The 57,017-nt window shown below is 64.1% G+C and carries 52 protein-coding genes, 1 pseudogene and 1 riboswitch (1 of these 54 running past the window's edge); of the genes and pseudogenes, 28 read left to right on the forward strand and 25 right to left on the reverse strand.

What is annotated here, in order from left to right; translation table 11 throughout:
* The 5 genes from C6A77_RS14290 to C6A77_RS14305 all read right to left on the reverse strand — a co-directional run.
* Positions 1–1,008 (reverse strand): PAAR domain-containing protein (locus C6A77_RS14290; RefSeq protein WP_133295890.1); only part of this gene is annotated, 1,008 nt, incomplete at its 3' end.
* Positions 1,009–1,207: 199 nt separating this feature from the next.
* Complete coding sequence (locus C6A77_RS25355) at positions 1,208–1,645, reverse strand: hypothetical protein (protein ID WP_133295891.1); 438 nt, start codon at positions 1,643–1,645, stop codon at positions 1,208–1,210.
* 73 nt (positions 1,646–1,718) lie between these two features.
* Positions 1,719–2,102 (reverse strand): hypothetical protein, encoded by a 384-nt coding sequence (locus tag C6A77_RS14295; protein ID WP_114170047.1) that lies wholly within the window; start codon positions 2,100–2,102, stop codon positions 1,719–1,721.
* On the reverse strand, positions 2,095–3,495 hold the full coding sequence (locus C6A77_RS14300; RefSeq protein ID WP_114170048.1) for a PAAR domain-containing protein: 1,401 nt from the start codon (positions 3,493–3,495) through the stop codon (positions 2,095–2,097). The genes C6A77_RS14295 and C6A77_RS14300 overlap by 8 nt, the downstream gene beginning before the upstream one ends.
* Positions 3,496–3,667: 172 nt before the next feature.
* Positions 3,668–4,036, reverse strand: a complete 369-nt coding sequence (locus C6A77_RS14305; protein ID WP_114170049.1) for a histone-like nucleoid-structuring protein, MvaT/MvaU family — start codon at positions 4,034–4,036, stop codon at positions 3,668–3,670.
* Positions 4,037–4,206: 170 nt separating this feature from the next.
* Here C6A77_RS14305 and C6A77_RS14310 point away from each other — a divergent pair, with 170 nt between their 5' ends.
* Positions 4,207–5,001, forward strand: coding sequence for an OBAP family protein (locus C6A77_RS14310; RefSeq protein WP_114170050.1), 795 nt, complete (start codon positions 4,207–4,209; stop codon positions 4,999–5,001).
* 536 nt (positions 5,002–5,537) lie between these two features.
* Here C6A77_RS14310 and C6A77_RS14325 read toward each other — a convergent pair.
* Positions 5,538–6,767: an acyl-CoA dehydrogenase gene (locus C6A77_RS14325; RefSeq protein WP_114170051.1), complete on the reverse strand. Its 1,230-nt coding sequence runs from the start codon at positions 6,765–6,767 to the stop codon at positions 5,538–5,540.
* Positions 6,768–6,907: 140 nt separating this feature from the next.
* On the opposite strand from C6A77_RS14325, the gene C6A77_RS14330 reads away from it, so the two are divergent.
* Both C6A77_RS14330 and C6A77_RS14335 read left to right on the forward strand, forming a co-directional pair.
* Positions 6,908–7,834, forward strand: coding sequence for a LysR family transcriptional regulator (locus tag C6A77_RS14330; RefSeq protein ID WP_114170052.1), 927 nt, complete (start codon positions 6,908–6,910; stop codon positions 7,832–7,834).
* Between the two features lie 221 nt (positions 7,835–8,055).
* Positions 8,056–9,210 carry an aminotransferase class V-fold PLP-dependent enzyme gene (locus C6A77_RS14335; RefSeq protein ID WP_114170102.1) on the forward strand — a complete coding sequence of 385 codons (1,155 nt, stop codon included), beginning with the start codon at positions 8,056–8,058 and terminating at the stop codon, positions 9,208–9,210.
* 7 nt (positions 9,211–9,217) lie between these two features.
* Here C6A77_RS14335 and C6A77_RS14340 read toward each other — a convergent pair whose 3' ends face one another.
* The 3 genes from C6A77_RS14340 to nfsB form a co-directional block, all read right to left on the reverse strand.
* On the reverse strand, positions 9,218–9,655 hold the full coding sequence (locus tag C6A77_RS14340) for an RES family NAD+ phosphorylase (protein WP_114170053.1): 438 nt from the start codon (positions 9,653–9,655) through the stop codon (positions 9,218–9,220).
* Positions 9,652–10,101: an antitoxin Xre/MbcA/ParS toxin-binding domain-containing protein gene (locus C6A77_RS14345; protein WP_114170054.1), complete on the reverse strand. Its 450-nt coding sequence runs from the start codon at positions 10,099–10,101 to the stop codon at positions 9,652–9,654. Before C6A77_RS14345 ends, C6A77_RS14340 begins: the two co-directional genes overlap by 4 nt.
* A 90-nt stretch (positions 10,102–10,191) precedes the next feature.
* On the reverse strand, positions 10,192–10,845 hold the full coding sequence (gene nfsB, locus C6A77_RS14350) for an oxygen-insensitive NAD(P)H nitroreductase (protein WP_114170055.1): 654 nt from the start codon (positions 10,843–10,845) through the stop codon (positions 10,192–10,194).
* Between the two features lie 104 nt (positions 10,846–10,949).
* Between nfsB and C6A77_RS14355 the strand changes: the two genes are divergently transcribed.
* Positions 10,950–11,864 carry a LysR family transcriptional regulator gene (locus tag C6A77_RS14355; RefSeq protein ID WP_114170056.1) on the forward strand — a complete coding sequence of 305 codons (915 nt, stop codon included), beginning with the start codon at positions 10,950–10,952 and terminating at the stop codon, positions 11,862–11,864.
* A 112-nt stretch (positions 11,865–11,976) separates the two neighbouring features.
* On the opposite strand, the gene C6A77_RS14360 is transcribed toward C6A77_RS14355, so the two are convergent.
* Together C6A77_RS14360 and calA are read right to left on the reverse strand one after the other, a co-directional pair.
* Complete coding sequence (locus C6A77_RS14360; RefSeq protein WP_114170057.1) at positions 11,977–13,191, reverse strand: sugar transporter; 1,215 nt, start codon at positions 13,189–13,191, stop codon at positions 11,977–11,979.
* A 169-nt stretch (positions 13,192–13,360) separates the two neighbouring features.
* A complete protein-coding gene (gene calA, locus C6A77_RS14365) occupies positions 13,361–14,413 on the reverse strand; it encodes a vanillin reductase (RefSeq protein ID WP_114170058.1) in 1,053 nt (350 codons plus the stop codon).
* A 183-nt stretch (positions 14,414–14,596) separates the two neighbouring features.
* Between calA and C6A77_RS14370 the strand changes: the two genes are divergently transcribed.
* Positions 14,597–15,502: an AraC family transcriptional regulator gene (locus C6A77_RS14370; RefSeq protein ID WP_114170059.1), complete on the forward strand. Its 906-nt coding sequence runs from the start codon at positions 14,597–14,599 to the stop codon at positions 15,500–15,502.
* Between the two features lie 225 nt (positions 15,503–15,727).
* Here the strand turns inward: C6A77_RS14370 and C6A77_RS14375 are convergent, their stop codons facing one another.
* On the reverse strand, positions 15,728–16,330 hold the full coding sequence (locus C6A77_RS14375) for a TetR/AcrR family transcriptional regulator (protein ID WP_114170060.1): 603 nt from the start codon (positions 16,328–16,330) through the stop codon (positions 15,728–15,730).
* A gap of 105 nt (positions 16,331–16,435) precedes the next feature.
* Between C6A77_RS14375 and C6A77_RS14380 the strand changes: the two genes are divergently transcribed.
* The gene (locus C6A77_RS14380) at positions 16,436–17,032 is read left to right on the forward strand and encodes an NAD(P)H-dependent oxidoreductase (RefSeq protein ID WP_114170061.1); all 597 of its coding nucleotides are present in this window, start codon (positions 16,436–16,438) and stop codon (positions 17,030–17,032) included.
* A 1-nt stretch (position 17,033) separates the two neighbouring features.
* On the opposite strand, the gene thpR is transcribed toward C6A77_RS14380, so the two are convergent.
* Positions 17,034–17,579, reverse strand: a complete 546-nt coding sequence (thpR, locus tag C6A77_RS14385; protein ID WP_114170062.1) for an RNA 2',3'-cyclic phosphodiesterase — start codon at positions 17,577–17,579, stop codon at positions 17,034–17,036.
* Between the two features lie 122 nt (positions 17,580–17,701).
* Between thpR and C6A77_RS14390 the strand changes: the two genes are divergently transcribed.
* The 14 genes from C6A77_RS14390 (at position 17,702) to C6A77_RS14460 (ending at position 32,208) form a co-directional block, all read left to right on the forward strand.
* A complete protein-coding gene (locus C6A77_RS14390; RefSeq protein WP_114170063.1) occupies positions 17,702–18,493 on the forward strand; it encodes a hypothetical protein in 792 nt (263 codons plus the stop codon).
* Positions 18,494–18,640: 147 nt separating this feature from the next.
* Positions 18,641–19,540 (forward strand): lipid A hydroxylase LpxO, encoded by a 900-nt coding sequence (lpxO, locus tag C6A77_RS14395; RefSeq protein WP_114170064.1) that lies wholly within the window; start codon positions 18,641–18,643, stop codon positions 19,538–19,540.
* Positions 19,541–19,671: 131 nt separating this feature from the next.
* On the forward strand, positions 19,672–20,016 hold the full coding sequence (locus tag C6A77_RS14400; protein WP_114170065.1) for a carboxymuconolactone decarboxylase family protein: 345 nt from the start codon (positions 19,672–19,674) through the stop codon (positions 20,014–20,016).
* Between the two features lie 78 nt (positions 20,017–20,094).
* Entirely contained in the window at positions 20,095–20,664 is a 570-nt protein-coding gene (locus C6A77_RS14405; RefSeq protein WP_114170066.1) for an N-acetyltransferase, read from the forward strand.
* A 198-nt stretch (positions 20,665–20,862) separates the two neighbouring features.
* Complete coding sequence (locus C6A77_RS14410) at positions 20,863–22,029, forward strand: DUF1624 domain-containing protein (protein ID WP_114170067.1); 1,167 nt, start codon at positions 20,863–20,865, stop codon at positions 22,027–22,029.
* Between the two features lie 27 nt (positions 22,030–22,056).
* Positions 22,057–22,255, forward strand: a riboswitch (cobalamin riboswitch).
* A 109-nt stretch (positions 22,256–22,364) separates the two neighbouring features.
* On the forward strand, positions 22,365–23,375 hold the full coding sequence (locus tag C6A77_RS14415) for an ABC transporter substrate-binding protein (protein WP_114170068.1): 1,011 nt from the start codon (positions 22,365–22,367) through the stop codon (positions 23,373–23,375).
* Positions 23,375–24,391: an iron ABC transporter permease gene (locus C6A77_RS14420; protein ID WP_114170103.1), complete on the forward strand. Its 1,017-nt coding sequence runs from the start codon at positions 23,375–23,377 to the stop codon at positions 24,389–24,391. Before C6A77_RS14415 ends, C6A77_RS14420 begins: the two co-directional genes overlap by 1 nt.
* Positions 24,388–25,176 (forward strand): ABC transporter ATP-binding protein, encoded by a 789-nt coding sequence (locus tag C6A77_RS14425; protein WP_114170069.1) that lies wholly within the window; start codon positions 24,388–24,390, stop codon positions 25,174–25,176. Before C6A77_RS14420 ends, C6A77_RS14425 begins: the two co-directional genes overlap by 4 nt.
* Before the next feature lie 16 nt (positions 25,177–25,192).
* Positions 25,193–26,533 carry an OprD family porin gene (locus C6A77_RS14430; protein ID WP_114170070.1) on the forward strand — a complete coding sequence of 447 codons (1,341 nt, stop codon included), beginning with the start codon at positions 25,193–25,195 and terminating at the stop codon, positions 26,531–26,533.
* A gap of 106 nt (positions 26,534–26,639) precedes the next feature.
* Positions 26,640–27,116, forward strand: a complete 477-nt coding sequence (locus C6A77_RS14435; protein ID WP_114170071.1) for a hypothetical protein — start codon at positions 26,640–26,642, stop codon at positions 27,114–27,116.
* Between the two features lie 77 nt (positions 27,117–27,193).
* Positions 27,194–28,765 (forward strand): sensor domain-containing diguanylate cyclase, encoded by a 1,572-nt coding sequence (locus C6A77_RS14440; RefSeq protein ID WP_114170072.1) that lies wholly within the window; start codon positions 27,194–27,196, stop codon positions 28,763–28,765.
* Positions 28,766–28,850: 85 nt separating this feature from the next.
* Positions 28,851–29,627, forward strand: coding sequence for a ParA family protein (locus tag C6A77_RS14445; protein WP_114170073.1), 777 nt, complete (start codon positions 28,851–28,853; stop codon positions 29,625–29,627).
* A 138-nt stretch (positions 29,628–29,765) separates the two neighbouring features.
* Complete coding sequence (locus C6A77_RS14450; RefSeq protein ID WP_114170074.1) at positions 29,766–30,524, forward strand: hypothetical protein; 759 nt, start codon at positions 29,766–29,768, stop codon at positions 30,522–30,524.
* A 346-nt stretch (positions 30,525–30,870) separates the two neighbouring features.
* Positions 30,871–32,208, forward strand: a complete 1,338-nt coding sequence (locus C6A77_RS14460; protein ID WP_114170076.1) for an MFS transporter — start codon at positions 30,871–30,873, stop codon at positions 32,206–32,208.
* Positions 32,209–32,788: 580 nt separating this feature from the next.
* On the opposite strand, the gene C6A77_RS14465 is transcribed toward C6A77_RS14460, so the two are convergent.
* From C6A77_RS14465 to C6A77_RS14475, 3 genes and pseudogenes are all read right to left on the reverse strand, one after another.
* Positions 32,789–35,935, reverse strand: a complete 3,147-nt coding sequence (locus C6A77_RS14465; RefSeq protein ID WP_114170077.1) for a CusA/CzcA family heavy metal efflux RND transporter — start codon at positions 35,933–35,935, stop codon at positions 32,789–32,791.
* 16 nt (positions 35,936–35,951) lie between these two features.
* Positions 35,952–37,164: pseudogene (locus C6A77_RS14470) on the reverse strand (efflux RND transporter periplasmic adaptor subunit).
* The gene (locus C6A77_RS14475) at positions 37,157–38,416 is read right to left on the reverse strand and encodes a TolC family protein (protein WP_114170078.1); all 1,260 of its coding nucleotides are present in this window, start codon (positions 38,414–38,416) and stop codon (positions 37,157–37,159) included. The pseudogene C6A77_RS14470 and the gene C6A77_RS14475 overlap by 8 nt, the downstream one beginning before the upstream one ends.
* A gap of 252 nt (positions 38,417–38,668) precedes the next feature.
* Here C6A77_RS14475 and aroQ point away from each other — a divergent pair, with 252 nt between their 5' ends.
* Both aroQ and C6A77_RS14485 read left to right on the forward strand, forming a co-directional pair.
* The gene (gene aroQ, locus C6A77_RS14480; RefSeq protein WP_114170079.1) at positions 38,669–39,118 is read left to right on the forward strand and encodes a type II 3-dehydroquinate dehydratase; all 450 of its coding nucleotides are present in this window, start codon (positions 38,669–38,671) and stop codon (positions 39,116–39,118) included.
* Positions 39,115–39,963: a shikimate dehydrogenase gene (locus tag C6A77_RS14485; protein WP_114170080.1), complete on the forward strand. Its 849-nt coding sequence runs from the start codon at positions 39,115–39,117 to the stop codon at positions 39,961–39,963. The genes aroQ and C6A77_RS14485 overlap by 4 nt, the downstream gene beginning before the upstream one ends.
* Before the next feature lie 55 nt (positions 39,964–40,018).
* On the opposite strand, the gene C6A77_RS14490 is transcribed toward C6A77_RS14485, so the two are convergent.
* Together C6A77_RS14490 and C6A77_RS14495 are read right to left on the reverse strand one after the other, a co-directional pair.
* Entirely contained in the window at positions 40,019–40,555 is a 537-nt protein-coding gene (locus C6A77_RS14490) for a thioredoxin family protein (RefSeq protein ID WP_241507425.1), read from the reverse strand.
* The gene (locus C6A77_RS14495) at positions 40,545–40,820 is read right to left on the reverse strand and encodes a DUF2790 domain-containing protein (protein ID WP_114170081.1); all 276 of its coding nucleotides are present in this window, start codon (positions 40,818–40,820) and stop codon (positions 40,545–40,547) included. Before C6A77_RS14495 ends, C6A77_RS14490 begins: the two co-directional genes overlap by 11 nt.
* Positions 40,821–41,037: 217 nt before the next feature.
* On the opposite strand from C6A77_RS14495, the gene C6A77_RS14500 reads away from it, so the two are divergent.
* The 4 genes from C6A77_RS14500 to C6A77_RS14520 all read left to right on the forward strand — a co-directional run bounded on the left by C6A77_RS14500 (position 41,038) and on the right by C6A77_RS14520 (position 44,426).
* Positions 41,038–41,778 (forward strand): response regulator, encoded by a 741-nt coding sequence (locus C6A77_RS14500; RefSeq protein ID WP_114170082.1) that lies wholly within the window; start codon positions 41,038–41,040, stop codon positions 41,776–41,778.
* Positions 41,775–43,061, forward strand: a complete 1,287-nt coding sequence (locus C6A77_RS14505) for a HAMP domain-containing sensor histidine kinase (RefSeq protein WP_114170083.1) — start codon at positions 41,775–41,777, stop codon at positions 43,059–43,061. The genes C6A77_RS14500 and C6A77_RS14505 overlap by 4 nt, the downstream gene beginning before the upstream one ends.
* A gap of 243 nt (positions 43,062–43,304) precedes the next feature.
* Positions 43,305–43,922, forward strand: a complete 618-nt coding sequence (locus C6A77_RS14515) for a ferric reductase-like transmembrane domain-containing protein (protein WP_114170084.1) — start codon at positions 43,305–43,307, stop codon at positions 43,920–43,922.
* Positions 43,923–43,937: 15 nt separating this feature from the next.
* The gene (locus tag C6A77_RS14520; protein ID WP_114170085.1) at positions 43,938–44,426 is read left to right on the forward strand and encodes a DoxX family protein; all 489 of its coding nucleotides are present in this window, start codon (positions 43,938–43,940) and stop codon (positions 44,424–44,426) included.
* Between the two features lie 36 nt (positions 44,427–44,462).
* On the opposite strand, the gene C6A77_RS14525 is transcribed toward C6A77_RS14520, so the two are convergent.
* From C6A77_RS14525 to C6A77_RS14555, 7 genes are all read right to left on the reverse strand, one after another.
* Complete coding sequence (locus C6A77_RS14525) at positions 44,463–45,161, reverse strand: putative DNA-binding domain-containing protein (protein ID WP_114170086.1); 699 nt, start codon at positions 45,159–45,161, stop codon at positions 44,463–44,465.
* Positions 45,154–45,987 (reverse strand): DUF692 domain-containing protein, encoded by an 834-nt coding sequence (locus C6A77_RS14530; protein ID WP_114170087.1) that lies wholly within the window; start codon positions 45,985–45,987, stop codon positions 45,154–45,156. Before C6A77_RS14530 ends, C6A77_RS14525 begins: the two co-directional genes overlap by 8 nt.
* A gap of 73 nt (positions 45,988–46,060) precedes the next feature.
* Entirely contained in the window at positions 46,061–46,567 is a 507-nt protein-coding gene (locus tag C6A77_RS14535) for an EF-hand domain-containing protein (RefSeq protein WP_114170088.1), read from the reverse strand.
* Positions 46,568–46,729: 162 nt separating this feature from the next.
* On the reverse strand, positions 46,730–47,287 hold the full coding sequence (locus C6A77_RS14540; RefSeq protein WP_114170089.1) for a DUF4174 domain-containing protein: 558 nt from the start codon (positions 47,285–47,287) through the stop codon (positions 46,730–46,732).
* A gap of 238 nt (positions 47,288–47,525) precedes the next feature.
* Complete coding sequence (locus C6A77_RS14545; RefSeq protein ID WP_114170090.1) at positions 47,526–52,034, reverse strand: NEL-type E3 ubiquitin ligase domain-containing protein; 4,509 nt, start codon at positions 52,032–52,034, stop codon at positions 47,526–47,528.
* Between the two features lie 76 nt (positions 52,035–52,110).
* Positions 52,111–54,471: a DNA polymerase II gene (locus C6A77_RS14550; protein WP_114170091.1), complete on the reverse strand. Its 2,361-nt coding sequence runs from the start codon at positions 54,469–54,471 to the stop codon at positions 52,111–52,113.
* 266 nt (positions 54,472–54,737) lie between these two features.
* Positions 54,738–55,658 carry a LysR substrate-binding domain-containing protein gene (locus C6A77_RS14555; protein WP_114170092.1) on the reverse strand — a complete coding sequence of 307 codons (921 nt, stop codon included), beginning with the start codon at positions 55,656–55,658 and terminating at the stop codon, positions 54,738–54,740.
* 160 nt (positions 55,659–55,818) lie between these two features.
* On the opposite strand from C6A77_RS14555, the gene C6A77_RS14560 reads away from it, so the two are divergent.
* Together C6A77_RS14560 and C6A77_RS14565 are read left to right on the forward strand one after the other, a co-directional pair.
* Positions 55,819–56,607, forward strand: a complete 789-nt coding sequence (locus C6A77_RS14560; RefSeq protein ID WP_114170093.1) for a YqcI/YcgG family protein — start codon at positions 55,819–55,821, stop codon at positions 56,605–56,607.
* A gap of 2 nt (positions 56,608–56,609) precedes the next feature.
* Positions 56,610–57,017, forward strand: partial view of a LysE family translocator gene (locus tag C6A77_RS14565; protein WP_114170094.1) — the 5' portion only. 219 nt of this gene lie beyond the right edge of the window; the window shows 408 of its 627 coding nt (coding positions 1–408); the start codon lies at positions 56,610–56,612; the stop codon falls past the right edge of the window.

The following is a 57,017-nucleotide window of genomic DNA, read 5'->3' on the forward strand; positions in this document are numbered from 1 at the left end:
CTGCCCCGGCCCGCCCGCTTTAGACCAATGGTGCACAAGGCTCTTGGTCGAGATGTTCAAGCTCTTCTTCAACCGCTCATAGTTCCCAAGGTTCAGCTGTTTGTTAAGGAATGCCGCTTTCAGCTGCCCATCCAGTTGTTGCAGCAACTGGCGGCGTTCGGCGAAGAAGCTCGGGCTGTTCAGATGGCCATGGCGCATGAATTCTCGCTGGTGCAGGTGCTCGATACTGGTCAGGGTATTACCGACCTGTTTCAAACCTTGATCGAGCATGTCCTTGCCCACGCCCATGGACTGACTGGCATCGCTGAGCAGGCCGGCGATTTCGGCCTGGTGCTGCATCATGAAATCCGCTTCGGCGAAATCCAGTACCTCCAGCGCGCGACGGGTGTGCTGCGCTGCAGCCATCAGCTGGCCTTCCTCGCGGGTGCAGGCATCAACGTTGTCAGGATTACCGAGAACGAAGATTTCCCCGGCCTTGAAGCCTTGTTCGAATGTGGGGTTGAGCCGCTGCAACCGTGAGATGGGCAGCGTCGCGTCATGCTCGGCCAATTCCAGCAGCACTTGCGCGAACGACATGCGCCGCGGCACTACGTAGAACCCAGGCTCCAAGGTACCGGGCAGCGCACCTATCAGGGGCTGGGAGAAAGGCTTGGGGTAGACGGCGGCAGATGGCTCGGCAGCGCCGACAGTGGCAAGCCCTGCGGTGGAGTGCCTTGATGGCGGTGCGTCGCCAAGCGGTGCGACAACCCGATTGCTGCCCGGCGAACAGCCACAGGCAACCAGCGCGCCATCCATGGCGACCCGCCGACCATCGGAAATGCACCACTCCAGCCCTTCGGCAACGACGCCTTCCTGCCCACAAAGTGGGCATGCCGTGGTGGGGTCTCCCTCGCGAAGTACCATCCGACCTTCGTCAAGGTACCCAGCCCCTGTCGCAATACAAACTGCACCCGTGGTGGTGAGATCACCATCTACTGCCTGCCCTTTTCCGGCGAGATTGGCACGCATCTACAAGCTCCCTGTACACGGTTCAGATAGGGAAACCTAACATCTATAGGGAGGCTTCGCGCGCAAACAACCAAAAAGCAGAAGTTTCCTACAGGCTAGTCCTACTTATCAAAACGGGAAGCAATCCTGAATTAGCAGAGAGCAAACAAGAAACCCTGCACTTCAAGTATTTCCTTACGTACTTACGATTATCTGGGCGCTACTCCCGTTCTGATAGTAAAATCAGAGTATAAGCAACCACCATCCAAACACAGCCAAGCAGAGTCAACCACGTAGCCAGCGCCAATTTTAATTTCAACCCCGGTGGAAAACGTTTCAGCTCATCAAAATCTAACGCTCCTCTACTTAATGCCAGCCGAGGAAATGTTATCAGCCCAGCAATCATACAAATCAACATCCAACGCCGCCTAAAACTTCCTCTACCCCACAACTGCTTCATGGATTGAAGGTAGGGGTTGCTCTGTATAGCGGAGCATGCGATATCGTAATCTTTCTTCAGCACAACACAGGCAAAAATCGCCGGACCAGGCAATCCAATGATGAATGGACCGAGCACCAATATTAACTTCGCTGAAATCGCCCACTCGTTGATGTCTATCATTGGTAGCCTCATAGATAAATTTTTCAGTTCATTCACCTATCTTCTCGCCTAGGATTCCACCTGCAAGCGGCCCTCCGCCTACGAGCACAACACCACGACCTGGAAAGTTTTAAATAATCAGATATATTACAAGCGCCCAAAGCATCGAAATGAAATTCAGCCATAGCGCCACAACCATCTTCCGCCTTAAGTACAGCGGGAAGTTTTTAATCTCAACCTCATCAACCCAACCCATATATAGATACCACTTGGGGAACGTTACCAAAGCGCTCACCGTGGCCAGCAGCAGATAACGAGATCTTAGGCTTCCATCGCCCCAAACGGATTTCATTTTTTCCAGATAGGGGTTGCTTTTGATCGCTGACAAAGCGACTGTAAAATCTCGAGAGGTTGCAATTTGCACATTAATTGCAAGACTTAAGAAACCAGGAAAAAATGGAAAAAGCAGGAGCGCTAGCTTGACTAGAACTGGCCAACTGTCGAAGTCAATCATCGGTCGCCTCATAAAGCATCTCTCCGGCTTTCTCTCCGAAGACACCGAGGCCAATAGATCCTGCCGCTGAACTAGCGCCAACGATGACAATTCCGCATACCGCCCCCCCGAATCCACCACTACCGATCCCGATAGCGCCGCATAGTGCGCCTGCAACAGTCCCTCCACTCCAGACGCCAAACATACCGCCCCCCAAGCTTCCAGCGAAGCTGCCCGTCTCGGTGAAACGAACCTTCTTACAAGCGCCAGTTTCACCGGCACGACATACCTCCTCTACCTTCAAGTATGACGAAGCCCCACCCAACCCAATTGCAGCATACCCACCATAATTAAGGTACTTACCAAGCCGAGCCACCTTGTCCAGATGCGTCGCATACCCCGGTATCTGCCCCGGCCCGCCCGCTTTAGACCAATGGTGCACAAGGCTCTTGGTCGAGATGTTCAAGCTCTTCTTCAACCGCTCATAGTTCCCAAGGTTCAGCTGTTTGTTAAGGAATGCCGCTTTCAGCTGCCCATCCAGTTGTTGCAGCAACTGGCGGCGTTCGGCGAAGAAGCTCGGGCTGTTCAGATGGCCATGGCGCATGAATTCTCGCTGGTGCAGGTGCTCGATACTGGTCAGGGTATTACCGACCTGTTTCAAACCTTGATCGAGCATGTCCTTGCCCACGCCCATGGACTGACTGGCATCGCTGAGCAGGCCGGCGATTTCGGCCTGGTGCTGCATCATGAAATCCGCTTCGGCGAAATCCAGTACCTCCAGCGCGCGACGGGTGTGCTGCGCTGCAGCCATCAGCTGGCCTTCCTCGCGGGTGCAGGCATCAACGTTGTCAGGATTACCGAGAACGAAGATTTCCCCGGCCTTGAAGCCTTGTTCGAATGTGGGGTTGAGCCGCTGCAACCGTGAGATGGGCAGCGTCGCGTCATGCTCGGCCAATTCCAGCAGCACTTGCGCGAACGACATGCGCCGCGGCACTACGTAGAACCCAGGCTCCAAGGTACCGGGCAGCGCACCTATCAGGGGCTGGGAGAAAGGCTTGGGGTAGACGGCGGCGGATGGCTCGGCAACGCCGGCAGTGGCAAGCCCTGCGGTGGAGTGCCTTGATGGCGGTGCGTCGCCAAGCGGTGCGACAACCCGATTGCTGCCCGGCGAACAGCCACAGGCAACCAGCGCGCCATCCATGGCGACCCGCCGACCATCGGAAATGCACCACTCCAGCCCTTCGGCCACGACGCCTTCCTGCCCACAAAGTGGGCATGCCGTGGTGGGGTCTCCCTCGCGAAGTACCATCCGGCCTTCGTCAAGGTACCCAGCCCCTGTCGCGATACAAACTGCACCCGTGGTGGTGAGATCACCATCTACTGCCTGGCCTTTTCCGGCGAGATTGGCACGCATCCACAAACTCCCTGTACATGGTTTCGGTATGGAAACCTAACATCCACAGGGCGTCTTCAAGTGCAGCAGCGCGAAATTCGGAAGTTTCCTACGAGCTAGCCGCGCTAGCAGTTTCGTCGGATTTGCAGGAAGGAAAGAGCCGCCGGTTAACGTCGGCTCGTACAGTCCAGCACTATCTGGCCAGCCAGTTATCGACTTCATCGGCGCCGTATTCGGCCTTCCATGCCTTCAGCTTCGTATGGTTGCCGCCTTTGGTTTCAACCACTTCGCCAGTGTGCGGGTTCTTGTACTGTTTGACCTGGCGCGCGCGGCGCTGGGCTTTGGGCGCAACAGCAGGCTGAGCCGGGCGGCGGGTGGCTTGCGGGTCGAGCAGGTCGATGATGTCGCGCAGGCTGAACTGGTACTTGGCCAACAGGTTGCGCAGTTTGGTTTCGAATTCGATTTCTTTCTGCAGTTCGGGGCTGCCTTTCATGGCTTCCAGCTCAGCAAGTTGAGCAGCCAGTTTCTGTTCGAGCTGACGGAATTCTGCGAGACGGGACATGCGGGATACCTTCGTTAGGACTGCCTGGGTTGTCGAACGTGTCAACGGCTTAGTGCTGCTGGTTCGGGGTTTAGTTCCAGTTCATTTCCCGACAATACCGCCCGTCCCTTGCAGTAAGAGTTGTGCCGCGGCTGACGGTCTTCTGCCCACATGCCACGGAGACCGAATACATGAAGTTCACAAGTTGCTGCCTCTGCCTTGCATTCGCCAGTGTCGCTCTGTCGGGCTGCTCGACAGCGCGAACGGCGTCGCCTGTCGAAGCCCCCGGCGGCGCCGAAACAGGCACCACGCAACTGCTCGAGGCAGGCGCGGCGGTGTTGCAGGACAAACCGCCAATCGACGCGCTCAACGCCTACCTGGACGGTTTTCATTTCTACAACGGCCACCCCGACATACAAATGGAAGCCCACCATTACTGCGCCATCCTGAACCAGGACGTCATTCAGTGCGTGATCTATGACGGCAGTACGCGCGGCGCCAAGATAATGGGCATCGAGTACATCATTGACGAGAAACTGTTCGCCAACTTGCCGACCAAGGAAAAAGCCATGTGGCACAGCCATGGCTATGAAGTATCGTCTGGCCAATTGGTTGCGCCCGGTATCCCGGCACCGGCAGAACATGCCTTGATGAAGCGGCTGGTACGCACCTACGGTAAAACCTGGCATACCTGGCACACCGATCAGGACAAGACACTGCCGGTGGGTGTACCGCAATTGATGATGGGCTTTACCGCCGATGGCCAGGCCAACCCCGCCATGGTCGAGCAACGTAACCGACGCTTGGGCATCGATGCGGCGAAAAGCAAGGCGCAACGGGGCGACATTGCAATACCTGCGCCAGACCCGCAGGCCAACGGCTGGCAGCGTGGCGAGGTGATCCAGCTGGTTGACCCGACGGGCACCCACCTGCATCGCCCGGCCACGGCGACACCGAAGGAGAGCAACAGCCGTTCCAGCCGGTGAGCGGTCCAGCGGGGCAAGGCCACTACCATCCAACGCAGAGGATGGCACCGGCGGTGCCGGTGTTCGCGGCCACGGCCGCTCCCACAGTTGCCGTGTGAACTCGCAGCCCGCGCAGTACCTGTGGGAGCGGGCAAGCCCGCGAAGAATCCAACGCAGTGGATGGCACCGGCTGCGCCGGTGTTCGCGGCTAAAGCCGCTCCCACAGTTGCCGTGTGAACTCGCAGCCGGTGCAGTACCTGTGGGAGCGGGCAAGCCCGCGAAGAATCCAACGCAGTGGATGGCACCGGCTGTGCCGGTGTTCGCGGCCACGGCCGCTCCCATAGGTACCGCGTGAACTCGCAGCCGGCGCCGTATCTGTGGGAGCGGGCAAGCCCGCGAAGCATCCAACGCGGTGGATGGCACCGGCTGTGCCGGTGTTCGCGGCCACGGCCGCTCCCACAGGTACCGCGTGAACTCGCAGCCGGCGCCGTATCTGTGGGAGCGGGCAAGCCCGCGAAGAGCCCAACACGGTGGATGGCACCGCCCCCCGCTGATTCTCAGCGCTCGCTGCGCAGCATGTCCGCCGGCACGTGCTTGCCGATCTCGTACTTGCCAATCGCCGCCCGGTGCACTTCATCCGGCCCGTCGGCCAGGCGCAGGGTGCGCTGCATGGCGTACATGTAGGCCAGCGGGAAATCACCGCTCACCCCTGCCCCACCGTGAATCTGGATCGCCCGGTCGATCACCTGCAGCGCCACGTTCGGTGCCACCACCTTGATTTGCGCAATTTCGCTGCGCGCCACCTTGTTACCGACGGTGTCCATCATGTAGGCCGCTTTCAGCGTCAGCAGCCGGGCCATGTCGATCTCCATCCGCGAGTCGGCGATCTTGTCGACGTTGCCGCCCAGACGTGCCAAGGGCCGGCCGAACGCCGTCCGCTCCACCGCGCGCTTGCACATCAGTTCCAGCGCGCGCTCGGCCATGCCGATCGAACGCATGCAATGGTGGATGCGGCCGGGGCCGAGGCGCCCCTGGGCGATCTCGAAACCACGGCCCTCGCCGAGAATCACGTTCTCGTAAGGCACCCGTACATTCTCGAACAACACTTCGGCGTGGCCATGCGGCGCATCGTCATAACCGAACACCGGCAGCGGGCGGACGATCTTCACCCCGGGCGCATCAGTAGGCACCAGCACCATCGAGTGCTGCTGGTGGCGCGGCCCTTCGGGGTCGGACAGGCCCATGAAGATCATCACCTTGCAGCGTGGGTCGCAGGCGCCGGAAGTCCACCACTTGCGGCCGTTGATCAGCCAGTGGTCACCGTCACGCACAGCCGTGGCCGCCATGTTGGTGGCATCCGAAGAGGCCACCTCCGGTTCGGTCATGGCGAACGCCGAACGGATCTCGCCACGCAGCAGCGGCTCCAGCCACTGGCGCTTCTGCGCTTCGCTGCCGTAACGCACCAGCACTTCCATGTTGCCGGTGTCCGGCGCCGAGCAGTTGAACGGCTCTGGCCCGAGCAGCGAGCGGCCCATGATCTCCGCCAGCGGGGCGTATTCCAGGTTGCTCAGGCCGGCGCCGTATTCCGACTCGGGCAGGAACAGGTTCCACAGCCCTTCGGCACGGGCCTTGGCCTTGAGCTCTTCCATGATCGCGGTGGGCTGCCAGCGGTCACCCTCGGCAACCTGGCGTTCGAACACTGCCTCGGCGGGATAGACATAGGCGTCCATGAACGCGCTGACACGCTCGCGCAGTGCCTGGACCTTGGGTGAATAGGCGAAATCCATCGGGGCTACCTTCACGGTTCGGAGTACATGGTGCAGAGCCTAGAGCAGCCTGCCTTCATCCACCTAGTCTATTTTCAGCGTGTATAAACATTCATAACCGATATATGATCGGCCGATAATTCCAACAAAGAGCGGCGCCCATGAACCTCAGCAAGGTCGACCTCAACCTGTTCATCGTCTTCGACGCGATCTACACCGAAGCCAACCTGACCCGCGCCGGGCAGATCGTCGGCATCACCCAGCCAGCGGTGTCCAACGCGTTGTCGCGGCTGCGCGAAACCTTCAATGACCCGCTGTTCGTGCGCACCGCGCAGGGCATGGTGCCCACACCCATGGCCCAGAACATCATCGGCCCGGTGCGCAATGCCCTGGCGCTGTTGCGCACCTCGGTGCAGGAAAGCCGCATCTTCAACCCGCAACAGGCCAACAAGACCTTCCGCATCAGCATGACCGACCTGACCGAGGCGGTGATCCTGCCGCCACTGTTCCAGCGCCTGCGCCGCCTGGCACCGGCGGTGCTGATCGAGAGCTTCCTGTGCAAACGCCGCGAAACCACCAAGGAACTTGCCGCCGGCCGCCTGGACTTCGCCATCGATGCGCCACTGAACACCGACCCGCAGGTACGCCACGTCAAGCTGATGCAGGACCGCTATGTCTGCGCCCTGCGCCAGGGCCACCCGCTGGCTGACAGCAAGCTGACCCTCGACAACTACCTGGGCATGACCCATATCCATATTTCCAGCCGGCGCAACGGCCTGGGCTATGTCGACCTGGCGCTGGGCAAGATGGGCGTGCAGCGCAAGGTTGCATTGCGCTCGCAGCATTACCTGATGGCTTCGCAGGTGTTGCAGCAGACCGACATGGCGATGACCGTGCCAGAGCGTTTCGCCCGCCGCCACGCGTTGCGCTACCAGCCGCTACCGGTGGAGGTGCCGGCGCTGGAAACCCACCTGTACTGGCATGAAAGCACCGATCAGGACCCGGCCAACCGCTGGATGCGCGAGCAGATCACCGAGCTGTGCGAACGAGTGGTGGCCGAGGAAGAGAAGGCGCAGGAGCCGGCCTGAAGCGGCCTGCACAGCTCGATGCCCCCAGTAAACAAGCAGGCGCTTTGTAAGTGGCTTGCTTAAGCCAGAAACTTTTTCCACATGGATCAGGGTAAGTAGAAAATTTTTCTAAGCTAATGCCTAAAGCGTATGAGAGAAAGGGAAAAACTTTCCTTCACGGCAGGTAGTCTTGCTCTACCGGCGCCGAATGACGGCGCCCCATGCCGGATCGGCCGCAGACCATGCCCAACTTGCCACTCTACTTCGACTACGCCGCCACCACCCCTGTCGACGACCGGGTCATCGAAACCATGCTCACGTGCCTCGGCAACCAGGCCAACTTCGGCAACCCGGCGTCCACTGGCCACGCCTTCGGCCAAGCCGCCCGCCAGGCCGTGGAGCAGGCCCGTCAGCAAGTGGCGGAGCGCGTCGGCACGCAAGCCGATGCACTGGTCTGGACGTCTGGCGCCACCGAGTCCAACAACCTGGCACTCAAGGGCATTGCCCAAGGCATCGGCCAACCCGGGCACCTGATCACCAGCCAGCTGGAACACAAGGCCGTGCTCGACACCGTGGCCGAGCTGGAGCGCCAGGGCTGGGCCGTTACCCGCCTGGCGCCGGATGCCGCCGGCCTGATCCAGCCTGCTGCGGTACATGCGGCGTTGCGCGCCGATACCCGCCTGGTATCGCTGATGGCGGTGAACAACGAACTGGGTACGGTCACTGACTTTGCCACGATTGGTGAACAGGTGCGCGCCCACGGTGCCCTGCTGCACGTGGATGCGGCGCAGGCGGTGGGCAAGCTGGCCATCGACCTGGGCGTGATGGCCGTGGACCTGATGTCGTTCTCGGCGCACAAGGTGTATGGGCCCAAGGGCATCGGCGCGCTCTACGTCGGGCCGCGCGCACGCACCCTGATGCGCGCGCAGATGCACGGCGGTGGCCACGAGCAGGGCCTGCGTTCCGGTACCCTGGCAACCCACCAGATCGTCGGCATGGGCAGCGCCTTCGCCTTGGCCGGCCAGCCCGGCGACAGCGAGTACCTACGCCTGGCGCAGCTGGCCAAGCGCCTGCGCGAAGGCCTGCTGGGCTTGCCCGGCGTCACCCTCAACGGCTGCGCCAGCCAACGCATTCCCCATACGCTGAACCTGTGCATCGACAGCAAGGGCTTCAACAGCGCAGCGCTGGCCAGCGAGCTGGCGTTGTCGACCACCTCGGCCTGCAACTCGGCCAGCAATGCGGCCTCGCATGTGCTGCTGGCACTGGGGCTGGATGAATTGCAGGCCCGCAACAGCGTGCGCCTGAGCCTCGGGCGCTTCAGCACCGAGGCGCAAGTGGACAAGGCGCTCGCGGTGTTCGCCCGGGTGCTGACAGCGGCGTCGGCAGCACTGTGGTAAGCGTGCGCTAGAACAAGCGGCTGTCGGGGGTGAAGTCCTCGACCTGGAGTTTGGCGCTCTGTGCCTGCGGGTGGCGCGGGTTGAACAGGTAATTGGTGGTGCTGGGCATGATCGCGCTCGGCACCGGCAGCAGCAGTGCCGAACACTCATCCAGGAAGCGGTTGCCCAGGCCTCGGGTGAGCTCGGGCTGGGTGGACCAGCCGGGCTGCATTAGCGGCAGTTGCGCTTGCGATACCGTGTCGGGCAACTCGATGCGCAGCAAGCGCATGGTGGTAGGGAAATCTTCCGGGTCGATTTCCAGGTGCACCAGCACCTCGAGCATCGCCCCGGGTGGGCTGGTGGCGGTATACACCACCGGCCGGCCCGCCTGGTGCCAGCGGCCGCTGACGCGCAGGCCGCCGGTGCCGCTCAGGTCTGCATAGGCGCTGATACGCCACAGAATCACAGGCCGAAGCCCTCGGCGATCTGCAGCAGCATCTCTTCGACCTGGGTGGTGCCTTGCTGGGTGGTGAGCATCTGCATCGGCGTCAGCCCGGAGAACCGCTCCTTGGGCTTGGACAGCCAGCGCTTGGCCTTGCCCGCTTCGCCGAACACGGCTTCGGCCATGGCGGTGATATGGGCCGAGCGGAACAGCCGGTCGCTTTCTTCGACGGTCAATGGCTGGTCACGCTCGATGCGGGTTTTCAGGGTCCGCAGGGGGATGATCTGGTCGCGTTCCACGGGTGTGAACACCCCGCGTTCAGTCAGCTTCACCAGCCAGGTGGCGGCAAAACCATGGGTGATACGCGTATGGATTTCAAAGTCACTGGCGAGTTCGGGGATTTCCAGCAGCGCCTGCAGGCGCGCGCGGTACTCGTGGTAACCGTTGTCACGTAGCACTTCGGCAAGCATGGCAGGCTCCTTTTCGGCGTTTGCCGACAAGTATGCGGTATATGCCGAATTTTTGCCAATACGAGGGGCCGCAGAGCAGCCCCTGCCCCCTCACAGGAAGGTAAATACCTGCGCAGCCGGCAACCGCGATTTGTTCAGCCCGGCATTGAAGTCGGTCTCGCTGCGATAACCCAGGCTGAGAATGACCACGCTGGTGAAGCCGCGCTCGCGCAAGCCCAGTTCGGCATCCAGCACCTTGCTGTCGAAGCCCTCGATCGGCGTGGCATCCAGGCCATGGGCCGCCGCGCCGAGCAAGGCGGTGCCCAAGGCCAGATAGGTCTGCTTTTCCATCCAGTGCTGCACGTCCTTCTGGTCAAAACGGTGCAGGTCGACGTAGTGCCGGCGGCTCTGATTCTGCCCGGCACGTGCCTGATCATCGCGGAAGCGGCCATCGGCGGCTTCCTGCTCGAGCACGGCGTTCAGGTGTGCTTCGCTCATCTCGGTGCGGGTACAGAACACGATGACGTGCGAGGCATCGAGGATCTTCGGCGTGTTGTAGGCATAGCCCTCTGCAGTGCTCTTGGCCAGACGGGCCTTGCCTTCGGCACTGTCGGCGACGATGAAGTGCCACGGCTGCGAGTTGACCGAAGACGGGCTGTGGCGCAGTTGTTCGAGCAGGGCGTCGACAGTGGCCTGGGGAATACGGCGCGAGGCATCGTAGGCTTTGGTGGTGTAACGGCGCTTGGCTATCGAGACGGTATCCATTGCAACAACTCCGGCATGAACGAGGGATTTGCCGGGCATCTTATCTTTCCCGCAGAAAAGAAAAACCGGCACAATGCAGCAACACTTTCATCCCTGGAGTGAAAATGCTGCGCATCGCCGACCTCGAACTGTTCGTCCGCAGCAGCGTACTGGGCAGTTTTACCGCCGCCGCCCACGAGGCCCAACTGCTGCCGGGCCAGGTGGCTGCGGCAATCAAACGCCTGGAGCGCGACCTCGATGTGCGCCTGTTCGCCCGCACCACCCGCAGCCTGCGCCTGACCGCCGAAGGCGAGCTGTACCTGCCGACCGCGCTGAACGTGCTGGAGAGCCTGCGCCAGGGCCGCGAAGACCTGCACGGCAACCCCGCCACCCTGCGTGGCACCCTGCAGGTATCGGCGCCTTCCGACCTGGGCCGCAACATGCTGCTGCCGTGGCTGAGCGGGTTTCGCCGGGAACATCCGGCGCTGCACCTGCGCTTTCTGTTGTCCGACCAGATCGCCGACCTCAACCGTGACCCGGTGGATGTCGCCATCCGCTATGGCCTGAATCAGGACGCCAATTACATTGCCTTGCCGCTGGCCGACTGGAACCGCCGGGTGCTGGTCGCCGCGCCGGATTACCTGGCCCGCCACGGCCACCCGCTCACACCCGACGCCCTGCAGCAGCACGCCTGCCTGCTGTACATGCAGCACAACAGGGTCTACGACAAGTGGCGGGTGGGCAACCGTACCGTGCAAGTGCGCGGGCCGGTGGTCAGCGACGATGCCGATGTGATCCGCCGCCTGGCCTTGCAGGGCGAAGGCATCGTCTACAAGTCGTGGCTGGACGTCAGCGCCAACATCGCCGCCGGCGAGCTGGAAATCATCCTGCCCGAGTACCCGGGTGAGCCCACCCCGGTGACCCTGGTGTGCCCGCACCGCAAGCAGCTCACGCCCGCTGTGGCGCAGTTGCACCTGTGGTTGCGCGAACGCTTCGAGGCCTTGCGCTGCCGGGCGCTGAGGACTGTGGTACTGGCTTGAGGGCTCTGCCGTCAGTACCGGCCTCTTCGCGGGCATGCCCGCTCCCACAGGTACTGAGTGGTTTCGCAACCTGTGGGCGCGGGCGCGCCCGCGAAGAGGCCCGCGCGGGCATTCAGGGATGCCCAGGCAGCGTGCCCAACGCCTCACGAAACCGCCGGGTGCTGGCGATGGCCAGCAGCAACCCGACCACTGCCACGCTGCCGCCCACCAGGCCGATGTACGCCACATTCATCTGGCTGCTGACGATACTGCCCAGCAACGCGCCACCGCCGATACCGATGTTGTAGATGCCGGAAAACAGCGCCATCGCCACATCGGTGGCATCGGACGCCAGCTTCAGGGTCTTGGACTGCAGCGACAGGCTGAAGCTGAGGATCGCCACGCCCCAGAACATGCTCAACGCGGCAAACCCGTGGAAGTCGCCCGACAGCGGCAACAGCAGCAACAGGCACGCCGCCAGCAGGCCGATCGAACCCACCAGGAAGCCATGCGGGAAGCGATCGCTGTAACGGCTGAACAGCAACGAGCCGAACACCCCGGCGCCACCGAACAGCAGCAGCAACAGCGTGGTGCGCTCACCGCCGATCTGTGCCACGTGCAGGGCGAACGGCTCGACATAGCTGTAGGCGGTGAACTGCGCGGTGATTACCAGCGTCACCAACACATAGGTGATCACCAGCGCCGGGCGCTTGAACAGAATCGGCAGGCTGCGCAGCGAGCCGGAGTTCTGGCTGGGCAGCAGCGGCAGCGACTTCATCAGGCACAGCATGGTTGCCAATGCCACCCCGGCAATGCTCAGGAAGGTGATGCGCCAGCCCAGCGCCTCGCCCACCACACGGCCCAGCGGTATCCCCAGGACCATGGCCAGGGTAGTACCGGTGGCCAGCAGGCCCAGCGCCTTGGCCTGCTGGCCAGGCGGTGCCACGCGCACCGCCAGCGACGCGGTGATGGCCCAGAACACCGCATGTGCCAGGGCAATGCCGATACGGCTGACCAGCAACATGGCAAAGCTTTGCGACAACCACGACAGCAGGTGGCTGACGATGAACACCAGAAACACCAGCAGCAACAGGCGCCGCCGCTCGATGTTGCGGGTCAGCAGCATCATCGGCAGCGAGGCCAGCGCCACCACCCAGGCATAGATGGTCAGCATCAGGCCGACCTGGGCGGTGCTCATGTCGAAGCTGCGGCCAATGTCGCTGAGCAGCGCCACCGGGACGAACTCGGTGGTGTTGAAGATAAAGGCTGCCAGGGCCAGGGCAATGACGCTGAGCCAGCTGCCGTTGCCCGCCGTGGGTGGCAGGTGAGTGGGTGTGGATCCGTTCATGGGTGAAAACCGGTTCTCCGTGGACAAGGCAACAGACCGCACGCCGGCCACCCGGTTGCAACGGGTGTCGACGTACGCTTTGTTGTTGGAAGGAATGCCGGCATGGTACGCGTCAAGCCGGGGCCTCACAACCGCGCGGCGACCGGCTTGCCGATTGCGTTCCAACCGCTCAGCGCTGCAGCGTGGCCATGTCGATGACGAAGCGGTACTTCACATCGCCGGCAATCATCCGCTCATAGGCCTGGTTGATATTGCGGATATCCAGCATCTCGATATCGCACCGGATGTCGTGCTTGGCGCAGAAATCCAGCACTTCCTGGGTCTCGGCGATACCGCCGATCAACGACCCCGCCAGCACCCGGCGCTTGAGCACAAGGTTGGCCGCATGCACGGCCGGGTCGATCGGTTCGATCAGGCCGACCAGAATGTGCACGCCATCGAACTTCAGGGTTTGCAGATATGGGTTCAGGTCATGCTGTACCGGAATGGTGTCGAGCAGGAAATCGAAACGCCCGGCGGCGGCGCTCATCTGCTCGGCGTCGGTCGATACGATCACATGGTCGGCGCCCTGGCGGCGGGCTTCCTCGGCCTTGGCCTGGGAACGGGTGAACAGGGTCACCTCGGCGCCCAGGGCCTTGGCCAGCTTGATCGCCATGTGGCCCAGGCCACCCATGCCGAGGATGCCGATCTTGTGCCCGGGGCCGACACCGTGGTGCTTGAGCGGCGAATAGGTGGTGATGCCGGCGCAAAGGATCGGTGCAGCGCTGGGCAGGTCCATGCCGGCCGGGATGCGCACCACGAAGTGCTCGCTGACCACGATGCTGCTGGAGTAACCGCCCAGGGTGTTGCTGCCATCGACCCGGTCCGGGGTGGCGTAGGTCATGGTCGGCCCTTCCAGGCAATATTGCTCCAGGTCCTTGGCACAGGCCTCACACTGGCGGCACGAATCGACCATGCAGCCAACCCCGACCAGGTCGCCGACCTTGTGCGAGGTCACCTGCTCGCCCACCGCGGTGACGCGGCCGATGATCTCGTGGCCAGGCATCAGCGGGTACACGGCAATGCCCCATTCGTTGCGTGCCTGGTGGATGTCGGAGTGGCACACGCCGCAGTACAGGATCTCGATGGCCACATCGTCCGGGCGCGGGCTGCGGCGCTCGAAGGTCATCGGCGCCAGAGGGCTGGTGGGGGTTTGGGCGGCGTAGCCGATGGCGGTATACATGCAAAAACCTCGCAGTGAAGTGAAACGATTCAGGCGACGCATTCTGCGCGCCGCTCGGCGCCTCGCCCACGGCTGATTCTCCGGTATGCTTGCCTGATTCTCCGAACCTGCCTGGCGACAGCTGGCGCCGTACCTTCAATCTGCGATGATCAGGCTGTCTGATCCTCTGCCCCTGGTTCAATCATGCAACTGACCCGTCATGTCGACGCCAATGCGCCGCTCTGCACCCTGATTCGCAGCCTCGCCACGCACCCGGGCTTCGCGCCCACCCACCTGCCGCAGGTGCAGGTGCTGAGCTGGGATCATTACGTGGCCAGCAGCCCGCAGATCTACGAGCCCAGCCTGATGATCCTGGCCCAGGGCAGCAAGCTGGCGCGCCTGGGCCCGCGAACCCTGGAATACGGCGCCGGGCATTACTTGGTGCAGGCCTTGTCGGTGCCGTTCATGTGCGAAACCTTCGCCACCGCCGAAGTGCCGCTGCTGGGTGTGGCCGTGGACATCGACCGCGGCGTGCTGGGCGAACTGGTGCAAAGCATGGACCTGGCGCCAGACCCCGCCGTGCAGGTGCAAACCCCGCAGTCGATGACGTCGGCGGCACTCGATGCGCCGATGCGCGAAAGCGTGGAACGGCTGCTGCGCTGCCTGCAGGACCCGATGGATGCCAAGGTGCTGGGCCCGGCGCGGGTACGCGAGGTGCTGTATACCGCCCTGCGTGGCCCACAGGCCGGCGTATTGCGGGCACTGGTGGAGCAGCAAGGGCACTTCGCCCGGATCGGCGCCGCCCTCGCCCACCTGCGCGCGCATTACACCGAGCCGCTGAGCGTGGAGGCGCTGGCGGCGCGCGCCAACATGAGCGTTTCGACCTTCCATGAGCATTTCAAGCGCTGCACCGACATGGCGCCGATGCAGTACCTCAAGCGCCTGCGCTTGCTCAAGGCCCAGCAGATGCTGATCGGTGAAGGCCTGGGGGTGGCGCAGACTGCGCACCGGGTGGGCTACCAGAGCACCTCGCAGTTCAGCCGCGAATACAAGCGCCAGTTCGACCGCAGCCCCGGGGAAGAGCTGGCGTATCAGAACTTGCCGGCGTAAACGCCGCAGCGGCCTCATCGCCGGCAAGCCGGCTCCCACACCGACCGCGGCGTCCTTCCAATTTGAACAGGACACTTGGCTACCACAGGTACGGCACCAAGCTCGAAGCCGATGCGGTCGGCGTGGGAGCAACTGTCTTACTCAATTTCTAAAGGCTGGCGCGATCCCTGTGGGCGCTGGCTTGCCGGCGATGGGCTGCAAGGCAGCCCCGGCGGCCTTGAAGGGTCATTGCCGCTCGACCATCGCCATTATCGCCGCCTGCAATTCATCCTTGGCCTGCCCGGCCGCCAGCTCCCCCGCCGCAGCCGCCTGGGACAAGGCATCCGCCGCCCCGACCAGCAGGCGCATGCCGGCAATACCCACATCACCGCTGGGCGAAAACGCCGCCAGCGCCTCGCGGCACTTGTCCAGGAACGGCTGCTCGAACGCCCGCTTCAGCGCTTCCATTTCCGGCGACCCGGCCAATGCCGCCGACACCCCGGGTATCTCCCGCCCCTGGCTCAGCACGCAATCCACATACGCTTCGGCAATGACCCCGGCGCGGCTGGCGAGGCTGGCGTCACACCGCACCAGCGCCTGCTCGAGCATCTGCGACTGGCGTGCGTCGTATTCCTGATAAAGCGCCACCAGCAACCCGGTGCGGGTCTCGAAATGGTCATAGACCACCGGCTTGGTTACCCCTGCCTGCTCGGCCAGGCGGCCCAGGCTCAGGGCATCGGTGCCTTCCTCCCGCACCAGCTGCCAGGCCACATCGAGCAACTGCCGACGGCGTTCGTCGCGGCTCAGGCGTTTGCGCGGGGGGGCTTGCTCAAGTTCATCGCTTGACATCGATTACCTACCAAAAGTAACTTACTAAACGTAACCTACTAAACGTAACTTTCCGCGAGTATATAGCGCTCGGGGTAATCCCGCACCCCTCTCTGGAGACCCGCCATGCACGCCTTGATCGTCGTCGGCCATCACGACCCACAATCCCTCACTCATGCCTTGGCCCGGCAAATCGCCGACGGCCTGGCCAGCACCGGCCACCGAAGCGAAATCGCCGACCTGGCCAGCGAAGGTTTCGACCCGCGTTTCGGCCTGGCCGATCATGCGGTGCACCGCCGGCAGGCAGGCCCGCCAGCGGATGTACTGAGGGAGCAGGCACGCCTGGAACGCGCCGATGCCGTGGTGCTGGTCTACCCCATCTATTGGTGGTCGCTGCCGGCCCTGCTCAAAGGCTGGGTCGAGCGGGTGTTCAGCAACGGCTGGGCGTTCGACTATGACGGCGCCAGCATCGTCAAGAAGCTGCGCGGCATGAAGGTACACCTGGTCGGCGTCGCCGGCGCCGACAGCGGCACCTTCGAACGGCATGGCTATGGCGAGGCGATGCGGGTGCAGATCGAGCACGGCATTTTCGACTACTGCGGCGCCGAAGTACTCAGCTCCACGCTGCTGGAAGATAGCGAAGGCGCGAACCCGGCAGCGCACCTGCGCACGGCGCGCACGCTGGGCGAGCGGCTGTTCGCCGGCTGCGAGGCGGCAGCCTGAATCAACTCGACAGCGGCCACTGCGCCAACGGCCAGTAGGCGCCCTTGCGCGACTCGTACAAGGTGAAATGGCGCGCGGCAAGGTAGAAATCCGGCGCGCTGGCGGCCTCTGGCGGCTGGCCGCGATAGCCCCTGGCCAATGTCAGGTGCGGGCGATAGTCGCGCTCGGCCGCTTCCAGCCCCAACGGCAGCAGCGCCTGCTGCAGGCCGTACACCAGTTGCAACAGCCCCGCTGGCGTCTGCTGCGCTTCCAGTACCAGGGCGCTGGCGCGCTGCCATACCTGCAAGCGGTCCAGTACCAGCCGGGGTGGCGTGGTGGGCAGCGCCAACTGTTCGACCGCCGCGCAAATGGCAGGCACCTGGGCAGTGTCCACATCGCCGAGAAACAGCAATGTCACATGGAAGTTGGCGGCCGGTACCGGCTTGCCACTCCGCAGGTTCAGGCTGCGTCGCCACTGCGCCAGGGCGCGCCGCTGGGCATCGCTGACCGGCAAGGCGAAGAACAGCCGCTTGAATGGCGTTTCGATACGTCCATTAACAGGTGTCATGTGCCGCTCCTTTGGGTGTGCAAACGCTTGCCAGTACCGGTGCAACTAGCAGTTCTACCAGTTTCGCGGGCAGGCCCCCTACCCTACGCTGGGGCTTCCACCTCAGTCACCCGGATATGGATATGAAGCACCAGACCACACAAAACACCCAGTCGCCCATGCAAGCAACACTGTACTGGGGCGCGCGCGAGCAAGCGTTCAAAACTGATGAAGTAGTAACCCAAGTCAACTTTGGCAGTCGCTCATTTTTCGGCATTCAGTACACGGAGGGTTCTGATACCGCATTTAGCGCCATCACCCTGACAATTCCGGAACACCTTATGGTTGAAGGCGCGACACTCACCATCGGCGCGGGCGAAAAAGCCGAAATCAGCGCCTATTTCAGCTCGACTTCGATTGGTCGTTCAGGCTGGGCAATCGGAGGTGAAATTCACATCTCCCAGATGGATGAAACTTCCAAGGCGTTCAGCGCAACGTTCCACTACACCATCGAACACACCATGGGCCACGTCGAAATCGCGAATGGTTCACTGTCCTTGTCCCTGGCCGACCACGCAAGGCGCAGCAGCGGCCTGGTTCAGGCTAAAGTCGATCCGTCGTTAGTCCCTTCACTGGGCAACCTCGATGCTCATACCATCGCATTCAAGGACCTTGAGGACGGGCGCATCCGGCTTCACGCTATCCAGCACGTGGGGCAAGATTCCCAGGGCATTCTTATGCTGTTCAACGAACAACATGCCCGCCTGTTCTACCTGGTCGACATCGGGGTCCATGACATGGTCGGTGGCAGCCTGGAGTATCAGTGGAACGCTCAGGAAAGGACACTGACCGCCACATTCACTGATTATGTGGTTAGCTACCAAGGCAAGGAGCACCGCATCACAGATGGCAGCATCGAGGTGTCTCTGGCCTGATGCATCGCGATGCAGGCCTTGTACAGCGATAGTGCTCGTACCAAGGTCTGCCATCGTTGTGCAACTTTCTTCTATAAAGCATCGGCTCGATTGTTTATGCTGGCGGGCTTAGCCATCACGCATGGCCATTAGTTGACGTATCCGCCCATGAAAATCGCCCTAGTCCTCATCTTCGTCCTCTCGATCGCCTATGTTCACCTGCGCGGTCGGGTTCGCCACAAGCTGACCCGTCAGTTGGGTGACCACTCCAGCTTCCTCGCCCCGGTCAACAGCTTCCTCTATCTGTTTTCCCGGCACCCGGCCAAGCCTTACCTGCCGGTAGAGGCCTTCCCCGAACTGCAGACGCTGCAGGACCATTGGCAGGAGATCCGCGAAGAGGCCCGCCAGTTGCTGCATGTGGGCGAAATCAAGAAGTCCGAGAATTATGACGACGTCGGTTTCAACTCGTTCTTCAAGACCGGCTGGAAGCGCTTCTACCTGAAATGGTACGGCGAAAGCCACCCGTCGGCGATGACCCTGTGCCCCCGCACCACCGAGTTGCTCAAAGGCATCGGCACGGTCAAGGCTGCGATGTTCGCCACCCTGCCCCCGGGCGCCAAGCTGGTACGCCACCGCGACCCGTACGCCGGCTCGTACCGCTACCACCTGGGCCTGGACACGCCGAACGACGACGGTTGCTACATCGATGTGGACGGCGAGAAGTACTCCTGGCGCGATGGCGAAGGCGTGGTCTTCGACGAGACCTACATCCACTACGCGGCCAACACCACCGAGCACACTCGCATCATTCTGTTCTGCGACATCGAGCGCCCGCTCAAGTACCGCTGGGCAACCGCGTTCAACCGCTGGTTCAGCCGCAACGTCATGGCCGCGGCCGCTGCGCCCAATGATGCCGGCGACAAGACCGGTGGCATCAACCGGCTGTTCACCCGCATCTACAAGATCCGCGAACGTGGCAAGGCCCTGAAGAAGCGCAATCGCACCCGCTACTACCTGGAAAAGTGGGCGTTCGTTGCCGCGCTGGTGCTGGTGTTCATCTACATCTGACGGCGCGCGGGCACTGGCAGAAGCGGCCTGGCCTGGCCGCGCAAAGCCGGCCAGCACCAAAGTACAAGTCCCAAGTCCCGCGCTTCGACTAGCCTGAAAGCTCCACTGGCAACCTTACCAAGGTGAAGACGATGAGCATGATGGACTGGGACGCCTACCGTAAGCAGTTGATGGCCGGCATCGGCGATCTCAAGCAACTCTCCCCCGATACCGTGGCTGGCTACATGACCGCCAGCGGCGCCGGCGCCAAGACCAACCACCTGGACGCCAAGACCCGTGAGCTGATCTCCCTCGCGGTGGCCGTGACCACCCGCTGTGACGGCTGCATCGCCGTGCACTCGCAGCAAGCGGTCAAGCACGGCGCCAGCCGCGAGGAAATCGCCGAGGCCCTCGGCGTTGCCGTGGCGATGAACGCCGGTGCCGCGCTGGTGTACTCGGCGCGGGCGCTGGATGCGGTGGGCAAGGCCAACGGCTGAGCGCCTCTTTCGTCACTGCCCTTGCGCGACGACGACGGGCCGCCCAGACTGGGCGGCCCAGCCCTTGCAGGAACCCGCATGATCCACATCCGCCCCATGACGCCGGAAGACTTCGAACGTTTCTGGCCCACCTTCCAGGCCGTTGTCCAGGCCCGCGAAACCTACGCGTTCGACCCCGCCTTGAGCTTCGATCAGGCCCGCCAGCTGTGGCTGGAATTGCCCCTGCGCACACTGGTGGCCGAGCAGGACGGCGAATTGCTGGGTTCGTATTTTCTCAAGGCCAATGCCGCCGGGCCCGGCGCGCATGTGGGCAATTGCGGCTACATGGTCTGTACGGCAGCGCGCGGGCGCGGCGTGGCGCGCCTGATGTGCGAGCATTCACAGAAGCTGGCACGCCAGGAGGGCTTTCTGGCGCTGCAGTTCAACTCGGTGGTGGCCAGCAACGAGGTGGCGGTGGCGCTGTGGCACAAGCTGGGCTTCGAAACCGTTGGCCGCTTGCCCAAAGCTTATCGCCACGCCCGCCTGGGGCTGGTGGACTGCCTGGTGATGTACAAGTGGCTGGCGGATGAGCCGGTGCTGGAGAAGCCGCCGCTGCTGATCGGCCGCAAGAATATCGAGGCCCGGGTTTCGCGGCGGCGCGGGCGCTAGGCATCTTCCGCAGGCTTGGCCCCTTCGCGGGCTTGCCCGCTCCCACAAGCACAACAACAGCCCAGAGGACTGCGATATCCCTGAGGGGGGTGCCGGCGATAAGGCCGGCACAGACGGCATAAAAACAGCTACCAAAGCGGATCTATTTAGTTATAAGATAACATTTCATTCGACATCCATTCCTGCCAGCGACCCCCCATGACAAGCGCCAGTGCCACCCCAACCCTGCTCACCCAGCGCCTGCAGAGCATCGATGCCCTGCGCGGCCTGGTCATCCTGTTCATGCTGTTGGACCATGTCCGCGAAACCTTCTTCCTGCACCGTCAGGTCGGCGACCCGATGGCCATCGATACCACCGAGCCATCGCTGTTCGTCAGCCGTACCCTGGCCCACCTGTGCGCGCCGGTGTTCGTCCTGCTGACCGGCCTGTCGGCCTGGCTGTACGGGGAAAAACACCAGGGCCGCGGCGATGTCTCGGCGTTTCTGTTCAAGCGCGGGCTGTTTCTGGTGGTGCTGGAATTCACCCTGGTCAATTTCGCCTGGACCTTCCAGCTGCCGCCCAGCGTCATCTACCTGCAGGTCATCTGGGCCATCGGTGTCAGCATGATCGCCCTGTCGCTGCTGGTGTGGCTGCCACGCCCCGTGCTGATCGCCCTGGGTGCACTCATCATCGCGGGCCACAACCTGCTCGATGGCCTGCACTTTGGCGTTGAATCCGCCCTGCATGTGCCATGGGCGATCCTGCATGACCGGGGCTGGCTGACGTTCTCGGACACCCTGCGCCTGCGTACCTCCTACCCGGTATTGCCGTGGATCGGCGTCATCGCCCTGGGCTACGGCCTGGGCCCCTGGTTCGCCCGGGGCAGCGCGGCCGGTCAGCGCCAGCAGCGCCTGCTGCTGGCCGGGGTGATCGCGCTGACGGGCTTCGTGGTACTGCGCCTGTTCAACGGTTACGGCGAAGCGCCATGGAGCAGCTACCCGGCATTCACGCAAACCCTGATGAGTTTCTTCAACATCACCAAGTACCCGCCATCGCTGCTGTTCCTGGCGTTGACCCTGGGCTGCGGGGTGCTGTTGCTGCGCGCCTTCGAACGCGCCGGACAGGCGCGCTGGATCAGCGCCCTGGCGGTGTTCGGTGCCGCGCCGATGTTCTTCTACCTGCTGCACCTGTATGTGCTGAAGCTGCTGTACCTGGCCAGCGTGGCGCTGTTCGGCCGCAACCATGGCGACTACTTCGGTTTCGACAGCATCGCCGCGGTGTGGCTGGGGGCGATGTTGCTGGCGGTTTCGCTGTACCTGCCGGTGCGCTGGTTCGCCCGTCTGAAGGCGCGGCGGCGCGACATCATGTGGCTGAAGTACTTGTGAAAAGCGTTTTACCCGGCGGCGCGATGGTCTACCATGCCGGCCGCCGGTTTCCATCACGGAATCAATAGGGAATCCCCGGCCCGCCAATTCGGGCCAAACGGAACTGCCCCCGCAACTGTAGGTGCCGAGCCTGCTCCATCGATGCCACTGGGCCATTAACCCGGGAAGGCCGGAGCCAGGCGACGACGCACCAGTCAGGAGACCTGCCGGCATACATTCACCAACCGGCGGGGTGTCCGGGATTGGCTATCAGTGTCGCTCCTGTCGTCTGCAGGGGCTCGGCGATGCCTGTCCATGCGTTCATTCCGTGAACTGTCCGATAGGAGATCGTCAGCATGCTGCCCCGTTTCGCCATCCTGCTCGCCAGCCTCGGCCTCACCGGCCTGGCTCAGGCTGCTGCCACCCACTACCCGCTGACGGTGGACAACTGTGGCGCGCCACAAACCTTCAGCCAGGCGCCGCAGCGCGCGGTCACCATTGGCCAGGCCGGCACCGAAATACTCTACGCACTGGGTTTGGGCGAGCGCCTGGCGGCGACCTCGCTGTGGTTCAACAACGTACTGCCCGAGTACCAGGCGCAGAACGCCAAGGTGCCACGCCTGGCCGACAACGAGCCCAGCTTCGAGGCAGTGGTGGGCAAGCGCCCGCAACTGGTGACGGTGCAGTTCGAATGGATGGTCGGCGCCCAGGGCGCAGTCGCCACCCGCGAGCAGTTCGATGAACTGGGCATCGCCACCTACCTGCTGCCGTCGGACTGCGAAGGCAAGGACAACCTGGTGGGCGCCGACGGCACCCGGTTGCAGGCGTTCCAGGTCGAGAGCATCTACAAGAGCATCAGCCAGCTGGCGGAAATCTTCGATGTGCAAGCGCGTGGCACGGCATTGAACGCCGAACTCAAAGGCCGCCTGGACAGCGCCAGGGCGCAACTGGCCGGCAAGGACCTGTCGGCCACCTCGGCCCTGTTCTGGTTCTCCAGCGCCGACCTGCGCACCGACCCGTACGTCGCAGGCCGCCAAGGGGTCGCCGATTTCATGCTGCGCACCCTTGGTGTGCGCAACGTGGTGGCGTCCAGCGAAGAGTGGCCGGCGGTAGGCTGGGAAACCCTGGCCAAGGCCAACCCCACCTGGTTGATCATCGCCCGCATGGACCGCCGCCGCTACCCGGCCGACGACTACCAGAAGAAGCTGGCATTCCTGCGCAGCGACCCGGTAACGCGCAACATGGATGCCGTGAAAAACGACCGCATCATCATCCTCGACGCCGACGCCATGCAGGCCGGCATTCGCCTGTTCAGCGGCCTGCAGACTTTGTCCGCCGCCTTCGCCAGCGGTAAAGCGGGCCAATGATGGTACGCCTTGTTCCTGGCATCGCGGTTGCCCTCGCCGCCCTGCTGACGGCCGTGCTGGCCGGTACCGTGATCGGCGAAAGCCCCCTGTCGCCCAGCGTGGTCGGCCAGGTGCTGGCCAACCACCTGTGGCAAGCCGGCTACCCGCTCGACCCGATCGACGCCGGCATCGTCTGGAACTACCGCCTGCCGCGCACCTTGGTCGCTGCGGCTTGCGGCGCCGGCCTGGCCACCTGCGGGGTGATCCTCCAGGCGCTGTTGCGCAACCCGTTGGCCGAACCTTACCTGCTGGGCTTGTCTGCCGGCGCCTCGACCGGCGCGGTACTGGTTGGCCTGCTGGGCTTCGGCAGCCTGGCCCTGAGCATGTCCGGCGGCGCCTTTCTCGGTGCGGCGGCGGCGTTCGCCCTGGTGCTGGTGCTGGCCCGCGCGGCAGGCCCGGGCAGCAACAACGCCCAGGTGATCCTCGCCGGTATCGCCGGCTCGCAGCTGTTCAATGCCCTCACCGCCTTCCTCATCACCAAGTCGGCCAGCGCCGAGCAGGCGCGCGGCATCCTGTTCTGGCTGCTGGGCAACCTCAGCGGCGTGCGCTGGCCGGCGGTGTGGCTGGCGGTGCCGGTGGCGCTGTTCGGGCTGGTGGTGTGCCTGTGGCACCGCCGTGCGCTGGACGCCTTCACCTTCGGCGCCGACTCGGCGGCGTCGCTGGGCATTGCCGTGCGGCGCACCCAGCTGCTGCTGATCAGCTGTGCGGCGCTGGTGACCGCCGTGATGGTGTCCATCGTCGGTGCCATCGGTTTTGTCGGCCTGGTGATCCCGCATGCCCTGCGCCTGCTGCTCGGCCCCGGGCACAGCCGCCTGCTGCCGGCCAGCGCGCTGGGCGGGGCACTGTTCCTGATTGCCGCCGACATCCTCTCGCGCACTGTGATCCCTGGCCAGGTGATCCCGGTGGGCGTGGTCACCGCACTGCTCGGCGCACCAGTTTTCGCGCTGATTCTGGTCAGCCGCCGGGGGCGCTCATGACGGTCATGACGGCGCTACCGCTGGCCCCGTTGAGTTGCCAGGGTGTGAGCCTGCAACTGGCCGGCAACAGCGTGCTCAGCGATATCGAGCTGAGCGTTGTCGTCGGGGAAACCCTGGCTATCGTCGGCCCCAACGGCTCCGGCAAATCCTCCTTGCTGAAGGTCCTGGCGGGGCTGCGCAAGCCAGCCAGCGGCAGCGTGCAGCTGCTGGGCGAAGCCCTGGCAGGGTTGCCGCGCCGGCGGGTCGCCCAGGCCCTGGCACTGGTCGAGCAACAGGCCGACACCCTCGAGGCAATCAGCGTGTTCGACGCCGTTGCCCTGGGCCGCACGCCGTGGCTGTCGGCGCTGGCGCCGTTCGCCCAGGCGGACCGGGCGATCGTCGAACAGGCCTTGGCCGACCTCGACGCCCTGCACCTGCGCACACGCCTGTGGGGCGCGCTGTCCGGTGGCGAGCGCCAGCGCGTGCACATCGCCCGCGCCCTGGCGCAGCGGCCGCAGGTGTTGCTGCTGGACGAGCCGACCAACCACCTCGATATCCAGCACCAGCTGAGCTTGCTGCAACAGGTGCAAGCCCTGCCGGTGACCACCCTGGTGGCCTTGCACGACCTTAACCAGGCGCTGACCTGCGACCGCGTCGCGGTGCTCGACAAGGGCCGCCTGGTCGCCCTCGGCAAACCGCTCGAAGTGCTGACGCCCGAGCGCCTGCTGAGCACCTTCGGCGTCCACGCCCACTACCTCACCGACCCCTTCGACGGCGCGCGCATCCTGCGTTTTCGCGCCCCCTGAACAGGAAGTTCTGCCCATGTCACGCCCTGTTGCCCTGCTGCTCGCCAATGCGCTGCTTGCCCCGCTCGCGCTGGCCGACTCGGCACAATCGCAAGGCAACGGCCTGGTCGAGGACAGCCGCTGGAGCCTGCTCAACCGCAGCGTGTTCGACCAGCGCGACTACCGGCATGGCGGGCGCAACGGCGCCGCACGCAACGCCTACAAGCCGCGCAGTGAACGTAACGGCAAAGCCGAAGAATGGGCCTACGGCGTGATGGGCAGCTGGCAGTCCGGGTTCACCCAGGGGCAGCTCGGCGTGGGGGTCGACGCCCACGCCTACCTGGGCGTGCAGCTGGACAGCGGTGGCGGGCGCGCGGGCAAGGCGCGTCTGCTTGCGGTGGATAACCAGGGGCACCCGAAAACCACCTACAGCCGTGCCGGTGCGGCACTTAAATTGCGCATGGCCAACACCGTGCTGTCCTACGGTGAGCAACGGGTCAAGACCCCGGTGTTCAGCTCCTCCGACAGCCGCCTGCTGCCCGAGACCGCCACCGGTCTGTTCCTGACCAGCAACGAATTCGACACCCTCAAGCTGGTCGCCGGGCACTTCAACGAGAGCACCGACCGCAATGCTTCCAGCCACGCCCAGGGCTTTGTGGTGAACTACTCCAACGCCCGTCAGGGCGACAGCTTCGACCTGGCCGGTTTGGTGTGGAACCCCGGCGCCGCGTTCAGCGGCAGCCTGTACAGCTCACGCTATCAGGACAGCTGGAACCAGCACTACCTGGGCAGCACCCTCAGCCATGCCCTGGACGCGCGGCGCAGCCTCAGCCTCGATCTCAACCTGTATCGCACCACCGATACCGGCAAGGCGCTGTCCGGGCACATCGACAACACCACCTGGAGCCTGATCGCGCGTTACAACCGGGGGCCGCACGGCTTCAGCCTGGGCTGGCAGCAGGTGGACGGCAACACGCCGTTCGACTACGTCACGCGCGGGGCGATCTATATTGCCAACGCGGTGCAGATGTCCGACTTCAACGCGCCGAACGAAAAGTCGTGGCAGGCGCGCTATGACCTGAACATGGGCGCCTACGGCGTGCCAGGGTTGAACCTGAGCGCCTTGTATGTGCGCGGGTTCGATATCGACGGCAGCCATGTCGACCCAGCCGGCGGCTACGCGTACCTGGGGTATGGCAAGGGCGGCAAGCATTGGGAGCGCGACCTCGAAGCACGCTATGTGGTGCAGGGCGGCAAGGCCAAGGGCACCGCGTTTTCGCTGCGGCACAACGCGCATCGGGGCAACACCGCGCAGGCGGAGCTGGATGGCGACCAGATTCGCCTGGCGGTGGAATGGCCGTTGGGCGGTGGCTTCTGAGGTATCGCCATTTTCCGCCTCCTCACCACCGGCACACCAGCGGGGTCGTCGCAGCCGGGCTGCCCCCGGTATAATCGTCAGCATTCTCTGCCCACCAGGCTACGCCATGCCCCGCCTTCACACACTGCTGTTACCCCTGCTGCTGGCTGCCCTCGCCGCCTGCGACCAGAAGCCCACCCGTGAACAACAGATCCTCGCGCAGTTGCCGCTGCAGGATGCCTACACGCACAATATCGAGCGCATGGCCGCACTCCTCGGCCGTACCCACCCGCAGCTGACGCAGGCGACCATCCAGAGCGTGCTGCGCAAGCACCTGACCGTCGAGGACCAGCGCCAGGACCTGTTCCGCCTCTACAGCGAAAAGAACTTCAGCGATGCCGAGTTCGCCAGCATCGTCGAAGCCACCCAGGACCCGGCCAAGGCCCGCGCCCTGGAAGACACCGACGCCGGCAAGCGGCTGAGCGAAAAACTCACCGCACTGATGCGCGCGAGCGCCCGCGACGCCAAGGTGCAGGCCTTGGCCGAACAGCGCATGCAGCAGGTGCAAGACGAGCTGGACGAGCTGGACAAGGCCGGCTCGTGAACGCGATTCCCCAGGGCGCCCATACCGCGTAAGGTGGTGCCCATTTCGTAGCTGTTTTTCCATCACCGAGGTCAGGATTGCCAAACGCCAAGCACGGATTGCGCGTGGATCTGCGCACACTCATTCTGGTGCTCTGCGCCCTTACCGCCCTGGTCATGCTGTGCGCCAGCTATTTCGCCAGCTACCGGGTGCAGCGCCAGCTGTTGATCGACCACGCCCTGGAAGCCAACCGGGTGTATGCGACGAAACTGGCCGCCATCACCGAGACGTTCATCGGCAACGCGCTGCAGCAGCTGTCGTTCAGCGCCGAGGTACAGGCCCGTCAGCTGAATGACGCCGCCGCCCTGCAAGCGGAGACCGCGCGCGTGCTGAGCCAGAGCATGGCGTTCAACTCCACCTTCGTGCTCGATGCCGACGGCGTGCTGCTGGCGATTTCCCCCGCCCGCTTGCAGCATCTGGTCGGCAGCCGCGTGCACACGCCCGGTGTGCAGGAGGCACTGCAGGCGCGCCGCCCGCTGGTGTCGACGCCCTACGTGTCGGTGGCCAACAACCTGGTGGTGGCATTGTCACAGCCCATTTTCGACGGCGACGGCCGCTACCTCGGGTATGTCGGCGGCAGCCTGTACCTGCGTGAGCGCAACATCCTCAACAGCCTGCTCGGTGAGCACTTCTACAAGGACGGTTCCTACCTGTACGTGGTCGATCGCAATCGCCGCCTGTTGTACCACCCCGACAGTCAGCGGGTAGGCACGGTGGTCGAAGGCAACCCATTGATCGATCAGTTGGCGTCCCTGTCCAGCGGCACCCGGCAACTGTCCAACAGCCTTGGCGTGCAGATGCTCGCCGGGTTCGCCACCGTACCCAGCGCCGGCTGGGGCGTGGTGGCACAGCAGCCGCTGGCGCAGACGGTGATGCCACTGAGCCACCTGGTGCTCAACGTGGTCGGCACCTCGGCGCCGTTGGCGCTGGTCGGCAGCCTGCTGCTGTGGTGGCTGGCGATGACCATTGCCCGGCCGTTGTGGCAGTTGGCCGCTGGCGCCCGTTCGATGGACCGTGCCGGCACTGCCGAGCGCCTGCATCGGGTGCGCGCCTGGTACTTCGAAGCGGCCGAACTCAAGCGTGCGCTGCTGTTCGGCTTCAACCTGCTGCAGGAACGCATCGGCCGGCTCAACCGCGACGCCCAGACCGACCCGCTGACCGGCCTGGGCAACCGTCGCGGTCTGGAATTCAGCCTGTCACTGCTGGAAGCCGAAGGCCGGGCATTTGCCGCCGTCGTGCTGGATGTCGACCACTTCAAGCGGATCAATGACAGCCACGGGCATGAAGTGGGTGACCAGGTGCTGCGCCGCCTGGCGGAGCTGATGCGCAGTTGCTGCCGCGACGGCGACCTGCTGTGCCGCACCGGCGGCGAGGAATTCCTCATGCTGTTGCCGGGGGCCGGCCTGGAGGCGGCAGCGGTGGTGGCCGAGCGACTGCGGGTGACGGTGCAGGATACGCCGCTGGCACCGGTGGGCGCGGTGACGGTGTCGTTGGGGGTGGCGCGCTGGGATGGCGCGGCGGGCAGCGAGCCGGGGGAGATATTAAGTGCGGCAGACCGCGCGCTTTATCGGGCCAAGCAAGAGGGGCGTAACCGGGTGGTGATTGCCTGACTGCCATCCATTGTCATAAATCTGTCGTGTTTCAGTCATAGGATTGACCTCAACCTGACATTTTCACTTCATGGATGAGCGTCTCATGCGTCGTGTGGTTTTCAATCAGAAAGGTGGCGTCGGTAAATCCAGCATTGCCTGCAACCTTGCCGCCGCCAGTGCCGCCGAAGGCTACCGGACTTTGCTGGTCGACCTCGACCCGCAGGCCAACGCTACCTATTACCTGACCGGCCTGGTCAATGACGCCATTCCTGCCGGGATCGCCGACTTCTTCCGCCAGACCCTGTCGCCGGTGATCGCCGCCGGCAAGAAGCCTCGGGTGGCGATCACCGAAACCCGCTACCGCAACCTGCATCTGGTTACCGCCAGCCCCGACCTCAGTGACCTGCAAGGCAAGCTGCAGAGCAAGTTCAAGATCAACAAGCTGCGCAAACTGCTGGTAGAGCTGGGCGAAGACTACGAGCGGATCTACATCGACACACCGCCGGCGCTCGACTTCTATACCTTCAGCGCGCTGGTGGCGGCCGAGCGGCTGTTAATCCCGTTCGACTGCGACAGTTTCTCGCGCCAGGCCCTGCACAACGTCATGGCAGGAGTCGAAGCGCTGCGCCAGGACCATAACCCGGCGTTGCAGGTGGAAGGGGTGGTGGTCAACCAGTTCGCCGGGCGCACCGCGTTGCACCAGACTCTGGTCGAGCAACTGCGCAGCGAAGGCCTGCCGGTGCTGCCGGTGTACCTGAGCAGCTCGATCAAGATGCGCGAGTCGCACCAGGCCTCGGTGCCGCTGGTGCACATGGCGCCACGCCACAAACTGGCGCTGGAGTTCGCCGATTTGCTGGATGTGCTCGAGCGCGCAGCCTGACCCAAGCGGGGCGTTGGGCAGCCAGACAGGACATGTCCTACACGCAGGCTGCACTAATTCCGAAAGCGTCCTGAGTGACAATGCGCATTGTCACTCACGCCGGCATGAAGCGGCGCAGATCCATTCAAGGAAGCTCCTGTGTTCAGAACGCTGATCCCCGCCCTTATCGCCGTCACGCTCATCACCCTGGCAGGTTGTCAGAACCGGCCGATCTCCGACACGGAAAAGCACGCGCGCCGGGCGTTCGTCAGCGACATGCAGCAAGCGCTGAAGCTGGGCATCGCCACCGCTGACACGGGCAAGCAGGTCGGCGTGGTCATGCTGAATGTCACGCTCGACCCATCCGCCGCACCGATCAGCTGTAAAGCCAGCAGGGCACCCGCAAGGTACGAAACACAATTGCCTGCCGAACTGCTTCGCTCGGACTTCAAGTCGCTGGCGCAGCTGGTCGAGGCGCAATGCTGGAAGACCATCTATCCCGTGGTTCCCAAACCATTGCGCGAGGACGATGGCACCGCAGAAATACGTGCGCCGCTGTTCGTGATGCTGCCAGCGTCCACTCAAGCGCCTGGTACTGCACGGCGCCAGAGCAACGCGCAGCGTGAGTTCTTCTGGCAGCACCTGTTCGGTGACCTACCGGTAGCCAGCATCGGCAGGGCCTCGGTGTATTACGAGGCAGATGCCCAGGGCAAGGTGCAAGGCTGCCTGGTCCAGATCTACCCCCACCCGCTACGCCCGGACGATTTCCGCCTCGATGGCCGGTTGCAGGCCGAGCTCAACAGCCGCTGCATGGCGCTGGACCTGTTCAGCCTGCCGGGCTTCAAGGCCGACGATGCTGGCTTGGCCAAGGGCTACAGCGAGCTGGAATACGCCCCATGGAAAGTTGCCAGACGCTGATCGAGTCGCCCAAGGACTGCACAAGGTTTGCAGCCGATGCGGCGCAAGCCTGTGGGAGCGGCCGTGGCCGCGAACACCGGCGCAGCCGGTGCCATGCACTGAGTTGCCTGCTTCGCGGGCGCGCCCGCTCCCACGGGATTTGTGTTACCTGTGGCCTTGTGCAGGCTTGCCGGCGATAGGGCCACCATGCCCAGCCGGTCACGCCCGGTTGAAACAGGTATCCAGAGGTCGCCCTCGACAAAGCGCTCTGCCGCACCCGGCTTTCTACTGGCAAGCACAACAATGATGGCGCGGCCCGAGCGCGTCACTTTCATCATGCCTGCCAATGGAACCGGAGAGCACTCGCATGTCCGCACCTCACGAGGTATCCCCCGCCACCCTGCGCCGGGTAATCGCCGCCTCGGCCATCGGCAATTTCGTCGAATGGTTCGACTTTGCCGTCTACGGCTTTCTCGCAACCCTGATCGCCAGCCAGTTCTTCGCCAGCGAAGACGCCAGCGTGGCCTTGCTCAAGACCTTCGCCGTGTTCGCCGTGGCCTTCGCCCTGCGCCCGCTGGGCGGCATCGTGTTCGGCGCGCTGGGCGACCGCCTGGGGCGCAAGCGCATCCTGTCGCTGACCATCCTGTTGATGGCCGGCTCCACCACCCTGATCGGATTGCTGCCGACCTACGCCAGCATCGGCCTTGCAGCCCCCGTACTGCTGACCCTGGCGCGTTGCCTGCAGGGCTTTTCCGCCGGTGGCGAATATGCCGGCGCGTGTGCCTATCTGATGGAGCATGCGCCTGACGACAGGCGCGCCTTCTATGGCAGCTTCGTGCCGGTTTCGACTTTTTCCGCCTTCGCCTGCGCGGCGGTGATCGCCTATGGCCTGGAAGCCAGCCTGTCAGCCGAAGCGATGAATGCCTGGGGCTGGCGCGTTCCGTTCCTGATCGCCGCGCCACTGGGGTTGGTCGGCCTGTACCTGCGCTGGCGCATGGAGGAAACCCCGGCGTTCCGCGAAGCCATCGCCCAGGGCAAGGCGCACGAACATTCGCCACTCAAGGAAACCCTGCGCCACCATGGCCGGGCGATCCGCAACCTCGGGGCGTTCATTTCGCTGACCGCGCTGTCGTTCTACATGTTCACTACCTACTTCGCCACGTACCTGCAACTGGTCGGTCATCTGACCCGCGCGCAATCGTTGCTGGTGACCACCGTGGCCCTGCTGTTCGCGGCGCTCGGCTGCCCGTTGGCCGGTGCATTCTCGGACCGCGTCGGGCGGCGCAAGACCATCGGCTTTACTTGCCTGTGGGTGATGCTCTGCGTGTTTCCGGCGTACTGGCTGGCCAGCTCCGGTTCGCTGCCCGGCGCGCTGCTGGGGGTGATCCTGCTGGCAGTCGGGGCATTGTGCAGTGGCGTGGTCACGGCGGCGCTGCTCTCGGAAAGCTTCCCCACCCGCACCCGCTACACCGCTTCGGCAATCACCTACAACGTGGCCTATACACTGTTCGGCGGCACTGCACCGCTGGTGGCGACCTGGCTGATCGGGCAGACCGGCAGCAGCCTGGCACCGGCGTTCTACCTGGTGGTGATTGCGCTGGTGGCGTTGGTGGGTGGGTTGGCGCTGCCGGAGACTTCGCGGATTTCGCTGCATGACGAGGCTGCGGGCGACGACGCAAGGGCCGGGGTTCGTCGTACTGTTTGAGAATTTGGGGCTGCGATGCAGCCCATCGCCGGCAAGCCAGCTCCCACAGGTACCGCGCAGGCTTCGATGCAGTCCTGTACCTGTGGGAGCAGCCTGGCACCGGCGTTCTACCTGGTGGTGATTGCGCTGGTGGCGTTCGTCGTACTGTTTGAGAATTTGGGGCTGCGGTGCAGCCCATCGCCGCAAGCCAGCTCCCACAGGTACCGCGCAGGCTTCGATGCAGTCCTGTACCTGTGGGAGCAGCCTGGCACCGGCGTTCTACCTGGTGGTGATTGCGCTGGTGGCGTTCGTCGTACTGTTTGAGGATTTGGGGCGGCGGTGCAGCCCATCGCCGCAAGCCAGCTCCCACAGGTACCGCGCAGGCTTCGATGCAGTCCTGTACCTGTGGGAGCAGCCTGTCACTGGCGTTCTACCTGGTGGTGATTGCGCTGGTGGTTCGTCGTACTGTTTGAGGATTTGGGGCTGCGGTGCAGCCCATCGCCGCAAGCCAGCTCCCACAGGTACCGCGCAGGCTTCGATGCAGTCCTGTACCTGTGGGAGCTGGCTTGCCGGCGATGGGCCGCAAAGCGGCCCCGGGTTCTCAGGCCTCCGACTCCTCTTCGCGCCGATACGCCCATTGATACAACGCCGGCAACACCAGCAAGGTCAGCGCGGTGGAAGACAGGATCCCGCCAATCACCACCGTCGCCAGCGGCCGCTGCACCTCGGCGCCGGTGCCGGTCGCCAGGGCCATCGGAATGAACCCCAGCGACGCGACCAGCGCCGTCATCAGCACCGGCCGCAAGCGGGTCAACGCGCCCTCCTCGACCGCTGCGCGCAACGTGCGCCCCTGCTCACGCAGGCCACGGATGAAGGCAATCATCACCAGCCCGTTGAGCACCGCCACGCCTGACAAGGCAATAAATCCCACCCCGGCAGAAATCGACAACGGAATATCCCGCAACCACAGCGCCAGCACCCCGCCGGTAAGGGCAAACGGAATGCCGGTAAACACCAGCAAGCCATCCCTGAGGTTGTTGAACATCATCAGCAGCAACGCCATGACCAGCAGCAACGCCACCGGCACCACCACCTGCAGGCGCTCTGCCGCCGACTGCAGTTGCTCGAACTGGCCACCCCAGCGGGTCCAGTAACCTGGCGGTATCTGCACCTGGCCAAGCAAGGTCTGCTCGGCCTCTTGCACAAACGAGCCAAGGTCACGCCCACGAACGTTGGCACTGACCACCACCACACGCTTGCCATCCTCGCGGCTGACCTGGTTCGGCCCCAGTTGCAGGTTCAGCGTGGCCACCTGCGACAGCGCAATGAAACCGATCTGCCCAGCCCCGGCCGCCGCGCTGGCCGGCACCGGGATCAGCAAGCTGGCCAGGCCGTCGACATCGGTGCGCAAGGTTTCCGACAGGCGCACCACCATATCGAAGCGGCGGTCGCCTTCATACAACGTGCCGGCCTTGCGCCCACCCACGGCGATGGCGATGGCATCCTGCACATCGCCGACGTTCAGGCCATGGCGGGCAGCCTTGTCGCGGTCGATATCGATGGTCAGCACCGGCAGGCCGGTGGTCTGCTCGACTTTCACTTCCGAGGCCCCCGGTACGCCCTGCAAGGTGCTGGCGACCTGCGCGGCGGTGCGGTTGAGCACCTCCATGTCATCGCCGAACAGTTTCACCGCGACATCGCTGCGCACGCCAGAGATCAGCTCGTTGAAGCGCAGCTGGATCGGCTGCGACAGCTCGTGGTTGCTGCCCGGCACGCTGGCCGCCGCCCGCTGGACTTCGGCGATCAGCGCATCGCGCGGCTTGCCGGGGTCGGCCCACTGCTCACGCGGGCGCAGCATCACATAGGCGTCGGAAATGTTCGGCGGCATCGGGTCGGAGGCGATCTCGGCAGTGCCGGTGCGGGCGAACACCCGCTGCACTTCCGGCACCTGGGCGATGATCGCCCGCTCCAGGCGCTGCTGCATGTCCACCGACTGCGACAGGCTGATGCCCGGCACGCGCAAGGCCTGCAGGGCAAAATCGCCCTCGCTGAGGCTGGGGATGAACTCGCTGCCCATGCGGCTGGCCATCAACCCGGACAGCACTACCAGGCTGGCAGCGGCAGCGAACGCCAGCTTGCGCCGGCCCAGCACCCAGGCCAGTACCGGCGCATAACGCTGGCGCGCCGTGCGCATCAGCAAGCCTTCCTCTTCCTTGACCTTGCCGGTGACGAACAACGCAAGGGCCGCCGGCACGAAGGTGACCGAGAGGATCATGGCGCCGAGCAGGGCCATGACCACGGTGAAGGCCATGGGGTGGAACATCTTGCCCTCCACCCCGGTCAGGGCAAAGATCGGCAGGTACACCACCATGATGATCAGCTGGCCGAAAATCAGCGGCCGGCGCGCCTCGCGCGCGGCGGCGAACACTTCGTGGAAGCGCTCGGCGCGGCTCAGCATGCGGCCATGCCGCTGCTGGGCGTGAGCCAGACGGCGGATGGCGTTTTCCACGATCACCACGGCGCCGTCGACGATGATGCCGAAATCCAGCGCGCCCAGGCTCATCAGGTTGGCGCTGACCTTGTTGCTGAACATGCCGGTGAAGGTGAACAGCATCGACAACGGGATGACCATGGCGGTGATCAGCGCAGCGCGAATGTTGCCGAGGAACAGAAACAGCACGGCGATCACCAGGATGGCGCCTTCGACCAGGTTCTTCTTCACCGTGGCGATGGCCTTTTCCACCAGGTTGGTGCGGTCGTACACCGTCACCGCGACCACGCCCTTGGGCAGGTTGCGGTTGATCTCGACCAGCTTGGCGGCGACCGCCTGGGACACCGTGCGGCTGTTCTCGCCAATCAGCATGAATACGGTGCCCAGCACCACTTCCCGACCGTTTTCGGTGGCCGCGCCGGAGCGCAGCTCTTCGCCCAGGCCAACCTGGGCAACATGGCTGACGCGGATCGGCGTACCGTCAGCGCTGGAAATGACGATGTTGGCGATGTCCTCGGCCGACGCCACCTGGCCCGGCGCACGGATCAGCAGCTGCTCGCCGTTGCGTTCGATGTAGCCGGCGCCGACGTTGCCGTTGTTGCGCTCCAGCGCCGCGACCAGGTCGTTGAGGGTGAGCTTGTAGGCCGCCAGGCGCTTGGGCTCTGGGGCAATCAGGTACTGCTTGGCATGGCCGCCGATGCTGTTGACTTCGGCCACGCCTGGCACATTGCGCAGCTGCGGTTTGATGATCCAGTCCTGGATCACCCGCAGGTCGATCGGGGTATAGGCCGTGCCGTCTTCCTTCAGCGCGCCCGGCTCGGCTTCCACCGTCCACAAGAAGATTTCCCCCAAGCCTGTAGAGATCGGCCCCATGCCCGCCTCGATGCCTTCGGGCAACTGCTCGCGGGCCACTTGCAGGCGCTCGTTGACCAGTTGCCGGGCGAAGAACAGGTCGGTGCCATCGTCGAAAATGACCGTGACCTGCGACAGCCCCGAGCGCGACAGCGAGCGGGTCTGCTTGAGGCCAGGCAAGCCGGCCATGGCGGTCTCGATGGCGAAGGTGATGCGCTGCTCGGTCTCCAGCGGCGAATAACCGGGCGCGGCGGTGTTGATCTGCACCTGGACGTTGGTGATGTCCGGTACAGCATCGATCGGCAGTTTCTGGTAGCTGTGAATACCCACCGCGGCCATCAGGACCACGGCCAGCATCACCACCAGGCGCTGCTCGATGGCGAATTGAATCAGGCGTTCGAACATGCAGGCGTTCCCGTGATCAATGGCTGTGCTCGGCCGAGCCCTTGCCCAGCTCGGACTTGAGGACAAAGCTGCCGGCGGCGGCTACCTGGGTACCGGCGGCCAGGCCCGTGGTGATTTCCACCAGCCCGGCGTCGCGGCGGCCGGTGCTGACCGGGCGAGCCTGGAAACCTTCCTCGGTACGGGCAAACACCACGGTCTGCGCCTCCCAGCTTTGCAGCGCGCTTTCCGGCACTGCCACGGCGGCCGTGAAGCGCTCGACGCTGACCGCGACATTGACGAACAACCCGGGGCGCCAGGCGCCGTTGGGGTTGGCCAGGGTGGCGCGCACCGTCGCCGCGCGGTTCTGCTCGCCGAGCAGGCTGCCGACGTAGTTGATCTTGCCCTCGACCTGGGCGCCGAGGTCTGGCGCGCTGACCGTGACACTGCGGCCGCTCACCACCTTGTCCAGGTCCCGCGGGGCGACGGCGAAGGTGGCCCAGACCCGACTCAGGTCAGACAGGGTGAACGCGTTGCTGGTCGTCCACCACTTCGCCCACGGTCAGGTGCTTTTCCACCACCACTGCATCGAATGGCGCGCGCAGTTCATAACGATTGCCGGCACCTGCCGGGCCCACGGCAGCGACCTTCTGACGGGCGTTGGCCAAGGCGATTTCGGCTTCCTGAAGCGCCTGGCGCGCCTGCAGGTAGTCCTGCTCGGCGCTGATGCGTTCCTGCCACAACTGCTGCTCGCGCTGGAAGGTCAGGCGCGCCAGTTCCAGGCGGCGCTGGGCGGCCTGCTGTTCGCTGCGCAGGTCGGAAATCTGCTGGCTGGCAATCACCGCCAGCACCTGGCCGCGCTTGACCGCCTGGCCCAGCTCGGCCTGCACCTGCTCGACCACGCCGGGGACGCGCGGGACGACATGGGCGGTGCGGTCTTCGTCGAAGCGGATTTCCCCCGGGAAGCTGATGGCGGTGCCCAGTTCACGTGGGCCGGCGTCGACCAGTTGCACACCGGCAGCTTCGAGCTGGGCGCTCGACAGGTGCAGCTGGCCCTGTTCTTGGCCATGGCCTTCTTCGCCGTGGCCTTCGCCGGCCTGTTGCTCGCCGTGGCCATGGCTGTCCTCACTGTGGTCGTCGTGGCGTGCGTCTGCGCTCGACGCCTTGCCGAGGCTGCCGGTCCAGGCCAGGCCACCAAGGCCGAGCGCGGCAACCGCAGCGACCAGAAGGGCTATCTTGCGTGGGTTAGTCATGCTTGCTCCTGCTGTTCGAATGTGTGCTCAGGCCATCGAGGTCGCCATAGATCCGCTCCACCTGCGCTCGCGCGTCGCTCGCCGAGGCCAGTGCCTCGAGGTACAACCCGCGCGCCTCGATCAGCGTGCGCTGGGCGTCGAGCACATCGAGAAAGGCGAACTTGCCCATTTCGAATCCGCGGGTGGCGGTGTCCACGGCCTGCTGTGCAGCAGGCAGAATGGTGCCGTCATAGGCCTGCACCTCCTGCATGGCCGTGGCCCACTGGCTGACGGCGCTGCGGGTTTCGCTACGCATGCGCAGCTCGACGGCGTTGCGCAGGTCGCGCGCCTGGTCGGCTCGGCGCGCGGCCGCCAGCACGTTGCCCTGGTTGCGGTCGAACAGCGGCAATGGCATCGACAGGCCGACCACGTTGACCCGCTCGCGGTCTTCGCGGCTGTACTGGCTACCGAGGCTGACAGTGAGGTTGGGAATGCGCAGGGCCTTTTCCGAGCCAAGGTGCGCCTCGCCGCGCTCGACCTGGGCTGCGGCCAGGCGCCATTCGACCGTCTGCTCGAGCTGGTCGAGCAAGGCGTCGGCGCTGGGCGCGGTACCGGGTGCCAGGCTGGCCGCCGGCAACGGGTCAAAATCTGCCTGCGCGCTGCCAGTCAGCCGGGCCAGGGCCTGGTAGGCCACGCTGCGCTGGGTTTGCGCGCGGCGCACCTCAGCCTCGGCCTGGGCCAGCTGCACCCGGGCACGGGTGGCCTCGACGGGCGATGACTGGCCAGCGGTCACCCGCCCCTGCACCACCCGCAGCCCACGTTCGGTCAACGCCTGCGATTGCTGCGCCAGCTCCAGCGCAGCCTGCGCGCGCAAGGCCGCGTGGAAGGCCTGCACCACATCGGCGCGCAGCACATTGCGCTGGCGCTCCAGGTCCAGCTGGGCGATGGTCTGGCCGGCGCCGGCCACGGCGATGCGGGCGCCGCGCTTGCCGCCCAGTTCCAGCGCCTGGCTGAGGGTGACGGTGGTGGTGCTGGTGTCACGGCGGGTGTCCTCGACCTCCCAGGACAGCTCCGGGTTGGGGAGCAGCCCGGCCTGGCGCCGCTCGCCGTCGGCAATGCCGGTTTCCCGGCCAGCGGCAGCCAGCTCCAGGTTGTGGGCAAAGGCGGCGGCAAGCGCCTGAGGCAGGCTCAGGCTCTGGCTGGCCTGGACTGTACTGGCGCTGGCGCTGGCCAGCAGCAGGCAGAGCAAGACGGTGTTGCGGGGGATGGGCACGAAACAGGTCCTCGTCGGCAAAGCGTTGCCGGGGGACTGTAAGAAGGCCTGCTTATCGGCGCGGTGGCGGGAAAATTACAATTCTGTAATCAGGCTACGGGCCATCTCTTCTGGGCGGCGACAAGGCCAGTAAAGTCTAGTTCAAGTTCGATAATCGCCCACTTTCCCGGTACGACGATCCCGTTCAATTGACGAAACTAACCAGTCAGTACAAAACTAGTCGCATCCAACAACAACAAAGCGACACTCGTCATGAAGCCCCTCATTCTCGTGCTCAACGGCCCCAACCTGAACATGCTGGGCGCTCGCGAGCCTGCCCAGTACGGCTGCGAAACCCTGGCCGACATTGGCCAAGGCTGCGCCGATACCGCCCAGGCCCTGGGCCTGGAAATCGAATTCCGCCAAACCAACCATGAAGGCGAACTGATCGACTGGATCCATGCCGGCCGTGGTCGCTGCGCCGGCATCGTGATCAACCCCGGTGCCTGGACCCACACCTCGGTAGCCATCCGCGACGCCTTGGTGGCCAGCGAACTGCCGGTGATCGAAGTGCACCTGTCCAACGTGCACAAGCGCGAGCCGTTCCGCCACCTGTCATTCGTATCGTCCATCGCCGTGGGGGTTATCTGCGGCCTGGGCAGCCATGGCTACCGCATGGCCCTCAAGCACTTTGCCGACATCTTGCAGGAGCGCAGCGCATGAGCCAGCAAGCCATACTCGCCGGCCTGGTCGGCCGAGGCATCCAGCTGTCGCGCACCCCCGCCCTGCACGAGCACGAAGGGGATGCCCAGGCGTTGCGCTACCTGTACCGGCTGATCGATGCCGACCAGCTGCAACTGGACGACAGCGCGCTGCCCCAGCTGCTCGACGCCGCGCAGCGCACCGGCTTCACCGGGCTCAACATCACCTACCCGTTCAAGCAGGCGATCCTGCCGCTGCTGGACGAATTGTCGGACGAGGCCCGCGGTATCGGCGCGGTGAATACCGTGGTGCTCAAGGATGGCAAGCGGGTCGGCCATAACACCGACTGCCTGGGCTTCGCCGAAGGCCTGCGCCGCGGCCTGCCGGACGTAGCACGGCGCCAGGTAGTGCAGATGGGCGCTGGCGGTGCCGGCTCGGCCGTCGCCCATGCCCTGCTGGCAGAAGGGGTGCAACAGCTGGTGCTGTTCGAAGTGGATGCGGCCAGGGCGCAGGCCCTGGTGGACAACCTGAATGGTTATTTCGGTGCTGGCCGCGCGGTGGTCGGCAGCGACCTGGCCACGGCATTGGCCGAGGCGGACGGGCTGGTCAATACCACGCCAGTGGGCATGGCCAAGCTGCCGGGTACGCCGCTGCCGGTAGCGCTGCTGCATGCACGCCTGTGGGTGGCCGAAATCATCTACTTCCCGCTGGAAACCGAACTGCTGCGCGCCGCCCGGGCATTGGGTTGCCGTACGCTGGACGGCAGCCACATGGCTGTGTTCCAGGCGGTGAAGGCGTTCGAGCTGTTCAGCGGGCGCCAGGCGGATGCGGCGCGGATGCAGGCACATTTTGCCAGCCTCGACTGACAGATCGGTGCCGGTTTCTTCGCGGGTTGGCCCGCGAAGAGCCCGACACAGGCATTCACCCTTTCTCAGCCAGCAAAGCCTGTAGCACCTGCTCCTGCCCGCCATAATCGCCCTCGCCAAAGTGCACATGGCGCACCTGCCCCTTACGGTCGACAAAATAGTGCGCCGGCCAGAACTGGTTGCCCCAGGCATTCCACACCTTGTAATCGTTATCCACCGCCACCGGGTAAGTGATCCCCAAGCTGACCACCTTGTCGCGCAGGGTGCCGAGGTCATGCTCGTATTCGTACTCCGGGGTGTGCACGCCGACCACCACCAGCCCCTGGTCGGCATAGCGCCGCGCCCAGTCGTTGACATGCGGCAGGCTGCGCTGGCAATTGATGCAGTCCCAGGTCCAGAAGTCCACCAGCACCACCTTGCCCTGGAGCCCGGGGGCATCCAGTGGCGCCGAGTTCAGCCACTGGCTGGCGCCGGACAGCGACGGCATGGCGCCGTAGCTGTCGCGGGCCAGCAGATGCCCAGCCAGGCCAAGGTCGGTCAGGGCCAGGGCAATGCCCCCCGCCTTCAACAACAAGCGGCGATCAATTTTCATGGCAGCCGCCGGTGGCGTAGGTGCGGTACTGCACGCTCTGCTGCTGGCCACTGGAGTCGAGGTAGTCCATACGGGTGTTCACCAGGCCGCAGGCGTTGCTCTGGTCATCCTCTATCGTCAGCACTTTTTTCACATCCAGTCGGTCGCCGTAGCGGTACTGCATGACCCCGCTATCGTCCATCGGCAGCGTCGCGGCCTGGGCAGCAATGGCACCAAAGCTGAGCACGGTGAGCAGGCTGGCGCTGGCAAACGTTTTGAAGTTCATGGCATTTCTCCTGTCTGACGCTTGGCTATGGGAAGTCATGCTTCCCGGTCGAGAGCCATTTCACGCCTGCCAGGTATCCCGCATGTGTCGCCCGAAACGGTGATGTGCTTCCTGCTGTATCTGTGTCCAGCGCAGATACACTGCAATACAAACCCCCGCAGGCAAGCGCGACTGCGCTCGGTACACTGCGCCCATCCTTCTTGCACAGGAAAGCAACATGGAACATGTCGATCACATCCTGATCGTCGACGACGACCGCGAGATCCGCGAACTGGTCGGCAACTATCTGAAGAAGAATGGCCTGCGCACCAGCATCGTCGCGGACGGGCGGCAAATGCGCGCCTTTCTCGAGGCCAACAGCGTCGACCTGATCGTCCTCGACATCATGATGCCCGGCGACGACGGCCTGCTGCTGTGCCGTGAGTTGCGCGCCGGCAAGCACCGCAACACCCCGGTGCTGATGCTGACCGCCCGCAACGACGAAACCGACCGCATCATCGGCCTGGAGATGGGCGCCGACGATTACCTGACCAAGCCGTTCTCGGCCCGCGAACTGCTGGCGCGCATCAACGCCGTGCTGCGCCGCACGCGCATGCTGCCGCCCAACCTGACCATCAGCGAAAGCAGCCGCCTGCTCGGTTTCGGCCAATGGCGCCTGGACACCACCGCACGCCACCTGCTCGACAGCGAAGGCACCCTGGTGGCCCTGAGCGGCGCCGAATACCGCCTGCTGCGGGTGTTCCTCGATCACCCGCAGCGGGTGCTCAGCCGTGAGCAACTGCTCAACCTTACCCAGGGCCGCGAGGCCGACATCTTCGACCGTTCCATCGACCTGCTGGTCAGCCGCCTGCGCCAGCGCCTGGGCGATGATGCCCGGGAACCCGCCTGCATCAAGACCGTACGCAGCGAGGGCTATGTGTTCTCGCTGCCGGTGCAACTGCTCGAGTCACCCTCATGAAATGGCCACGCACCCTCGCCTCGCGCCTGGCGCTGATCTTCTTCACCGGCCTGGTGCTGGCGTACGGCCTGTCGTTCGGCCTGCAGGCCTACGAGCGCTACATCAGCAGCCGCTCGATGATGCTCAGCAACCTGGAACAGGATGTGGCCACTTCGGTGGCGATCCTCGACCGCCTGCCTGCCGTCGAACGTGCCGCCTGGTTGCCGCGCCTGGAGCGGCGCACCTACCGCTACAGCCTGAACCAGGGCCTGAGCGGTGAAGCGATGCCCAGCAGCGATCCACCCATGGCCGCCGAGTCGATCGTCAAGGCCATCGGCAGTGACTATCGCCTGACCTTTCAGGAAATTCCCGGCCCGAACGCGCACTTCCAGGCCCACCTGAAGCTGGCCGACGGCGCGCCGCTGACCATCGACGTGACCCCGGCAGCGGTGCCGGTGGCCCGCTGGCTGCCGGTGGTGCTGCTGATCCAGCTGGCCGTGCTGTTGCTGTGCACCTGGCTGGCCGTACGCCTGGCCATCCGCCCGCTCACCCGCCTGTCCCAGGCGGTGGACAACCTCGACCCGGACAAACCCGGTGTGCAACTGGATGAAAGCGGCCCGCGCGAGGTGCGCTACGCCGCCGTGGCCTTCAACGCGCTGCAGGCGCGCATCGCCGCCCACCTGAAGGAACGCATGCAGTTGCTGGCGGCCATCTCCCATGACCTGCAAACGCCGATCACGCGCATGAAGCTGCGGGTCGAAGTGATGGACGACGGGACGGAGAAGGACAAGCTGTGGAGCGACCTGGGCGAGATGGAACACCTGGTGCGCGAAGGCGTGGCCTATGCGCGCAGCATGGACAGCAGCACCGAGGCCCCCTGCCGGGTCAACCTCGATGCCTTCCTCGACAGCCTGGTGTTCGACTACCAGGACAGTGGTGCCCAGGTCGCGCGCCATGGCAACAGCGCCAGCCTGCTGGAAACCCGCCCGCACGCCCTGCGCCGGGTGCTGGTGAACCTGGTGGACAACGCCCTCAAGTTTGCCGGGGCCGCCGAACTGGAAGTCGGACGCGAAGGTGACTTGACCGTTATTCGCGTGCTCGACAACGGCCCCGGGATCCCCGCTGGCGAACTGGATGAAGTGCTCAAACCGTTCTATCGCGTGGAAGGTTCACGCAACCGCAGCACCGGTGGTACCGGGCTGGGGCTGGCGATTGCCCACCAACTGATCCAGGCCATGGGCGGCAGGTTGACCCTGAGCAACCGCGCAAGTGGCGGATTGTGCGCGCAGATCGAACTGAAATGACCAGCGTTGGTGGGAGCGGGCAAGCCCGCGAAGCAGGCGACGCGGTGGATGGCACCGGCTGCGCCGGTGTTCGCGGGCACGCCCGCTCCCACAGCGATCGCGCCAGCTTTTAGAAATTGACCAAGACAGTTGCTCCAAAGCAGTCCGTACACTTCGATACATAATCCCACCACCGCCGACACACTGCAGATACCCCACCCCCACACACTCCCGGTCACACCCTCATACCCGGGAGCCATGCTGATGAAACCCCTCACCCTGCCCTCCGGCTGGAAGCTGTTCGCCACCCTCGCCGGCCTCACCCTGGCGATGACCGCAGTGGTCCTGGCCAGCCAACCCGACCCGGACGGCCTGCGCAGCGCCATACGCGCTACCGCGCGCAGCTCCTTCGCGCTATTCCTGCTGGCGTTTCTGGCCTCGTCGCTGGTGACCTTGCTACCCGGCAGCAGCAGCCGCCGGGTGCTTCAGGAGCGGCGTTACCTGGGCCTGGCATTTGCCTTTTCCCACACCGTGCATGGTCTGCTGATCTACCGCTATGCCCAGCAATTCCCCGAGCTGTTCTGGGCCGGGCGCACGGTCACCTCGAGCCTGCCCGGTACGCTCGGCTACCTGTTCCTGCTGCTGCTCACCGTCACCTCATTCAAGGTGCCCATGCGCCTGCTGGGTGGCCGTGCTTGGCAGGCCTTGCACAGCACCGGCATGTGGGTCTTGGCTGCGGTGTTCTGCCTGTCGTTCTACAAACGCATCCCCATGGGTGGCTGGTACTCGCTGGCGTTCGCCCTGATGTTCAGCGCCATCACCGTCAAGCTCACCGCCAAGCTGGCCCGCCAGCAGCGCCGCAACGCCCGCGCCCTTTCCTGAAGAGAGAAAACCAGCATGACCACCTTGACCCGCACCCTGACCACCTTCGACCGTTTCGGCAGCTGGAGCGCCGACCTGCCGTTGCGGCTGTTTCTAGCCTGGGAGTTCTTCGAATCCGGCTGGGAGAAATTCAATGGCAGCAACTGGTTCGTCGACTTGCAATCCAGCTTTCCGTTTCCCTTCAACCAGCTGCCAGCGAACGTGAACTGGCAACTGTCGATGTGGGCAGAGCTGATCCTGCCGTTGCTGCTGTTGCTGGGCCTGGGCACGCGGCTGGCCTCGCTTGGCCTGATGGTGGTGACCGTGGTGGCGATTGCTGCGGTGCATTGGCCTGCGCACTGGTCGAGCCTGGCCGAACTGGCCCAGGGCTATGCCATTACCGACCAGGGCTTCGGCAACTACAAACTGCCGCTGATCTACCTGGTGGCGCTGCTGCCGCTGCTGCTGAAAGGGGCTGGGCGCTTGAGCCTGGATCATTGGCTCAAGGCGCGGTTCTACAAGTGATATCCCGGGGGCGCAACGCGCCCCCAGTACCAAGCTTCAACAGGTACCGATGAGCACCCCTTGCTCGCGCAACCCCTCCAGCATCACCGCCCCCTGTTGCACATCCCCACCCAACGCCTCCAGCCGCGCCCGGCCACTGCCCTGCTCCAGGGCCAACAACCGATAGGCCAGCGGCGTCAGGCGCGCGAAGCGCACCTTCAAACCCGCATCGCGATAAACCAGCAACAAGGTCGGCTCCTCCGGCGCAACCGTCGGCTGGTAATCTGCACCGATGTGCTCAACCGGCCAGCGGTAGGCCAGCACCCGCGCCACACACGACAGCAGCGGCTGGCCTTCCAGCAGATCGCCCGCCGGATCATGGGCCGGGTCTTCGGCATCGCTCAAGTACAGCTGCGCCTCGATCCATTCGTAATGCGCGAGCTCCAGCTGCCACGGTGCATCCAGCTCGACCCCTTGCAGGTAATCGACGAACGCTTGGGCAATCTCGGTAAACAGCGGTGTCTGGCTGCGATAGTTGGCATAGAAATCACGCACACGGGCGTGCCAGCGTTGTTCGCCCAGTGCCTGGCGCATCACCGGGAAGCTGCCGGCCAGCAAGCCTTCGATGGCGCCATAGAACAACTCGCGGTAAACCTTCAGCCGCCGTGCCTCTACGCCGGGTGGCGGAGCATGGCGCTGCGGGTCGCGCAGGTAGCGCGCCAGGCTGTACTGCTGCAAGCGTAAGGTCTCATTCATCTGTCTGCCCCCCCGATGCGCACTGCACAGTGCGGATTCGCGCCGTTTCAGCCAGCAGTTCAGCCAGCGGCGGGTAGTTGAAATCCCGCTCGAGTACGGTCGGTTGGCTACCGAAGCGCCCGCAGGCAACGGCATACAGGGTCCACACATCTTCCTTCACTGCGGCCCCATGGGTATCCACCTTGAGGTCCTCTGCCTCATCGTAATGGCCAGCCACGTGCATCCCGGTCACCCGCCCCTGGGGCAGGCCCGCCAGGAATTCCCAGGCGTCGTAGCCGTGGTTGCAGGCGTTGACGAAGACATTGTTGACGTCCAGCAGCAAATCGCAGTCGGCCTCGTCGAGTACCGCACGGATGAAGTCCAGTTCGCTCATCGCCTGATACGGCGCGGCGTAATAGCTGATGTTCTCCACGGCAATGCGCCGCTCCAGCAGGTCCTGGGCCTGGCGGATACGCGCGGCCACATGGCGCACGGCTTCGTCGGTGAACGGAATGGGCATCAGGTCGTAGAGGTGCCCGTCATCGCTGCAGTAGCTTAGGTGCTCACTGTAAAAGCGCACCTGATGACGCTCGAGAAACTGGCGGGTCTGGCCGAGGAAGTGGCGGTCCAGCGGTGCGCTGCCCCCAAGTGACAACGACAGCCCATGGCAAGTGATAGGAAAACGCTCGGCCAGCTGCGCCAGGCCCTTGCCGTAGGCGCCGCCCACGGCAATCCAGTTTTCCGGTGCGCATTCGAGAAAGTCGACGGCGCCGGCGTCCATGGCCAGCAGCTCCGGCAGCAGGCCGCGGCGCAAGCCAAGCCCGGTGTGTAACGGTGTGGGACGCATGAAGGTATCTCCGCAACAGGCACAACGCCCCGCCTGACCAGCAGGAGGGGCGTTGCGGCATTTCAAGGGAAGATCAGGGTTTGCCGGTCAGGTGGCTGAACAGGCCGTCAGGCATGCTTTTGCCATTGGCCTGATAGATCGCCTTGAGGTGATCCGCAGCTTCCTGTTCGGAGATGAAGCCATCATGGTTATGGTCGATCTTGGTGAAGTCGCCGGCACGGTCCTTGGCCACCGCAACGAACTCATCGCGCGAGACCTTGCCGTCATGGTTGCTGTCGGTCTTGGCGAACGAGGCATCACCGCACTTGCCTTCGCCGCATTTGCCTTCGCCGCATTTGCCTTCTGCGCCAGCCTTGGCGCCGGCACCGCATTTGCCCTCGCCACATTTGCCTTCGCTCTGGCTGGCCTTGGCGCTGCCACCACACTTGCCTTCGCCACACTTGCCCTCACCGGCCACCTTGGCCGAAGCCAGCTGGTAGCCCTGGGCCAACGGTTCGACGGCAAAGGCACTGCTGCTCAGTGCCATGCTGCCGATCAGGGCGGCGCCGAGCAGGCCGAGGGTATTTCGTACTTGGGTCATGGTGTCGCTCCACTGTGGTTGGGATGTGGAGCCATTAGGCCGTTGCGGTATGTCGTGGATGTATCGCGCAGGGTGCGCTTTTGTATGGCAATGGGTCTGCGGCGCGGCGAGATACAGTGGGATACACAACGGCCCCGGGGGTGCCGGGGCCGTTGTGTCAGTTCAGTCTTCCAGCGGCTTGGGGGGAGTCGCCGGCTTGGCAGGCTTGCCCGGTTTGCTGTCCTTGGCCTTGGCTTGCGCGGCGGGTGCTGCTACCACCGGCTCAGGTGCCGTGACTGCTTTCTCGCTGGCGGGCAGGTCATCGACCGCCTTGAGAATCGCCTGCGGGTCCATGGCCTCGCCACTCTCGTCGTCCTTGAGCATGTGGCGTTCGCCGTCCTTGCCCACCAGAATCACCTTGGTACCCTTGCTCGCGCCCAGCTTCAGCTCACGGATCAGCGCCATGGTGGTCTGCTGCTCGAGGTTCTTGTCCTCACGCTTGCCCATCATGTTGGCGACGCTGTACAGCACCAGGTTGCGTTCCTTGAAGGCCGCCTGGGTCGCCGGGTCTTCCAGCGCCTTGTTCAGCCCGCGCAAGGTCGGGTCGGCGCTGCTGGGGGCAATGACCACCAAGGGCCTGGCCTTGCCCAGTTCCTTGGCCAGCGGCGCGTCGCTGTCGGCAGCGAACAGCGGGCCAGCGACAGCAAGCAAGGTAGCGAGGGTCAGTGACCGGACGAGCATGCAAATCTCCTTATTCTCTCGATTAACCAAAGACTACGGATCTGCGCGAAAGATCCGACGGGTGAGGGTAAACCACCCGCAGGCGGAGGGGTCTGGCTAAAGGTAACTGGTCATTACCATAAGTCATGCCCGCCTCTGCACGATGCGGGGCCCGGCCCAGCGCCTCTTGGACTGAGCATAGCCCAACGCACCTCGATGCATCGGGCCTGCCCGGGCTGATACCCGCCGGCCGACCGGGTCAGGCCCACCTGTCCAAGGCATCGAGGGTCAACTGATACCGGGTCGCATAGCGCCACTGATCGATCTCTTCCATCATCCGGGCGATCCGTTGCGCGCCGGCATGCGCTGCTTGCAGTTCTTCCAGTTCGGCATGGAAGCGCTCCGGCAGCAGCAACTCGTTCTGAAACCGCGCATCGAGGTATTGCAACCAGAATGGCTTGTCGACCATCCATACCGCCAGGGTGTCGGAGGTTTCACGATTGTTGATCCGGAGGCGAACGGACCTGACCTGGTCATCAGAAAGACGGGGAATGTCTGGATAAAGCATGCCGTTGATTTGCAGCGGTAGATTCAGGTCATCACGCAGCTTGATGAACAATGCCAGTGCATACTCGATCGACTCACGCCCCGCGCCGTCTTCATCGGCCAGGTCGCTGGCAATGAACTCGACCTGGCGTTTGCGCCAGATCTGCCGCGCCAACGCTACCAGCGCCTGCTCCTGGCCCGTGGTTGGCGCGGCATGTTCGGCATTCCACAGCAGCACCCGCTCTTCCAGCTGGTCGAATACCGCGGTGGCATTGTCCGCGCAGTTTTCGACCACCGCGTTGTCTAGCAGCATCCTCGCCAGCTGTGGAGTTTGCTGCATCGTTTCCATCATGTCGAAGACCCGCGTGGCCAGCAGGGTGAAGTATTGCGGGTGGATGAAGTCGCGGGATCGGGTCAACGCCGCCAACAAGCCCATGAAGTTGTCAGCCCCCTCCATCAACGATACGCACGCCCAGGAGATGGCAAAATCTTCCCGCAGCGGGTCGGCCAACCGGTCCAGCCACCGCAGCTTGTACGGTACCGTGCTATCTCGCGGGAACCGCCACAATGCCTGAGCTTCGCCGTCCTGCCGGTAAACGAGCGGGTTACCGGTCAGTTCGACGTAGCCCTGACGCCACAGCCGTGAAGTGAGGAAGCCCGAAGGTAGCGAGCTGAGCGCATTTTCCGCAGCATCCAGCAGGTACAGCGACGGGTTGTGGGAAATGCCGTCGGGAAGCGTGGAGATCCTGGTATTGCGTAGTCGCAATTCACGCAACTGGATCATGTGCGTTACCGAGATCGGCTGGTACAGCGGGTTACGCGACAAGTTCAGGTAATGCAGATTGCGGCACTGCGCCAGTTCGACACGTTGCACCTGGTCCAGGCGAATCTGGTTACCCGACAGGTCGATGACCCGCAGGCGCCTGAGCAACATCAGGTTCGGCGGCAAACGTTGCAACCTGTTGTTGGTCAGCTCCATCACCTCCACATTAGGGAAGGCCAGCAGGAATTTGGCGGGTATCTCGGTAATTTTCAAATGACGCAAGGCCATGCCGGAAACGTGCGGAAAACTGACCTGTGGTGGAAAATCGGGCAGGCTTCGCAAACTGTGCCCAACATATTCCCAGTTCACCGTCAGCACCTCGTTCGGGCCAAGCACACGCTCTGGCACCAGCTCCCGCCAGCACTCGGTCAACGCCTTCCTGAAACGGCGGCGTTCAGCCTTTTCACCCGCCAGCAGGCCATTCAGCTCCCAGGTTTTCAAATGGCTGTACAACAGCTCCGATTGCTGTTCGAGCATGCCCAGTTCGGCTGCGGTGTCGCGCCCCAGTGCATGCAGACTGGTCAGCCACTGCTCCAGCTGTTCGTCGCTGTAGGCCGGATACAGATCGCGTAGCCTTGCCGACAGCGCGCGGGGCCTGGTAGACGCCCTGGCGAAGCCGCCCACACCACCGCCGCCCAGCGGATAGCCGATCCTCCCGTCCTCCAGTCGCAGCGGCGGCAACCAGGCGGGTTGTTCAGGGTTCTTGCCGAGCGTGCGGGCAATCATCTGCATGCGCCGTGGAACCTGTCGGGCCAAGGCGGCGCGCAGATCCTCGGCATAGGGCTCGCTCAAACCCAGTTGTTCGATAACGTTGGCTTCCAACGCCGAGGCCATGACTTCGAACAACTCACCCGGGGGATGCAAACCAATGCCCAGCGCATCCTCGAGCTCGAACAACCCGTCACGGTGCACCAGCCGGAACGAAAGCCCACGCCCCAGGCTGAGCACCGGCTCGAAGGCGTCGCCATCGAACAAGCGCCAATGCGGCGCCAGCTCACTGCCCGGGAGGGTGTCCAGCAATGTCAGGGCAACCTTGGCCAGGTCGAGACTTTGCGGGGTATCGATGAACAGCGCCTCGCAGGCAAGGGCAACCCGAATGCGCAAGACGCTGAGCCTGGCTTTGCGGCTCAGACCAAACGGAACCTTGCCCTGATGCGCCAGGTACTGGCGCTCCTGCGACGTCGCCTCCTCCACCAGTTGCTGCGCAGCCTTGTAGTGCAAGCGCGGGAATACCCGACGCAGGGTCGCAATGGCTGCATCATCGTCCGCCTGGTGCAGCTCGTACACGCGCTGGAACAGCTGGCGACGCCTGGCCCAGACTTGCTCGGCCAGCGCAGGCCCCTGCTGTTCGGTGATCCCGGGAAGCGACCGGGCAAGGGCGAGTAACTGTGGGTCATCCAGCCCACGGGCGAGGCGCAAGCCATCGAGTAACGTCTGCACGCGCTGATGGATCAGCAGGCGGTCGGCACTGTCGACAATTTCCGCCTCCGCTGCCCGGCCATACACATGCAGCGCCCGCAGGTAATCTGCATCAAGCCCATGGATAGTCATCAGCTGGTCGATAGCCGGCTCATCCAGCCGGGCAAAGGGCTCACCCAGGCGACGGCATATCATGTATGCGTCCGCCCAGCTGGCAGGTTGCTCGGCCCACGTACGCCAGGCGCCCGCCTCGTTGTGGCGCAGTAACGGCCCGTGCCCTCGCCGAGGCACCAGTTGCCATTGCTCATCGGCCCGCTGGACGATTTCATAGTAGTAACCGTCCATGTTCATCCAGCACTTGCCCTGTGCACGATAAATACCCGCCGCGTCCGCTACTGCATCTGCCGGCGGAGCCGAGCTGCGAAACGGCACCAGGTCGGCGTTCCAGAGTTTATGCGTGCCATCCTCCAACCGCGCCGGCAGCCAATGATCCAGTGCGGCCCAGGCGCGGGTCGTTTCACGCCATACCACCGCCGTCACGCCAACGGCCGCCACTTCCCTGGAGAGGTTGAGCACATGGTCCAGCGCGGCACTGCTGTCACCTTCACGCCAGTCCTCTACGGCATGGAACACCTCGTCGAGCATGTCCCAGGCCATCAGTGCCAACAACAAGGAGTTCAGCGCCGGAATGAACAGCCCGGCTACAGCCAGCAAAGTCCAGCCTTCGTCAACCAGACGTTGGTGATGGGCTTCCTGGGTCTTCCGGTCGAGGTCTGCAACCGGTTTCGCTATCGACGCTGCATCGTCCTTTATCTGTGCAATGCGCTGCCTTGCTAGACCATCGAACAACGGCAGCGGGTAATCGACCATATGCTGGTCCATCTCGCGGGTTGCTGCTTCCACAACGTCCACGAGCTCGTTGGCAACCCTGGAAAAGAACGCGTAGCTGTCACGGCGACGCACGAAGCGCCTGAAAAAGGCCTGATAGGCTGCGCTGCGCAGGCGCTTGCCCAGCACTTTGCGAACGAACGTTTCCAGGTCTGTGCTCACGCTCCACGGGCCATGCGGATCGCCCGGGATATAGACGATGATCCGCCGGCTGGCGTTGAACAGCCACCCCTCGTGCAGCACTTCCAGCACAACGATCTGCTGCACCATGCAGTCGAATGCCTTGAGCTGGCGAGCCACGACCTTCGCTTCGTAGAACGTACCGGGCTGGCCTTGCTGATACAGCTCGGTGACCAGTTGCAGCTCCGCCGCATTGAGCACACCCTCTGTCTTGGCTTTGCACGCGTCCGTCAACATGACGCTGCGGTAGAGCCGGGCAAGCGCAGAATGAACGCTATCCTGGCCGCCGGCCTGGCTGGCCGGTGCGTTGAGCACGCTGTCCAGATGACGCTGGTAACGCCCGCCCAGGTCCAGCTTGCGACACAGGCGGGCGAATGCAGGCGCGCTGGCTGAAGCAAGACGGCGTGACGACGCATCGACGATGCAATTGTCCCTGGGCTGCTCGTTGCGCCCCTCGCCCTCGGTGAAGTTGTTCAGCGCCGCCTCGATCAGCGGGACATCGAAGTTGTCTCTTGCCGGAAGGGGATGACGGCCCCAGGAAATGCCCGGTTTCGAGTCGGTGTAGGTGTACCAGGACCTGAAATAAAGGCCGTTGATCGCGTCGGTACTGCCGAAAGTGTCGCGCATGGCTTGCTGCAACAAGGGCGTGCAGAAATGGTCGATACCCTGGATACGCGCCAGTGCGGCCTTGAGCGCTTGCCGGGCAACGACGCTGTCCCTTATCGCCTGGCACAATGCCGCATGCTCCGAAGCGTACAGGCTGTTCACCGGACGGTTCTGCTCCGTGGCTGATACGATCCTCAAACGACGAATCCATCGGGGCATGCGGTTGACGATCAAGCTGTCCTGATACGCTTGCTCCATCGCCAGCGTATTGCCTTTTGCGGGGTGTTCCTGCAGTGAAATGGCCATGTTGCACCTCTGGCTGAGTCGGGGGCTCGACACTAGGTACAAAAGCGCAGGCCGGGAGGCTAGATAATTACCGCTCTCAGAACAGCGGCAGCTGGCGGCCAGCCAGCGCGTCGAAACTGTCGCCAACGAAGGGCAGAATCGCGTCGGCCACCGGCTGCAACTGGCGCGTCAGGTAGTGTTCGTAGTCCACCGGCGCCTGCAGGTTTTCCAGTGGCTCCGGGCCAGCGGTGGTGACCAGGTAACTGATCCAGCCGCCCCGCTGATATTGTTGCGGCCGGCCCAGGCGGCTGTTGTAGTCATCGGCCAGGCGCGCGGCGCGCACATGCGGCGGCACGTTGCGCTGGTAGTCGGCCAGCGGCCGGCGCAAGCGCTTGCGGTACACCAGCAGGCTATCGAGTTCGCCGGCCAGGGTCTGCTGCACGTACTGGCGTACATAGTCGCGGTAAGGCTGCCGGCGGAAAATACGCCCGTACAGTTCCTGCTGGAACTGCTGGGCCAGCGGCGACCAGTCGGTGCGCACCGCCTCCAGGCCCTTGTAGACCATGTCCTCGCGGCCATCGGGCCGTTGCACCAAGCCGGCATAGCGCTTCTTGCTGCCTTCGTCGGTACCGCGGATGGTCGGCATCAGAAAACGCCGGTAATGCACCTCGAACTGCAGCTCCAGCGCGCTTTCCAGGTTCAGCTGCTCGCGCAGGTGTGCGCGCCACCACTGGTTGACCTGCGCCACCAGCGCGCGCCCGATGTCTGCCGCAGCCTGTTCTTCATGGGCGCCTTTGAGCCAGACGAACGTCGAGTCGGTGTCGCCGTAGATGACCTCATAGCCTCTGGCCTCGATCAACTCGCGGGTCTGGCGCATGATCTGGTGGCCGCGCATGGTGATCGACGAGGCCAGGCGCGGGTCGAAGAAACGGCAACCACTCGAGCCCAACACCCCGTAGAAGGCGTTCATGATGATCTTCAGCGCCTGCGACAGCGGCGCATTGCCCTCGCGCTTGGCCGCCTCCCGGCCCTGCCATACCCGCTCGACGATGGCCGGCAGGCAATGCTGGCTGCGCGAAAACCGGCCGCCGCGGAAACCCGCCACCGAGTGTTGGTCATCAGGCAGACGCAAGCCTTCGACCAGCCCCACCGGGTCGATCAGGAACGTGCGGATGATCGACGGGTACAGGCTCTTGTAGTCCAGCACCAGCACCGAGTCGTACAGCCCCGGGCGCGAATCCATGACGAAGCCGCCGGGGCTGGCTTCGTCGGGGCGGCTGCCGAGATTGGGCGCGACGAAGCCCAGGCGGTGCATCTGCGGGATGTACAAATGGCAGAACGCGGCCACCGAACCACCGCTGCGGTCCACCGCCAGGCCAGTGACCGACGCCCGTTCCAGGAGAAAGTCGAGCAGCCGGGTGTGGGCGAATATCCGCGTGACCAGCTCGCAGTCCTTGAGGTTGTAACGCGCCAGCGCCGGTTTGTCTTCGGCGAAGCGGCGGTTGATTTCATCCATGCGCTGGTACGGCGTGTCGATGGCCTTGCCTTCGCCAAGCAAGGTCTGGGCAACGCTTTCCAGGCTGAACGAAGGAAAGCTCCAGGTCGCCGAGCGCAGCGCCTCGATGCCATCGATCAACAGCCGCCCGGGGGCATCGGCAAACACGTGGCCACCGCCGGCATGGCTGCGCACGGTCATTGGCGCACCGTTACGCCCCAATGCCAGCGGCACCTGCAACTGCCGGGCGTGCTCATGCAGCAGGCGTAGGTCGAACTGGATCAGGTTCCAGCCGATGATCGCATCCGGGTCGTGCTCGGCCATCCACTGATTGAGGCAGGCCAGCAGGGCCGCGCGGTCGGCGCAATAGTGCAGGTCGAAATCAAGCTCGGTGGCAGGGCCGTTGGCCGGGCCGAGCATGTAGACCTGGCGTTGCCCGCAGCCTTCCAGGGCAATGCTGTACAACTCACCGCGCTCGCTGGTCTCGATGTCCAGCGACACCAGCCGCAGTGGCGGGCGGTAGCCGGGCACCGGCTTGAGCTGGGCGTCGCAATACACCCCGTGGGCATCCGGCTGGCCGGTGAACTGCACCGGGGCGGTGATGAAGCGCTCCATCAGGTAGCGTTCGGGCGGGCGGATGTCGGCTTCGAACACCTCGATACCGGCGCTGCGCAGGCGTTGCTCGAGCTGCAGCAGTTGCCGGTGCTGGCGGCAATACAGGCCCAGCACCGGGCGCTGGTCGAAATCTTTCAGGCGCAGCGGCCTCAGCTGTGCCCCAGGTTCCTTGGCCAGCAGTACCCGGGCATGCTCAGCCTGTGCCTGCGGGATGAACGCCACCGACTCCTGCGGCGCCAGGCGCAGCTGTCGCGGCCCCTGATCGGTGGCCAGCCAGAATTCCACGCAGGTGCCTTCAGGTGTGTCATGCCAATGCCGGGTCAGGACAAAGCCCTGCTGCAACTCCACCGCGTCGACCTCTGAATCGTTTGTTGTACGAATGGTGGCGATTCTACCGCCGACGCAGGGTTGCAGTGCATTTTTGTGGCGCCCATCCAACGGACCGCGCTCAAGACCTGCGCATTACTGTGGGAGCGGGCGTGCCCGCGAAGCAGGCGACGCGGTGGAATGTAAACGATGTCTCCGGTTTGTACCGCGGGCAAGCCCGCTCCCACAGGGAGCGCGCCAGCTTTCAACATGACTGCAACACCGTTGCTCTACCAGGGCGCCACGGTTCAACCGTACAGATAGTCGATGTCCTTGTACGCCAGCGGCGGCACCTGGCCGTGCAGGAAGTCGCGCAGCTTGTGCATCTGCCGTGCCTTGGGGCTGGCCTTGAGCCAGGTCATGTAATAGCCGTCGCCCGTGGCCACCGCGTGCTTGAACGGCGTGACCAGGCGCCCCGCGCCCAGGTCGGCACTGGCCAGCACCAGGTCGACTACCGAAATACCCAGGCCTTGCTGGGCGGCCGAGATGCCCTGGTCGAGGGTATCGAACACCTGCCCGTGGTCGATGCTGATGTCCAGCGCGTCCATGCGCGCCAGCCAGCGCCGCCAGTCACGCCGGTCAGGGGACGGGTGCAGAAACTCGCACTGGGCCAGGTCCGCCAGGTCCGGCTGCGCCTGGCTCATGTAATCCGGGTGGCACACCGGGATCAGCCATTCATCGAACAGCTTGAAACTCTCGATATCAGCGGGAAAACGCCCGTTGGCCAGCAGGATCGCGCAGTCGTAGGGCTCGGAATAGAAATCCACGCTGTCGATGTCCATCCACACGCTGGAAAGCTGCACGCTGCAGTTGTCGTCGACTTTCTTGAACGCATCCAGCGCCCGCAACAGCCAGCGCACGGTGAGCGTGGACGGCGCCTTCAGGCGCAGGCCGTAGCGGTCCTGGCGCAATAGCGCGCAGGCATTTTCGATGATCTTGAACCCGACCTTGAGCTCCTGCGCCAGCAGGCGACCGTGCTCGGTCAGGGCCAGCTTCGGCCCGCGACGTTCGAACAGGTCGCAGCCGAACAGCGCTTCCAAGGTCTTGATGTGATGGCTGACCGCGCCCTGGGTCAGGGCCAGCTCTTCCGCTGCCCGGGTAAATGAGCCATAGCGCGAGGCAACCTCGAAGGCGCGCAGGGCATGCAGAGCCTGAATCCGTTCCGACATGGCGATGTCCCAATCATGAATAAGACTAATAGTAGGTCATAGTTCCACCCGTTTTACAACGTCACGGGCGTCTCGGAAAATGCGGGTAAATTATAAACATAACCAAGATCCTGCCTGCATGTGACTGGAAAGTTCACCTATCTTAACGCCTGGGGAAATCATGTTTACGGGTTATGGAACTTGCTATCGCCTGGACGCGCTCGAGCTGGCTGCTCAACATGCCCGGAACACCCACCACTGGACTGGCAAAGCCGTTGAACATTTTCGCAGTGTACTCGCCAACCCCGAGTTCCCCTGCCTGTTCGGCCGCAAGGCGGTAAACGGCGCCACCTGCCACATCCTCTTCGCGCGCGCCGAGCAACTGGCCGACGACATCGCCCAAGGCCTGGACGACTACGTGCGCACCGTCGCCCCGATCCCGCCCAAGCAGCGTATCGGCAGCCCACTGGTGGTGTTTCTCGAAACCGCCAGCGACAGCGCCCTGGCCGAGCAGCAGGCGCTGGCCTGGAAAGTGCTGCGCGGCGTGCATGCGCGCGACCCGCAGCCCTGGCCGCAGGGCATGCCGACCTCCCCCGACGACAGCGGCTGGTCGTTCTGCTATGCCGGCATGCCGTTGTTCATCAACATGAACTTCCCCGGCCACCAGCAGATGAAAAGCCGCAACCTGGGGCCGCACATCACCTTTGTCATCAACCCGCGGGCGAACTTCGATGAAGTGGCCAACGCCAACACCGAAAGCGGCCAGCGTATTCGCGAACGCATCCGCGAACGCGTGCACCACTACAACGATGGCGTCATGCCCGACACCCTCGGCTTCTTCGGCGATGCCGACAACTACGAGTGGAAGCAGTATCAACTGCAGGAGGCCGGGTCGCTCAACCCGTCTCGCTGCCCGTTCCACGCCCATGCCGCTCACCCGGCAACACCCGACATACTGATCGAGACCTGACCGTGAACACCGCACTCACCGCCACCTATGCCCTTACCGTCCTGCTGCTGATCGCCACCCCCGGCCCGGTGGTGGCACTGATCGTCAACACCGCGGCCGCCTCCGGCTCGCGCAAGGCCATGTTCACTGCCGTCGGCACCAACTGGGCGTCACTGGTGCTGATTGGCGCGGCCGCCTGGATCATCCTCACCAGTGCCGCCATCGACAAGGCCTGGCTCAGCGCCATGAGCCTGCTGGGTTGCCTGTTCATCGGCTACATCGCCGTGGGCACCCTGCGAGACGCCCTGCAGGCACCTGCCGCCGAGGCGCAGGGCGAGCTTGCCAAGCCAGGGCGCGGCGGCCTGCTGCAAGGTTTCATGGTGGGTATTTCCAACCCCAAGGACATCATCTTCTTCATCGCCTTCTTCCCC

Source organism: Pseudomonas sp. AFG_SD02_1510_Pfu_092 (assembly GCF_003331055.1).
GTDB lineage: Bacteria > Pseudomonadota > Gammaproteobacteria > Pseudomonadales > Pseudomonadaceae > Aquipseudomonas.

Bases quoted from the DNA above. Each gene is read 5' to 3' on its own strand.
- C6A77_RS14400 (WP_114170065.1), top strand. From the start codon at position 19,672: ATGAGCATGATGGACTGGGACGCCTACCGTAAGCAGTTGATGGCCGGC.
- C6A77_RS14360 (WP_114170057.1), bottom strand. From the start codon at position 13,191: ATGAACGGATCCACACCCACTCACCTGCCACCCACGGCGGGCAACGGC.
- C6A77_RS14355 (WP_114170056.1), top strand. From the start codon at position 10,950: ATGCTGCGCATCGCCGACCTCGAACTGTTCGTCCGCAGCAGCGTACTG.
- C6A77_RS14325 (WP_114170051.1), bottom strand. From the start codon at position 6,767: ATGGATTTCGCCTATTCACCCAAGGTCCAGGCACTGCGCGAGCGTGTC.
- C6A77_RS14465 (WP_114170077.1), bottom strand. From the start codon at position 35,935: ATGTTCGAACGCCTGATTCAATTCGCCATCGAGCAGCGCCTGGTGGTG.
- C6A77_RS14525 (WP_114170086.1), bottom strand. From the start codon at position 45,161: ATGAATGAGACCTTACGCTTGCAGCAGTACAGCCTGGCGCGCTACCTG.
- C6A77_RS14420 (WP_114170103.1), top strand. From the start codon at position 23,375: ATGGTACGCCTTGTTCCTGGCATCGCGGTTGCCCTCGCCGCCCTGCTG.
- C6A77_RS14370 (WP_114170059.1), top strand. From the start codon at position 14,597: ATGCAACTGACCCGTCATGTCGACGCCAATGCGCCGCTCTGCACCCTG.
- C6A77_RS14560 (WP_114170093.1), top strand. From the start codon at position 55,819: ATGTTTACGGGTTATGGAACTTGCTATCGCCTGGACGCGCTCGAGCTG.
- C6A77_RS14485 (WP_114170080.1), top strand. From the start codon at position 39,115: ATGAGCCAGCAAGCCATACTCGCCGGCCTGGTCGGCCGAGGCATCCAG.
- C6A77_RS14530 (WP_114170087.1), bottom strand. From the start codon at position 45,987: ATGCGTCCCACACCGTTACACACCGGGCTTGGCTTGCGCCGCGGCCTG.
- C6A77_RS14545 (WP_114170090.1), bottom strand. From the start codon at position 52,034: ATGGCCATTTCACTGCAGGAACACCCCGCAAAAGGCAATACGCTGGCG.
- C6A77_RS14305 (WP_114170049.1), bottom strand. From the start codon at position 4,036: ATGTCCCGTCTCGCAGAATTCCGTCAGCTCGAACAGAAACTGGCTGCT.
- C6A77_RS14390 (WP_114170063.1), top strand. From the start codon at position 17,702: ATGAAGCACCAGACCACACAAAACACCCAGTCGCCCATGCAAGCAACA.
- C6A77_RS14520 (WP_114170085.1), top strand. From the start codon at position 43,938: ATGACCACCTTGACCCGCACCCTGACCACCTTCGACCGTTTCGGCAGC.
- C6A77_RS14535 (WP_114170088.1), bottom strand. From the start codon at position 46,567: ATGACCCAAGTACGAAATACCCTCGGCCTGCTCGGCGCCGCCCTGATC.
- C6A77_RS14410 (WP_114170067.1), top strand. From the start codon at position 20,863: ATGACAAGCGCCAGTGCCACCCCAACCCTGCTCACCCAGCGCCTGCAG.
- C6A77_RS14405 (WP_114170066.1), top strand. From the start codon at position 20,095: ATGATCCACATCCGCCCCATGACGCCGGAAGACTTCGAACGTTTCTGG.
- C6A77_RS14500 (WP_114170082.1), top strand. From the start codon at position 41,038: ATGGAACATGTCGATCACATCCTGATCGTCGACGACGACCGCGAGATC.
- C6A77_RS14495 (WP_114170081.1), bottom strand. From the start codon at position 40,820: ATGAACTTCAAAACGTTTGCCAGCGCCAGCCTGCTCACCGTGCTCAGC.
- C6A77_RS14435 (WP_114170071.1), top strand. From the start codon at position 26,640: ATGCCCCGCCTTCACACACTGCTGTTACCCCTGCTGCTGGCTGCCCTC.
- C6A77_RS14295 (WP_114170047.1), bottom strand. From the start codon at position 2,102: ATGATTGACTTCGACAGTTGGCCAGTTCTAGTCAAGCTAGCGCTCCTG.
- nfsB (WP_114170055.1), bottom strand. From the start codon at position 10,845: ATGGATACCGTCTCGATAGCCAAGCGCCGTTACACCACCAAAGCCTAC.
- C6A77_RS14330 (WP_114170052.1), top strand. From the start codon at position 6,908: ATGAACCTCAGCAAGGTCGACCTCAACCTGTTCATCGTCTTCGACGCG.
- C6A77_RS14515 (WP_114170084.1), top strand. From the start codon at position 43,305: ATGAAACCCCTCACCCTGCCCTCCGGCTGGAAGCTGTTCGCCACCCTC.
- C6A77_RS14425 (WP_114170069.1), top strand. From the start codon at position 24,388: ATGACGGTCATGACGGCGCTACCGCTGGCCCCGTTGAGTTGCCAGGGT.
- calA (WP_114170058.1), bottom strand. From the start codon at position 14,413: ATGTATACCGCCATCGGCTACGCCGCCCAAACCCCCACCAGCCCTCTG.
- aroQ (WP_114170079.1), top strand. From the start codon at position 38,669: ATGAAGCCCCTCATTCTCGTGCTCAACGGCCCCAACCTGAACATGCTG.
- thpR (WP_114170062.1), bottom strand. From the start codon at position 17,579: ATGACACCTGTTAATGGACGTATCGAAACGCCATTCAAGCGGCTGTTC.
- C6A77_RS14300 (WP_114170048.1), bottom strand. From the start codon at position 3,495: ATGCGTGCCAATCTCGCCGGAAAAGGCCAGGCAGTAGATGGTGATCTC.
- C6A77_RS14430 (WP_114170070.1), top strand. From the start codon at position 25,193: ATGTCACGCCCTGTTGCCCTGCTGCTCGCCAATGCGCTGCTTGCCCCG.
- C6A77_RS14310 (WP_114170050.1), top strand. From the start codon at position 4,207: ATGAAGTTCACAAGTTGCTGCCTCTGCCTTGCATTCGCCAGTGTCGCT.
- C6A77_RS14460 (WP_114170076.1), top strand. From the start codon at position 30,871: ATGTCCGCACCTCACGAGGTATCCCCCGCCACCCTGCGCCGGGTAATC.
- C6A77_RS14415 (WP_114170068.1), top strand. From the start codon at position 22,365: ATGCTGCCCCGTTTCGCCATCCTGCTCGCCAGCCTCGGCCTCACCGGC.
- C6A77_RS14555 (WP_114170092.1), bottom strand. From the start codon at position 55,658: ATGTCGGAACGGATTCAGGCTCTGCATGCCCTGCGCGCCTTCGAGGTT.
- C6A77_RS14345 (WP_114170054.1), bottom strand. From the start codon at position 10,101: ATGCTTGCCGAAGTGCTACGTGACAACGGTTACCACGAGTACCGCGCG.
- lpxO (WP_114170064.1), top strand. From the start codon at position 18,641: ATGAAAATCGCCCTAGTCCTCATCTTCGTCCTCTCGATCGCCTATGTT.
- C6A77_RS14380 (WP_114170061.1), top strand. From the start codon at position 16,436: ATGCACGCCTTGATCGTCGTCGGCCATCACGACCCACAATCCCTCACT.
- C6A77_RS14445 (WP_114170073.1), top strand. From the start codon at position 28,851: ATGCGTCGTGTGGTTTTCAATCAGAAAGGTGGCGTCGGTAAATCCAGC.
- C6A77_RS14505 (WP_114170083.1), top strand. From the start codon at position 41,775: ATGAAATGGCCACGCACCCTCGCCTCGCGCCTGGCGCTGATCTTCTTC.
- C6A77_RS14335 (WP_114170102.1), top strand. From the start codon at position 8,056: ATGCCCAACTTGCCACTCTACTTCGACTACGCCGCCACCACCCCTGTC.
- C6A77_RS14375 (WP_114170060.1), bottom strand. From the start codon at position 16,330: ATGTCAAGCGATGAACTTGAGCAAGCCCCCCCGCGCAAACGCCTGAGC.
- C6A77_RS14540 (WP_114170089.1), bottom strand. From the start codon at position 47,287: ATGCTCGTCCGGTCACTGACCCTCGCTACCTTGCTTGCTGTCGCTGGC.
- C6A77_RS14490 (WP_241507425.1), bottom strand. From the start codon at position 40,555: ATGAAAATTGATCGCCGCTTGTTGTTGAAGGCGGGGGGCATTGCCCTG.